58 protein-coding genes, 1 rRNA gene and 1 riboswitch (1 of these 60 running past the window's edge) are annotated in these 56,693 nt (G+C 71.0%); of the genes, 9 read left to right on the forward strand and 50 right to left on the reverse strand.

Annotation, left to right across the window (positions count from 1 at the left end):
• Positions 1-82 (reverse strand): 16S ribosomal RNA (locus B118_RS0107590); the annotation flags it as partial.
• 627 nt (positions 83-709) lie between these two features.
• Entirely contained in the window at positions 710-1,996 is a 1,287-nt protein-coding gene (gene tyrS / locus B118_RS0107595; protein ID WP_018220124.1) for a tyrosine--tRNA ligase, read from the reverse strand.
• 75 nt (positions 1,997-2,071) lie between these two features.
• Here tyrS and B118_RS0107600 point away from each other — a divergent pair, with 75 nt between their 5' ends.
• Positions 2,072-2,482, forward strand: a complete 411-nt coding sequence (locus B118_RS0107600) for a PaaI family thioesterase (protein ID WP_026185235.1) — start codon at positions 2,072-2,074, stop codon at positions 2,480-2,482.
• A 20-nt stretch (positions 2,483-2,502) separates the two neighbouring features.
• On the opposite strand, the gene B118_RS0107605 is transcribed toward B118_RS0107600, so the two are convergent.
• Complete coding sequence (locus B118_RS0107605; RefSeq protein ID WP_018220126.1) at positions 2,503-3,126, reverse strand: hypothetical protein; 624 nt, start codon at positions 3,124-3,126, stop codon at positions 2,503-2,505.
• 18 nt (positions 3,127-3,144) lie between these two features.
• Positions 3,145-3,648: a GNAT family N-acetyltransferase gene (locus B118_RS0107610; RefSeq protein WP_018810432.1), complete on the reverse strand. Its 504-nt coding sequence runs from the start codon at positions 3,646-3,648 to the stop codon at positions 3,145-3,147.
• A 135-nt stretch (positions 3,649-3,783) separates the two neighbouring features.
• On the opposite strand from B118_RS0107610, the gene B118_RS0107615 reads away from it, so the two are divergent.
• A complete protein-coding gene (locus B118_RS0107615; protein ID WP_018220128.1) occupies positions 3,784-4,668 on the forward strand; it encodes a universal stress protein in 885 nt (294 codons plus the stop codon).
• Positions 4,669-4,808: 140 nt separating this feature from the next.
• Entirely contained in the window at positions 4,809-5,648 is an 840-nt protein-coding gene (locus tag B118_RS0107620) for a universal stress protein (protein WP_018810431.1), read from the forward strand.
• Between the two features lie 11 nt (positions 5,649-5,659).
• On the opposite strand, the gene B118_RS28075 is transcribed toward B118_RS0107620, so the two are convergent.
• From B118_RS28075 to B118_RS0107630, 3 genes are read right to left on the reverse strand one after another with little or no spacing between them, the layout of a single operon-like run.
• Positions 5,660-6,145, reverse strand: a complete 486-nt coding sequence (locus B118_RS28075) for an ABC transporter permease (protein WP_238323880.1) — start codon at positions 6,143-6,145, stop codon at positions 5,660-5,662.
• 20 nt (positions 6,146-6,165) lie between these two features.
• Positions 6,166-6,501: a hypothetical protein gene (locus B118_RS32715; protein WP_238323881.1), complete on the reverse strand. Its 336-nt coding sequence runs from the start codon at positions 6,499-6,501 to the stop codon at positions 6,166-6,168.
• Positions 6,498-7,421, reverse strand: a complete 924-nt coding sequence (locus B118_RS0107630; RefSeq protein WP_043541099.1) for an ABC transporter ATP-binding protein — start codon at positions 7,419-7,421, stop codon at positions 6,498-6,500. The genes B118_RS32715 and B118_RS0107630 overlap by 4 nt, the downstream gene beginning before the upstream one ends.
• Positions 7,422-7,543: 122 nt before the next feature.
• On the opposite strand from B118_RS0107630, the gene B118_RS0107635 reads away from it, so the two are divergent.
• Both B118_RS0107635 and B118_RS0107640 read left to right on the forward strand, forming a co-directional pair.
• A complete protein-coding gene (locus tag B118_RS0107635) occupies positions 7,544-8,740 on the forward strand; it encodes a histidine kinase (protein WP_028192604.1) in 1,197 nt (398 codons plus the stop codon).
• Positions 8,737-9,393, forward strand: a complete 657-nt coding sequence (locus B118_RS0107640; protein WP_028192605.1) for a response regulator transcription factor — start codon at positions 8,737-8,739, stop codon at positions 9,391-9,393. The genes B118_RS0107635 and B118_RS0107640 overlap by 4 nt, the downstream gene beginning before the upstream one ends.
• 35 nt (positions 9,394-9,428) lie before the next feature.
• Here B118_RS0107640 and B118_RS0107645 read toward each other — a convergent pair whose 3' ends face one another.
• The 3 genes from B118_RS0107645 to B118_RS32720 are packed head-to-tail and all read right to left on the reverse strand — an operon-like array spanning position 9,429 to position 10,116.
• The gene (locus B118_RS0107645; RefSeq protein ID WP_050592797.1) at positions 9,429-9,698 is read right to left on the reverse strand and encodes a hypothetical protein; all 270 of its coding nucleotides are present in this window, start codon (positions 9,696-9,698) and stop codon (positions 9,429-9,431) included.
• A complete protein-coding gene (locus tag B118_RS0107650; RefSeq protein ID WP_018220131.1) occupies positions 9,695-9,892 on the reverse strand; it encodes a hypothetical protein in 198 nt (65 codons plus the stop codon). The genes B118_RS0107645 and B118_RS0107650 overlap by 4 nt, the downstream gene beginning before the upstream one ends.
• Complete coding sequence (locus tag B118_RS32720) at positions 9,892-10,116, reverse strand: hypothetical protein (protein ID WP_080635120.1); 225 nt, start codon at positions 10,114-10,116, stop codon at positions 9,892-9,894. The genes B118_RS0107650 and B118_RS32720 overlap by 1 nt, the downstream gene beginning before the upstream one ends.
• A 206-nt stretch (positions 10,117-10,322) precedes the next feature.
• Between B118_RS32720 and B118_RS0107655 the strand changes: the two genes are divergently transcribed.
• Complete coding sequence (locus B118_RS0107655) at positions 10,323-11,069, forward strand: Scr1 family TA system antitoxin-like transcriptional regulator (protein WP_018220132.1); 747 nt, start codon at positions 10,323-10,325, stop codon at positions 11,067-11,069.
• On the forward strand, positions 11,057-11,251 hold the full coding sequence (locus B118_RS0107660; protein ID WP_018220133.1) for a DUF397 domain-containing protein: 195 nt from the start codon (positions 11,057-11,059) through the stop codon (positions 11,249-11,251). The genes B118_RS0107655 and B118_RS0107660 overlap by 13 nt, the downstream gene beginning before the upstream one ends.
• A gap of 49 nt (positions 11,252-11,300) precedes the next feature.
• Here the strand turns inward: B118_RS0107660 and B118_RS0107665 are convergent, their stop codons facing one another.
• The gene (locus B118_RS0107665) at positions 11,301-11,930 is read right to left on the reverse strand and encodes a DNA-3-methyladenine glycosylase (protein ID WP_027645243.1); all 630 of its coding nucleotides are present in this window, start codon (positions 11,928-11,930) and stop codon (positions 11,301-11,303) included.
• 77 nt (positions 11,931-12,007) lie between these two features.
• Here B118_RS0107665 and B118_RS0107670 point away from each other — a divergent pair, with 77 nt between their 5' ends.
• Positions 12,008-14,536 (forward strand): AMP-binding protein, encoded by a 2,529-nt coding sequence (locus tag B118_RS0107670; RefSeq protein WP_337588117.1) that lies wholly within the window; start codon positions 12,008-12,010, stop codon positions 14,534-14,536.
• A 71-nt stretch (positions 14,537-14,607) separates the two neighbouring features.
• On the opposite strand, the gene argH is transcribed toward B118_RS0107670, so the two are convergent.
• The 24 genes from argH to rpe form a co-directional block, all read right to left on the reverse strand.
• A complete protein-coding gene (gene argH, locus B118_RS0107675) occupies positions 14,608-16,071 on the reverse strand; it encodes an argininosuccinate lyase (protein WP_027645245.1) in 1,464 nt (487 codons plus the stop codon).
• 11 nt (positions 16,072-16,082) lie between these two features.
• Positions 16,083-17,291, reverse strand: a complete 1,209-nt coding sequence (locus B118_RS0107680) for an argininosuccinate synthase (protein WP_018220137.1) — start codon at positions 17,289-17,291, stop codon at positions 16,083-16,085.
• Positions 17,288-17,803, reverse strand: coding sequence for an arginine repressor (locus B118_RS0107685; RefSeq protein ID WP_018215018.1), 516 nt, complete (start codon positions 17,801-17,803; stop codon positions 17,288-17,290). The genes B118_RS0107680 and B118_RS0107685 overlap by 4 nt, the downstream gene beginning before the upstream one ends.
• The gene (gene argF / locus B118_RS0107690) at positions 17,800-18,765 is read right to left on the reverse strand and encodes an ornithine carbamoyltransferase (protein WP_018220138.1); all 966 of its coding nucleotides are present in this window, start codon (positions 18,763-18,765) and stop codon (positions 17,800-17,802) included. The genes B118_RS0107685 and argF overlap by 4 nt, the downstream gene beginning before the upstream one ends.
• Positions 18,762-20,081: an acetylornithine transaminase gene (locus tag B118_RS0107695; RefSeq protein WP_028192608.1), complete on the reverse strand. Its 1,320-nt coding sequence runs from the start codon at positions 20,079-20,081 to the stop codon at positions 18,762-18,764. The genes argF and B118_RS0107695 overlap by 4 nt, the downstream gene beginning before the upstream one ends.
• Positions 20,078-20,965: an acetylglutamate kinase gene (gene argB, locus B118_RS0107700; protein WP_018220140.1), complete on the reverse strand. Its 888-nt coding sequence runs from the start codon at positions 20,963-20,965 to the stop codon at positions 20,078-20,080. Before argB ends, B118_RS0107695 begins: the two co-directional genes overlap by 4 nt.
• A 58-nt stretch (positions 20,966-21,023) precedes the next feature.
• Positions 21,024-22,196: a bifunctional glutamate N-acetyltransferase/amino-acid acetyltransferase ArgJ gene (gene argJ, locus B118_RS0107705; RefSeq protein WP_018220141.1), complete on the reverse strand. Its 1,173-nt coding sequence runs from the start codon at positions 22,194-22,196 to the stop codon at positions 21,024-21,026.
• Positions 22,193-23,194: an N-acetyl-gamma-glutamyl-phosphate reductase gene (gene argC, locus B118_RS0107710; protein WP_018826667.1), complete on the reverse strand. Its 1,002-nt coding sequence runs from the start codon at positions 23,192-23,194 to the stop codon at positions 22,193-22,195. The genes argJ and argC overlap by 4 nt, the downstream gene beginning before the upstream one ends.
• Before the next feature lie 185 nt (positions 23,195-23,379).
• Positions 23,380-25,965 (reverse strand): phenylalanine--tRNA ligase subunit beta, encoded by a 2,586-nt coding sequence (gene pheT / locus B118_RS0107715; protein ID WP_027647540.1) that lies wholly within the window; start codon positions 25,963-25,965, stop codon positions 23,380-23,382.
• 36 nt (positions 25,966-26,001) lie between these two features.
• Complete coding sequence (pheS, locus tag B118_RS0107720) at positions 26,002-27,069, reverse strand: phenylalanine--tRNA ligase subunit alpha (protein ID WP_018220144.1); 1,068 nt, start codon at positions 27,067-27,069, stop codon at positions 26,002-26,004.
• 166 nt (positions 27,070-27,235) lie between these two features.
• Complete coding sequence (locus B118_RS0107725; protein ID WP_028192609.1) at positions 27,236-28,216, reverse strand: TrmH family RNA methyltransferase; 981 nt, start codon at positions 28,214-28,216, stop codon at positions 27,236-27,238.
• A gap of 29 nt (positions 28,217-28,245) precedes the next feature.
• Entirely contained in the window at positions 28,246-28,638 is a 393-nt protein-coding gene (rplT, locus tag B118_RS0107730) for a 50S ribosomal protein L20 (protein ID WP_018220146.1), read from the reverse strand.
• Between the two features lie 33 nt (positions 28,639-28,671).
• Positions 28,672-28,866 carry a 50S ribosomal protein L35 gene (gene rpmI, locus B118_RS0107735; RefSeq protein WP_011905775.1) on the reverse strand — a complete coding sequence of 65 codons (195 nt, stop codon included), beginning with the start codon at positions 28,864-28,866 and terminating at the stop codon, positions 28,672-28,674.
• 20 nt (positions 28,867-28,886) lie between these two features.
• Positions 28,887-29,501 carry a translation initiation factor IF-3 gene (gene infC / locus B118_RS0107740; RefSeq protein ID WP_018220147.1) on the reverse strand — a complete coding sequence of 205 codons (615 nt, stop codon included), beginning with the start codon at positions 29,499-29,501 and terminating at the stop codon, positions 28,887-28,889.
• 338 nt (positions 29,502-29,839) lie between these two features.
• On the reverse strand, positions 29,840-30,319 hold the full coding sequence (locus B118_RS0107745) for a PH domain-containing protein (protein ID WP_018220148.1): 480 nt from the start codon (positions 30,317-30,319) through the stop codon (positions 29,840-29,842).
• A gap of 144 nt (positions 30,320-30,463) precedes the next feature.
• A complete protein-coding gene (hisG, locus tag B118_RS0107750) occupies positions 30,464-31,309 on the reverse strand; it encodes an ATP phosphoribosyltransferase (RefSeq protein ID WP_026185239.1) in 846 nt (281 codons plus the stop codon).
• A 47-nt stretch (positions 31,310-31,356) separates the two neighbouring features.
• A complete protein-coding gene (locus B118_RS0107755) occupies positions 31,357-31,620 on the reverse strand; it encodes a phosphoribosyl-ATP diphosphatase (protein ID WP_018215006.1) in 264 nt (87 codons plus the stop codon).
• A gap of 71 nt (positions 31,621-31,691) precedes the next feature.
• Positions 31,692-32,189, reverse strand: a complete 498-nt coding sequence (gene ribH / locus B118_RS0107760; RefSeq protein ID WP_018220150.1) for a 6,7-dimethyl-8-ribityllumazine synthase — start codon at positions 32,187-32,189, stop codon at positions 31,692-31,694.
• Between the two features lie 2 nt (positions 32,190-32,191).
• A complete protein-coding gene (locus B118_RS0107765; protein WP_028192610.1) occupies positions 32,192-33,454 on the reverse strand; it encodes a bifunctional 3,4-dihydroxy-2-butanone-4-phosphate synthase/GTP cyclohydrolase II in 1,263 nt (420 codons plus the stop codon).
• Entirely contained in the window at positions 33,451-34,149 is a 699-nt protein-coding gene (pnuC, locus tag B118_RS0107770) for a nicotinamide riboside transporter PnuC (RefSeq protein ID WP_018810418.1), read from the reverse strand. The genes B118_RS0107765 and pnuC overlap by 4 nt, the downstream gene beginning before the upstream one ends.
• Positions 34,149-34,850, reverse strand: coding sequence for a riboflavin synthase (locus B118_RS0107775; protein WP_027645250.1), 702 nt, complete (start codon positions 34,848-34,850; stop codon positions 34,149-34,151). The genes pnuC and B118_RS0107775 overlap by 1 nt, the downstream gene beginning before the upstream one ends.
• A 1-nt stretch (position 34,851) precedes the next feature.
• Positions 34,852-35,913 (reverse strand): bifunctional diaminohydroxyphosphoribosylaminopyrimidine deaminase/5-amino-6-(5-phosphoribosylamino)uracil reductase RibD, encoded by a 1,062-nt coding sequence (ribD, locus tag B118_RS0107780; protein WP_018220154.1) that lies wholly within the window; start codon positions 35,911-35,913, stop codon positions 34,852-34,854.
• A 159-nt stretch (positions 35,914-36,072) separates the two neighbouring features.
• Positions 36,073-36,246, reverse strand: a riboswitch (FMN riboswitch).
• 58 nt (positions 36,247-36,304) lie between these two features.
• Positions 36,305-37,351: a GGDEF domain-containing response regulator gene (locus tag B118_RS0107785; RefSeq protein ID WP_018810416.1), complete on the reverse strand. Its 1,047-nt coding sequence runs from the start codon at positions 37,349-37,351 to the stop codon at positions 36,305-36,307.
• The gene (gene rpe, locus B118_RS0107790; protein ID WP_018220156.1) at positions 37,287-37,967 is read right to left on the reverse strand and encodes a ribulose-phosphate 3-epimerase; all 681 of its coding nucleotides are present in this window, start codon (positions 37,965-37,967) and stop codon (positions 37,287-37,289) included. Before rpe ends, B118_RS0107785 begins: the two co-directional genes overlap by 65 nt.
• Positions 37,968-38,241: 274 nt before the next feature.
• On the opposite strand from rpe, the gene B118_RS0107795 reads away from it, so the two are divergent.
• Positions 38,242-39,120 (forward strand): septum formation family protein, encoded by an 879-nt coding sequence (locus tag B118_RS0107795; RefSeq protein ID WP_028192611.1) that lies wholly within the window; start codon positions 38,242-38,244, stop codon positions 39,118-39,120.
• A 156-nt stretch (positions 39,121-39,276) separates the two neighbouring features.
• On the opposite strand, the gene B118_RS0107800 is transcribed toward B118_RS0107795, so the two are convergent.
• The 15 genes from B118_RS0107800 to carB form a co-directional block, all read right to left on the reverse strand.
• Complete coding sequence (locus tag B118_RS0107800) at positions 39,277-40,806, reverse strand: RsmB/NOP family class I SAM-dependent RNA methyltransferase (protein ID WP_027645252.1); 1,530 nt, start codon at positions 40,804-40,806, stop codon at positions 39,277-39,279.
• Positions 40,803-41,729 (reverse strand): methionyl-tRNA formyltransferase, encoded by a 927-nt coding sequence (gene fmt, locus B118_RS0107805; RefSeq protein ID WP_027645253.1) that lies wholly within the window; start codon positions 41,727-41,729, stop codon positions 40,803-40,805. Before fmt ends, B118_RS0107800 begins: the two co-directional genes overlap by 4 nt.
• 7 nt (positions 41,730-41,736) lie before the next feature.
• Positions 41,737-42,294 (reverse strand): peptide deformylase, encoded by a 558-nt coding sequence (gene def, locus B118_RS0107810; protein ID WP_018815993.1) that lies wholly within the window; start codon positions 42,292-42,294, stop codon positions 41,737-41,739.
• A 47-nt stretch (positions 42,295-42,341) separates the two neighbouring features.
• Complete coding sequence (locus B118_RS0107815) at positions 42,342-43,607, reverse strand: cytochrome P450 (RefSeq protein ID WP_018220161.1); 1,266 nt, start codon at positions 43,605-43,607, stop codon at positions 42,342-42,344.
• Between the two features lie 157 nt (positions 43,608-43,764).
• On the reverse strand, positions 43,765-44,748 hold the full coding sequence (locus B118_RS0107820) for an AAA family ATPase (protein WP_018220162.1): 984 nt from the start codon (positions 44,746-44,748) through the stop codon (positions 43,765-43,767).
• Positions 44,749-45,004: 256 nt separating this feature from the next.
• Entirely contained in the window at positions 45,005-46,927 is a 1,923-nt protein-coding gene (locus B118_RS0107825) for a primosomal protein N' (protein ID WP_050590602.1), read from the reverse strand.
• A gap of 59 nt (positions 46,928-46,986) precedes the next feature.
• Positions 46,987-48,186, reverse strand: coding sequence for a methionine adenosyltransferase (metK, locus tag B118_RS0107830; RefSeq protein ID WP_018220164.1), 1,200 nt, complete (start codon positions 48,184-48,186; stop codon positions 46,987-46,989).
• An 86-nt stretch (positions 48,187-48,272) separates the two neighbouring features.
• Complete coding sequence (gene coaBC, locus B118_RS0107835; protein ID WP_028192612.1) at positions 48,273-49,484, reverse strand: bifunctional phosphopantothenoylcysteine decarboxylase/phosphopantothenate--cysteine ligase CoaBC; 1,212 nt, start codon at positions 49,482-49,484, stop codon at positions 48,273-48,275.
• Between the two features lie 13 nt (positions 49,485-49,497).
• Positions 49,498-49,764: a DNA-directed RNA polymerase subunit omega gene (gene rpoZ / locus B118_RS0107840; protein WP_013285517.1), complete on the reverse strand. Its 267-nt coding sequence runs from the start codon at positions 49,762-49,764 to the stop codon at positions 49,498-49,500.
• A 43-nt stretch (positions 49,765-49,807) separates the two neighbouring features.
• Positions 49,808-50,341 carry a nucleoside/nucleotide kinase family protein gene (locus B118_RS0107845; protein WP_027645255.1) on the reverse strand — a complete coding sequence of 178 codons (534 nt, stop codon included), beginning with the start codon at positions 50,339-50,341 and terminating at the stop codon, positions 49,808-49,810.
• Between the two features lie 26 nt (positions 50,342-50,367).
• Positions 50,368-50,685, reverse strand: a complete 318-nt coding sequence (mihF, locus tag B118_RS0107850; RefSeq protein WP_007458370.1) for an integration host factor, actinobacterial type — start codon at positions 50,683-50,685, stop codon at positions 50,368-50,370.
• A gap of 177 nt (positions 50,686-50,862) precedes the next feature.
• Positions 50,863-51,699: an orotidine-5'-phosphate decarboxylase gene (pyrF, locus tag B118_RS0107855; RefSeq protein WP_018821390.1), complete on the reverse strand. Its 837-nt coding sequence runs from the start codon at positions 51,697-51,699 to the stop codon at positions 50,863-50,865.
• Between the two features lie 187 nt (positions 51,700-51,886).
• A complete protein-coding gene (locus B118_RS0107860) occupies positions 51,887-53,161 on the reverse strand; it encodes an adenosylmethionine--8-amino-7-oxononanoate transaminase (protein WP_027647534.1) in 1,275 nt (424 codons plus the stop codon).
• A 115-nt stretch (positions 53,162-53,276) separates the two neighbouring features.
• Entirely contained in the window at positions 53,277-54,293 is a 1,017-nt protein-coding gene (locus B118_RS0107865; RefSeq protein WP_018810409.1) for a quinone-dependent dihydroorotate dehydrogenase, read from the reverse strand.
• 43 nt (positions 54,294-54,336) lie between these two features.
• Positions 54,337-56,693: the 3' portion of a carbamoyl-phosphate synthase large subunit gene (gene carB / locus B118_RS0107870; protein WP_028192613.1), read on the reverse strand. It continues 991 nt past the right edge of the window; the window shows 2,357 of its 3,348 coding nt (coding positions 992-3,348); its start codon lies off the right edge, out of view; the stop codon is at positions 54,337-54,339.

The following is a 56,693-nucleotide window of genomic DNA, read 5'->3' on the forward strand; positions in this document are numbered from 1 at the left end:
CCGAAGGGCCTTTCCGCTCGACTTGCATGTGTTAAGCACGCCGCCAGCGTTCGTCCTGAGCCAGGATCAAACTCTCCAACAAAAACTTGAAGAAAACCCCAGCAACAAAAACAATCTGCTGCCAAATTCAAGCCCAAGCCAACCCACCAAACAGCAGGCCAACCCAGACCAAAACGGCACTGGCTTTCCAAACACCCTGTTGAGTTCTCAAAGAACAACCACACACCATCAGAACCCCAAACCAGGGCCCCTCAAGAGGCAACCGCTCCAGCCCGCCACTCTCGCGCCAGGCACTTTTACTACTTTACCCGGTGGTTTCTGCCGTGTCAAACCGCTTTGCTGCGATCTGTCGACTTCATCCACTTTTGGGCACCACAACGTCACCGACTGTCCGTCGCCTTCGTCGTGATTTCGGCAGACCGGCCGCTTGCAGTTTCCCGCTAGCGCGCCCGGCTCCTGCCGGCGGCCAACCTTACCCGGTCGGTTTCGCCTCACCAAATCCGCCTTTCGGCGAGTCTGGGGCACCGCCCAAGCGAACAATCCGGGCCGTGAGGCTCGGTCAGTCCGAGAGGTCGCTTCCTGCGCTCCGGCCGCTCGGGGCGACCGCCCCGTTTCGTCCGTTCCGCGCTGGCAGAGAGAAAGTTACGCGTCCGAGGGAGTTGCCGTCAAATCCGCCGGACGCGTCCCCGGTCACATCATCAGGATCCAGCTATTTTCGCAGCTCAACACCGGCAAAGGAACGCTTCCCCCGACGCAGGACCAGGTAGCGGCCGTGCAACAGGTCCGCCGGGGTGACGACCGCGTCCGTCGAGGACACCCGGTTGTTGTTCAGGTAGGCACCCCCCTCAGCGATCACGCGACGGGCCTCCTTGTTGCTCGGCACCAGACCAGACTCCCTGAGTAGCCCGACCACGTCGGGTAGCTCGTCGAGGTGGACCAGGCCCGCCTCGGTCAGGGCAGCACGCAGCGTCGCGGGTGCGAGTTCCGCCAGCGACCCCCGCCCAAACAACGCCTGACTCGCGGCGACCACCTGGGCCATCTCCCGCTCGCCGTGTACCAGGGTGGTCAGCTCCTCGGCGAGCGCCCGCTGGGCGACGCGTGCGGCAGGTCGCTCCGCTGCCTCCTTCTCCAGGGCCTCCAGCTCGGCCCGGGAACGGAAGCTGAAGTAGCGCAGGTAGTGGGCGACGTCGCGATCATCAGCATTGACCCAGAACTGGTAGAACGCGTACGGACTGGTCAGCTCCGAGTCGAGCCAGATCGCCTCACCCTCGGTCTTGCCGAACTTCGTACCGTCTGACTTGGTGACCAACGGCGTGGTGAACGCCTCCACCGGACCCGCGCCCCGGCGACGGATGAAGTCGACGCCGGCGGTGATGTTGCCCCACTGGTCGGAGCCGCCGAACTGCAGCTGACACCCGTGGCGTCGGTGCAGTTCGAAGAAGTCGTTGGCCTGGAGCAGCTGGTAGCTGAACTCGGTGAAGCTGACCCCGCTCTCCAGCCGGGCCCGCACCACCTCGCGCGCCAGCATCCGGTTCACCGGGAAGTGTTTGCCGACATCCCGCAGGAACTCCACCACCGACATCTCGCCGGTCCAGTCCAGGTTGTTGACCAGCTGCGCCGCGTTCACACCCTGGTACGACACGAAGGGGGCCAGCTGGTCCCGAATCCGGGCCACCCATCCGGCCACCACCTCGGGCGGGTTGAGAACCCGCTCGGCGCTCTCCTTCGGGTCACCGATCTGCCCGGTCGCCCCACCTACCAGCAGCAGCGGCCGGTGGCCGGCGAGTTGGAGCCGCCGGGCGGTGATGACCTGCATGAGGTGACCGACGTGCAGGCTCGACGCGGTCGGGTCAAAGCCCACGTAGAAGGCCGAGCCCGGGCCGTCGAGCAGCGCGCGCAGCTCGTCGAGGCCGGTGGAGTCCTGGATCAGGCCACGCCACCGCAGGTCGTCGAAGAGTGTGTCCCGCTCTGCCGGCGGGGGGCTGGTGTCGGTCACAGTCTCCGATTCTCCCCCATGGCCAGCCGGCCCGGCGATCGGGATTACTGGCCCGCTATGCTGGCCGCCCCCGCAATGACGAAGGGCTATGCCGTGGACGAGCCAGATCTGACCGGCGGCTTCGTGGGCCTGCTGGGGCTGCGCTACGCGGAGGTCAGCGCCGACCGGGTGGTCCTCCGCTGGCAGGTCCGCCCCGAGCTACACCAGCCGTACGGCATCCAGCACGGCGGCGTCTACTGCTCGGTGGTCGAGACGGCGGCGAGTGTCGGCGGGGCCACCTGGCTGGGCGACCGGGGGCAGGTCGTCGGCGTGTCGAACCAGACCGATTTTCTGCGCGCGGTCCGGTCGGGTGAGTTGACCGCCGTGGGTACCCCGGTCCACCGCGGCCGCAGTCAGCAGCTGTGGCAGGTGGAGATCACCGACAGCGATGACCGGCTGGTGGCACGCGGCCAGGTCCGACTCCAGAACCTGTCCACGACCGGATAACCGCAGCCGGTGGCCGCGCGCTAGGCGGCGGCGGGGAGGTCCAGCACGTACGCGTCGCCCTGCCGGTGGAAGCCGAGCCGGTGATAGTAGGGGGCGACCATGCCGGGCGGGGTGACGACCTGCCGGAACCCCTTGTCGGTGAAGAGGCGGCTACGCCGGTACACGAACTCGCCTGGGGTGAAGTCCCGGAAGCGCTGGGTGACATAGTCGAGGTCGACCTGGGCCACCCCGCCCGGCTCCGCGTGCGCCAGCACCACCCCGACCACCTCATCGGCCCTGACGACCAGGAACGCAAACCGCTCCCCGCCTCGGTGCCAGGTGAAACCGGGGTTGAACCGGGCGATGTCGGCGGCGTGTACCCGCAGCGTGTGGGCTAGGAACTGGTCGTCAACGCCCACCTCGACCACCTGGTAGGTCGCGGCGTCGTGGCGGGTCGTCAGCATGCCGCGCAGGTACCACACATTGATGACGGCCAGCACGACGTTCAGGCCAACCATCGGCCATACCGGGATCGCCGCGTTGTAGCCGATCAACACGACGCACCCGACCAGGTTCAGGGCACGCAGCCGGAGAATAGCGGTCTGCAGTAGCGACCAGACCAGCACCGCGGAGCCGGCCCAGCCGATCAGTTCCAGCCAGTTCACCTCGGCGAGGGTAGTACCTCAGCTCCGCGCGGGTGCGGGGGCGGGGTCGGCGAGCTCCAGGATCCACTCCTGGACCTCGACGCCCCGCCCTGGGGCATACCCCTGGTCCTCGCCGGTGACGACGAAGCCGCACTTGCGTAGCACGGCGAGGGAGGCGCGGTTGTCCTTGGCCACCCGGGCGTGCACGGGCCGGCGGGGCAGCTCAGCCAGGAGGACGACGAGCGCACCGGTCGCGTACCCCCGGCCCCAGCGACCCGGGTCGATCCAGTAGCTGACCTCGGTGCGTCCGTCGGCGGGGAAGGCGACCACGTGGCCTACCACCTCATCACCGACAACCACCGTCCGCGGCACCACCGTCGGGTCGGCGCGGATCCGCGCCCAGTGCGCGTCGAACGCGGTGCGGTCGGCGGGGTCGGCCGGGCCGAACGCCGCCATCCAGTTGGCCTCGGCATCCTGCTGGTGGGTGAAGAAAAACGGAAGATCACTATCGAGTACGGGGCGCAGGCGCAGATCGGTGGGCATCGCGCGATGGTAGCTCCGTTCGAGGCTGCCGGGGCGAGGGGACCAATGGCCCCGGGCTTGGGCCGACCGCCCCTGATTGGGCGGTTGCCGGACCGGCAGGCTGAAGGTGAAGCGAGCCGAAGGAGGGCAGACATCATGACGAGAAGCGCCGGAGCCCCGGTCGTGGTGGGTGTGGACGGTTCCGCCGCCGCGTTGGACGCCGTCCGGGTAGCGGTACGCGAGGCGGAGTACCGGCAGCGCCCGCTCCGGGTGGTGCACGCCTTCATCTGGCCGTTGACCGGGGCCCCGTTGACCCCGGTTCCCGGCGCCCCGGTCACCGCCGGGCTGCGCAACCAGGCCGAAGAGTACGTGCGGGAAGCGGTGGAACAGGCCCGCAAGATCTCCCCCGACCTGCGAATCACCGGTGTCGTGGTGGACGGCGCGCCGACCCCGGTGCTGGTCGAGGAGGCGCAGGAAGCGGTGCTGACGGTGCTCGGCCACCGGGGTCTGGGCGGCTTCGCCGGGCTGCTACTCGGCTCGGTCACCGTGCAGGTCTCCGCCCGCGCGAAGAGCCCGGTGCTGGTCGTCCGGGGTGAACCGCGCGCGGACGGTCCGGTCGTGGTGGGTGTGGACGGTTCGCCGCTGTCCACCGCGGCGGTCGCCTTCGCCTTCGAGGAAGCGGCCCGCCGGGACGCACCGCTGCTCGCCCTGCACGCCTGGCTCTTCCCCACCCCGGTCGGACCGGGGGACATCCTGCCCCTGGTCTACGACCTGGACGCCGTCGAGGGCGAGGAGGAGCGGACCCTCGCCGAGTCGCTCGCCGGCTTCGCCGAACGGTATCCGCAGGTGCAGGTGCGGCACCGGGTCGTCCGTGGCTCGCCGGCCCGGGTGCTGGTGGAGGCGTCGAAGAGCGCCCAGCTGGTGGTCGTCGGCGCACACGGGCGCGGCGCCCTCGGCGGGCTGCTGCTCGGCTCGGTCAGCCACGCCGTCCTGCACCACGGGCACAGCCCACTGGCCATCGTCCGGCACCCCGCCGGATAGCCGCACCGGCGCGGTGAGCGGCTCCGCACGGGTGTGGACTGCGCCCTGGTCGCCGCCGTGGTTCCCGCTGACGTCGTTGCCGGTAACCGGGTCAGCCACGCCGGCCCGGGGGACAATTGTGCCGATCGACTCTGAAAGGGGTGCTGATGAACCGAGCCGTGGTGGTAGGGGTGGATGGCTCACCGTCGAGCCTGGTGGCGGCGGAGCACGCCGCCCGCGCCGCGGTGCGGCGGTCGCGACCGCTGCACCTGGTGCACGGCTACCTGCACCCGTCCGGGTACGGGGTTCCCATCAACCCGTACGAGTTCGGAGTTCCGGCCCCGAACGACGAAGCGCAGTCGATGCTGGACCGGGCCGCGACCGAACTGGCCGACCGCTGGCCCGGGCTGACCATCCACGCGCGGCAGGTCGCCGGCGGGCCGGGAGCCACGCTGATTGAGGAGTCCCGCCGGGCGGAGCTGGTCGTGGTGGGTAGCCGGGGGCACGGCGGCTTCGCCGGGCTGCTACTCGGCGCGGTGGGTTCGCAGGTCGCGGCGCACGCGCACAGCCCGGTACTGGTGGTCCGGCCCACCGATAGGCCAATTGAGGCGGGCGGACCGGTGCTGGTCGCGGTGGACGGGTCGGAGTCGGCGGAGGTGGCGGTCGGGCAGTCCGCCGACGAGGCCACCCGGCAGCAGACCGAGCTGGTGCTGGTGCACGTCCACACCCCGGGTGCGACCGACGCCACGGAGGTGCTGGACACTGCCGTGGCGTCGGTGCGCGGCAGCCATCCGGGGCTGACCGTGACCGCCCGCCAGCTACGGGCGGAGAAGCCGGACCAAGCACTGATCGACGCCAGCCGGGACGCTGCCCTGATCGTCGTGGGGACCCGCGGGCGGGGCGGATTCACCGGGATGGTGCTCGGCTCGGTCAGCCAGTCCCTGGTGCAGCACGCCCACTGCCCGGTGCTCGTGGCCCATGCGTACGGTCGAGGGCGCTGACCGGTCCGGGCTCAGTGGTCCCGACGCTGCGCGACAACCACCGTGAGGATGGCGGCGAGAACCGCCCAGACCGCATAGACGGTCCATGCGCCGGATGCCGTCCACGGATACGGCTGGCTTCCGAACTCGATATCGGCGATGCGCATCCACGCGCGGTAGGGCGTCAGGTGACCGAGTACGGCCGTGGCGTACAGCCGTTCGCTGAGGGCGAGCGGCAGGAGCATGAAGGCAAGTACGAAGGTGCTCAGCGTGCCGAAACTGTGCCGCACAAGAACACCAATGGCCATGGCGACCAACGCCGTCAGCGGCGCCATCAGCACCGAGGCGAGTAGCCGTTCCAGCACACCCGGGTCGGTGATGGAAAGACCCACGTCCTTGCCGTCAAGGATCGCCTGGGTGACAAAGAAGGAGCCACCGACGACCACGAGGCCGTAGCCCAACGACACCGCTGTGACGACCGCCAGTTTCGCCGCCATCACCCCGTGCCGTGCCGGCACCGCTACGAAGGTAGCGCGGATCAACCGGTGCCGTACTCGCTGACCACGACGTTCGCACCGATGGCGCCGATGGACAGCATCAAAGCAATACAGGAGGCGGCGGTGAAGGCATCGAACATCGCGTGCCTGCTGAAGTCCGCGCGAGCGGCGGCTGAGAAGTTTTCCAGATTCACATAGTCGCCATAGGCTGAATAGCAGTTGAAACCCAAAATCCCGAAGGCGCTCAACAGCAGCGTCGAAGCAGTCGAACGCAAAGACCAGAGCTTGATCCATTCAGCGGCAAGAAGATCACGGAAGCCTGCCTGAGCCTCCGTTCGTACAGTTTCGGGAGCTGACTCTTCCACCGTCAACTTCACTGCGTCGCCCCCGCCCGATATTCGATACTGTCACTCGTCATCCTCATAAACGCCTCCTCCAGGGAGGTCAACCGAGGACTTAGCTCGTGCACTCGTATGGACTTTGCGAAGGCCAGGTCTCCGATGTCACTGGCGCTCATTCCTTCCACTGACAACAACCCGTCGGCGTGTTGGGCCACACTCGCGCCGGCCTCGGTCAACGCCCCGGTCAGCGCACCGAGGTCAGGTGTCCGTACGGACACTGACGACAACGTGCCGCCACGGGCTGCGAACTGGGCCAGCGTCTCGGCCGCGATCAGCCGGCCACGTCCCACGACGATCAGGTCGGTCGCGATGTGTTCCATCTCCGACATGAGGTGGCTGGAGACGAACACGGTGCGTCCCTCGGCCGCCAAACCCTGGAAGAGCCCGCGCACCCACTTCACGCCTTCCGGGTCGAGACCGTTTAGCGGCTCGTCAAACAGCAGCACGGGCGGGTCGCCGAGCAGAGCCGCAGCGATGCCCAGTCGCTGCTTCATACCCAGTGAATAGGTCTGCACGCGCCGTTGCGCCACTTCCGCCAGGCCTACCTCCGCCAGCACCTGACGCACCCTGGCCTTGCCGATGCGATTACTCCGGGCCAACGCGGCGAGGTGGTCGTACGCGGTGCGTCCGCCATGAACAGCATGGGCATCCAGCAGGGTGCCGACGTACCGCAGGCCGCGGGGATGCGCGGCGAAGGGAAGTCCGCCGATGATGGCAGTGCCGCGCGTAGGTGTGCTCAGTCCTACGAGCATGTTCAGGGTGGTGGTCTTACCCGCGCCGTTGGGTCCGAGGAAGCCGGTCACCCGTCCGGGCAGCACGGTGAAGGTCAGCTCATCTACGGCTACGGTGCCGCCGTAACGCTTCGTCAACTGTCTCACTTCGATCACGAGGATCATCGTCCTGATCAGAGTGTCTCGGCGCGTCCCACCAACGCTGACACTTTGCGATCCGCAAACATCCTCGGTCGTACAACCGTAGTCGGATGCGTCCGGTCGGTCCCCCGACTAGATTCGAGCCCGTGCACGTGGCGCGGAGTCTCCTCCCCACCAGGTTCCGTTCCGACGAGCTCGGATCGTTTTGGCTCATCAGCCTCCTGATCTTTACCAGCTGGCTGGTAACGGTCTACCCATGGATCTGGTTCCTGACCGAATCGCCCGATCAGCGCTGGTCGTTGCTCTTCCCACCGGACGTTCTCTCCCCCACCACAAGCCAGGGGATCCTGCTGATAGCCGCAGCGGCCGCGCTGGCCGGAAGCATCCGGTTACGACAGACGCCCCGGCTCGCCTTCACGCTCCTGCTCGCGAGCATTGCGATACCCACCCTGGTGTGGCGGCAGCCAGAGATCTGGTCGCCGCAGTTCCTTCCGATCGATATCGCCCTGGTGGTCCTCACGCTCTACTACCCACGCCGGTTGGCACTGGCCGCGGCCGGCCTGGCCCTACTCGTCCTCACCACCTATCTGACGGCTCGATTGACGCTCGGCGGCGAGGGCGGCATTCCATCGGAGCCCGGCGCGGCGCTCTCCGTCTGCACGGCCGTACTTCTCGGCACAGTGATCCGCCAGCGACGAACGCAGGTCGCAGCCGCACGCGAACGGGCGACCGCCGAGGCGATCAGCGCCGAACGGCTTCGCATCGCCCGCGACCTGCACGACATGGTGGCGCACAGCCTGGGGGTCATCACCCTGCAGGCAGGCGCGGCGGGCCGGGTCATGCGGACGCAACCGGAAGCGGCCCGAGAAGCAATCGGCAGCATCGAAACGGTCGGCCAAGAGACTCTTGCGGGTCTGCGGCGGGTCCTCTCCTCCCTGCGTGAGATCGACCCGGAAGGGGTCCCCTCGCTCTCCGCCCTCGACGAGCTCATCTCCACCACTCGGGCAGCGGGCATAGACATCGAGCTGCGGCAACAGGGCGAGCCACAGGCCCTGCCGATGGAGGTCGACGCCGCCGCCTACCGGATCGTCCAGGAGGCCATCGCCAACGTGATTCGCCATGCCGGCACCGATGTCTGCCGAATCCTGATCAGCTTCCGGGAGGCGGAGTTGTTCGTCGAGGTGGTCGACGACGGATCCGGTCGCGGCCAGCGGCCCGGGAGCGGATTAGGGTTGGTCGGCATGCGGGAGCGAGTCGAGATGCTGCACGGCACGATCACCACTGGTCCACGCCCAGAAGGCGGCTTCCGGGTGGCAGCCCACCTCCCTCTCCCGGTGGCATGACGATCGAGGTTCTGGTCGTTGACGACCAGCCGCTCGTCCGGTCGGCGTTGCGCATGTTCATCGCGGAAGCTGACGACATCGCGCTCGCCGGCGAGGCCGGTACCGGGGAGGAAGCGGTCCGGCTCACCCGCGAACTGAGACCCGACGTCGTCCTGATGGATCTACGGATGCCCGGGATGGGAGGCGTCGAAGCCACGGTTCAGATCGCCCTGGTGGCTCCCGAGACGCACATACTCGTGCTGACCACCTTCGACGAGGACGATCATGTGTTCGGGGCGTTGCGGGCCGGTGCCGCCGGATTCCTGGTCAAGGACATGCCGCTGGAGGACATCCTCGACGCCGTCCGCGCCGTCGCACGCGGCGACGGCCAACTTGCTCCCAGTGTCACCCGCCGCCTGATCAAGCACTTCGTCGACACCCGCGCCGCACCCGCTGCCGCACGCCGGCCACTCCCTCGGCTCACCGACCGGGAACGGGAGGTACTCACGCTGGTGGGACGAGGGCGGTCCAACTCCGAAATCGCGGACGAACTTGTGCTGAGCCAGGCCACCGTCAAGACCTACATCACCCGCCTGCTCAGCAAGTTGGCCGCCAGAGATCGGGTCCAACTGGTCATTGCCGCTTACGAAGCCGGCCTGGTCACCGTGACTTGACCAGGGTCTTCACCAATGCCGTCGGGTGGCTCTCATCAGACCCACGCGAGGAAGCGATGATAGAGGTCGGATGCTCTGTTGACCTGCGAAAGTTGTGCATCCGCCTCGGCCATCAGTGCGCTCAGGTACACGCGCAGCGCGACCGTGTTGTCGCGGTATTCGATCAGGAGGGCGGCCCGGGCCGACGGGCACGGCCACTCGGCCCGGCAGGTGTCGCAACCCCACAGGGGACGCATGGGTAGGTGCGGCCGGTCGGCAGCCGGGTCGCCCGGATTCGGGTGTGGGAGTCTCGGCCTGGTCGTCATCGCAGCACCCGGAGCACGATGGCCGCCACGATGATCAGCAGGATGAGCGCCGCGACCAGTTGGTGCCGGGTGGTGGCGGGTGGCGGGGGCGGGCTCGGCCTGCACGGCCGCACCCGGTCGCCGTCGGGCAACGGCGGCGTGCCGTACGGGTCGGGGTGGGCGCGCCGGTCGACGGGCGGGTTGTCGTCGGCCATCACAGCCTCCTCAGCCCGGTGAGCACCGCCGCAAGAACATCGACGCCCGGGTACGACGTGTAGTACACCCGCGCACGACCAATGGCACGACCGCCAGTTCCCACTCTCAGCAGGCGCTCTTGATCCCTTCCTGGCACCGCGGCTCGATGCCCATCGTGGTTGATCGAGTAGGTGTGCGCGATTCCGGTCTTCCCGAGTGGTAGCCGTTCGGCGTTGGCGGGCATTGCGGACTCCTGGACGTGAGCGGATGTTGATGGACCGTCCCCCACATCCCTGGCACGGGGGACGGTCCGACAGCGCCTCCGGCGGGCTCAAACACCTCCACCGGCCTACGCCATCTACAAAGCACCATGCCGGAGGGTTGTGGCGCAGCAACACCGCGTAGCAGTATGTGCTCAGAACATCTGGGACGAACACAATGGGGTCTGGAATGAACCGTGTCGTACAGATTGCAATGGCCGAGGCGGGCGAAACCGCCGACAGCATCGCTGCTCAGGTTGGCGTTGACCCGAAGACCGTTGCCCGGTGGGTGACCCAGGGACGGATACCACAGACGCGACACCGTGCCCAGGTAGCCGAGATCCTCAAGCGGGACGTATTCGATCTCTGGCCGGACGCCCAGAGACGCAAGGAGCCCGCCTGGTTCCGCCCGTGGACCGAAGTCGAACGAGACGCCGTAGGACTACGGTGGTTTGAGTCGGCGGTACTGCCTGGGCTGCTACAAACCGAGGAGTACGGCCGCGCTGTCCTCAGCAGCGGCCCCCTGGTCAACGATGTGGAGAATCACATCGGCACCCGACTACAGCGGCAGGCAGCCGTGTTCGATCGTCCCCGACGGCCGCTGTCCGTCTTCGTGATCGACGAGGCCGCACTCCGCCGTGGCACACGAGACATCATGGAGCCTCAGCTTGATCACCTCATCATGATGGCTCAACAACCCAACGTCATGGTGCACGTACTACCGCTTGACGCCGGCCTACACCCAGGGCAAGCCGGACCGTTTGTCATCGCCACCTCACCGGACGGTGATGATGTCGGCTACGTGGACGACCAGGCCGCGGGCCGCATCACCAAAGACGTTGCGATGCTGTGGGCGGTCTGGGATACCCTGAGGTCGGTTGCGCTTCCGCGTAGCCAAACCATCGACTTCCTGAAAGCGCGATCATGGCTGACCTGAGCAGCGCCCAGTGGCGCAAGAGCACCCGTAGCAGCTCCAATGGCGGGGCCTGTGTCGAGGTCGCCGACAACCTTTCCGGCATCGTCGGCGTCCGGGACAGCAAGGACCCGACCGGACCGGCGTTGGTGTTCGGGCCGGCAGCGTGGCGGGCGTTCGTCGCGCAGCTCCCCGAGCAGCACTGACCCACCTTCAGCGCGAAGGCCCGACTCCCCCGCGAGGCGGGCCTTCGCGCTATCGGGCGCCGGGGCGAGCGGGCCGGCGTCGGGGTACGTGGCGGCGGTAGGTGCTGACGGTCGGGTTGTCGGCGATCCAGAACCGCCACGGCACGTCGTGCGCCCCGGTGACGCCGACCCTCGGTCCGGCCGCTACCGCCGCTTCCGGCACTGGTTCGCGGGGTGGACGCAGCCGGATCGGGCCGTCGCCGAGCAGGTACTGCCCGTACGCCGACCGGTCGACGTCCAGTGCGACGCAGAGCCGGGCCGGCCCCCGGGCAAGATCGCGGTCGGATCGCGCCGTCTGACGGCGGGACCGGGCCGGGGCATGGCCGGCGACCACTTCCCCCGCCCGCACCAGCACCGCCGCGGCCTCCCCCTCCGACCCGGTCACCACGTTCAAGGCCCAGTGCATCCCATACGTGAAGTAGACGTAGACGTGCCCGGATGGGCCGAACATCGCCGCGTTGCGCGGAGTACGCCCCCGGTGGGCGTGCGAGGCCGGGTCCTGGGCGGTGCCCGCGTACGCCTCGACCTCGGTGATCCGCACGGTGACCCCGCCCGCGGAAAGACGGGCGCCGAGCAGGCCGCGCGCCGCCGGTACGACCGGTCCGCCGAGCAGGACGGCTAGTCGCGCGAGATCATCCACGGCTGCGACCCTATCCCGGGGTGATGCGGGTCGCCAGAGCTATGGATTAGGTCAGCCTTACCTTAGAGTCGTTGCTCGTGACTTCCGCATCCGCCCTGTTCCCGGCCGTGCAGGTGCCGTTCGTCCGCGACCTGGCAACGCATGGCGAGCGCACCGCGATCGTTACCCGGGACGGGGAGATCTCGTACACCGACCTCGCCGCCCGGGTCGCGCGAACCGCCGAGCAACTCGGCGTGGGGCGACGGCTCGTGCTGGTCGTCGGCGCGAACACGGTCGACTCGCTGGTGGCCTACCTGGCCGCGATGCACGCCGGGCACCCCGTCCTGTTGGTGCCCGAGGACCGGGCCTCGGCACTCGCCGGCCTGATCGAGGCGTACGACCCAGACGTGCTGGTCGGCGGCGCCGAAGAGGGCTGGCGGATCGAGCACCGCCGCGCCACCTCCCGGCACGATCTGCACCCCGACCTGGCCCTGCTGCTCTCCACCTCCGGGTCGACCGGCTCCCCGAAGCTGGTCCGGCTCTCCCACACCAACCTGCAGGCCAATGCGGAGGCGATCGGCGAGTACCTGGGTATCCGCGACACCGACCGGGCGGCCACCAGCCTGCCACTGCACTACTGCTACGGCCTGTCGGTGGTCAACAGCCACCTGGCCCGAGGCGCCGCGCTGGTGTTGACCGACCTGTCGGTCGCCGACACCTGCTTCTGGGAGCTGTTCCGGGATGCCCGGGCCACCACCCTCGCCGGAGTGCCGTACACCTTCGACCTGTTGGACCGGGTCGGCTTCGCCGCCATGGACCTGCCGCACCTGCGTTACGTCACCCAGGCCGGTGGTCGACTCGCACCGGAGCGGGTACGTCACTACGCCGAGCTGGGTCGGGGTGCGGGCTGGGACTTCTTCGTCATGTACGGGCAGACCGAGGCGACCGCGCGGATGGCATACCTCCCGCCGGACCTCGCCTTGGACCACCCGTCGGCGATCGGGGTGCCGGTGCCCGGCGGCGACTTCCGGCTCGCCCCGGTCGCCGACCATCCGGACCCGGAGGTCGGCGAGCTGGTCTACGCCGGCCCGAACGTCATGCTCGGCTACGCCCACTCTCCCGCCGATCTGGCGCTGGGTCGCACCGTCGACGAGTTGTACACCGGGGACCTGGCTCGGCGTACCGCAGCCGGAGTGTGGGAGATCGTCGGCCGCCGCAGCCAGTTCGCCAAGATTCTCGGGCTACGGGTTGACCCGCAGCAGATCGAGGCGCTGCTGTCCGCGCACGATGTCACCGCCAGCTGCGTCGGCGGTGACGACGAACTGATCGTGGCGACCGTCGGCGCCGAAGACCCACGCCGGGTGCGCCGCCTGGTCGCCGGGGAGGTGGGGCTGCCGCCTCGGGCCGTGCGGGTGCTCCCCCTGGCCGAGTTGCCCCGGCTCGCCTCCGGCAAACCCGACCTGGCGACGCTGCGTGGGCTCGCCGCCGAGAGCTCGCCACCACTGGCGGCGCCGGCCGGCGACCTCTGCACGCTGTATGCGGAGGTGCTCGACCGCACCGACGTCACGCCGGATCGCAGCTTCGTCGACCTCGGCGGGGACTCCCTGTCATACGTCGAGATGTCGGTGCGGTTGGAGCGGGAGCTGGGTGACCTGCCGGCGAACTGGCACACCCTGCCGATCGCGGACCTGCGCCGATCCACCGCAGCTCCCGGACACGCTCCCCGGCCACGCCGGCGGCGTTCGCTGGAGACCAGTGTGGCGCTGCGGGCGGCGGCGATCGTGCTGATCGTCGGCTCCCACATCCCGATGTTCACCATCACCGGTGGGGCACACCTCCTGCTCGCGGTGGCCGGCTTCAACTTCGCCCGGTTCCAGCTCACCACCGCCGGGCGGGGAGAGCGACTGCGGCAGATCGGCGTCAGCCTGCTGCGCATCGTGCTGCCCACGATGGCGTGGATCGGTGCGGTGATGCTGGTCGACGACCAGTACCGACTGAGCACCCTACTGCTGGTCAACAGCATTCTGCGGCCCGATGACGCCACACACGGCTGGCACTTCTGGTTTATCGAGGCGGTGGTCTACCTCCTGGTGGCGCTGGCCACGCTCCTCGGCCTGCGCCGGGTCGACCGCTGGGAGCGGCGGTACCCGTTCGCGCTTCCGCTGGGGCTGACCGCGGTCGCGCTGCTCGGCCGGTACGACGTCTTCGGCCTCGACGCGGCCCACGACCTGCCGGCGGCGCTCGTGGCCGGCTGGCTGTTCACGCTCGGCTGGGCGACGGCCCGAGCCGACGGGGTACGGCAGCGGCTGTTGGTCACGCTCGTCGCGGTGGCCACCGTGCCGGGCTTCTTCGGGGAGCCGGCCCGCGAGGCCCTGATCGTAGCCGGCTTCGCGTTACTGACCTGGCTGCCGACCGTGCCCAGCCTGGGCGTGCTGAACAAGGTGGCCGGGGTGCTCGCCGGTAGCTCGCTCTACATCTACGTGACCCACTGGCAGGTCTACCCGCACCTGCGGGAGCTGCCGTTGGTCGCCCTCACCGCGTCGCTCGCGCTCGGCATCGCGTACGCCGCGCTGGTCGGCCGCGTCTGGCGTTGGGCTACCGCCCGCCGTCCGGCCCGGCTGCGCTGACGCTGCTCGACGGGCGGGGCGGTCCGCTTCGCGGACGCCCCGCCCGTCGATGAACTGGTCAGGTGAACCGGTCAGCGGGGAACGACCTGCTCGGCGGCCCACTCCCGCCAGCCGGCGAGCTGGTCGGCGGCGGCGGCGAGCTGCTCGGCGACCGGACCCGGGCCGGTGGAGCCCGGGGTGGTGCGGGCGGCGAGCGCGCTCCGGACCGACAGCACGTCCCGCACCGACGGGTCAAGGTGCTCGCTGACCGCGGCGAGGTCGTCGTCGGAGACCTCGTCGAGCGCGCAGTCCCGGGCCACGCAGAGCGCCACCAGCCGGCCGGTGATCTCGTGCGCCTCGCGGAACGGTACCCCGCGGCGGACCAGCCAGTCGGCCACCTCGGTGGCGAGCGAGAAGCCCTCCGGCGCGGCGGCGACCAGCCGGTCGGCCCGTACCGTCATCGTGGAGACCATCCCCGCGAGGGCCGGCAGGAGCAGCTCCAGCGTGTCCACCGCGTCGAAGGCGGGCTCCTTGTCCTCCTGCATGTCCCGGTCGTAGGTCATCGGCAGGCCCTTGAGCATGGTGAGCACACCCACCAGGCCCCCGACGAGCCGGCCGGACTTGCCTCGGGCCAACTCGGCAATGTCCGCGTTCTTCTTCTGCGGCATGATCGACGATCCGGTGGCGAAGGCGTCATCCAGCTCCACCCAACCGAACTCCGGCGACGTCCACAGCACCACCTCCTCCCCGAGGCGGGACAGGTGCACGCCGATCAGCGCGGTGGTGAAGAGGAACTCGGCGACGAAGTCCCGGTCGGCGACGGCGTCCATCGAGTTGGCGAAGGACGTGCGGAAGCCCAGCTCCCGGGCGACCGCCACCGGGTCCAGCGGCAGGCCGGAGCCGGCGAGCGCACCGGCGCCGAGCGGACTGATCGCGGTGCGGTGGTCCCAGTCGCGCAGCCGCTGTAGGTCGCGCAGCAGCGGCTGCACATGGGCGAGTAGCCAGTGCCCGAAGGTGACCGGCTGGGCGGGCTGCAGGTGGGTCATGCCCGGCGTCGCGGTGTCCACGTGCCGCCCGGCCTGCTCGACCAACGCCTCAGCCAGCTCGACCAAGCGAGCGGCCACGCCCCGGGCGTGGTCACGCAGGTAGAGCCGCAGGTCCGTGGCGACCTGGTCGTTGCGGGAACGGCCGGCGCGCAGCTTGCCGCCGAGCCGGCCGAGCCGCTCCAGCAGCCCCCGCTCCAGGGCCGTGTGCACGTCCTCGTCTTCCACGGTGGGCCGGAACGTGCCGGCGGCGCAGGCGGCCTCCAGGTCGTCCAGGGCCGCCAGGATCTGCCCCAGCTCCTCGGCGTCCAGCAGACCGGCGCCGGCCAGGACCCGGGCGTGTGCCCGGGACCCCGCGAGGTCGTAGGGGGCGAGCCGCCAGTCGAACTGCACGCTCACCGACAGCCGGGCGAGTGCCTCGGCCGGGCCGCCGGCGAAGCGGGCTCCCCACAGACTGGTCCGGTTGGTGGCTGCGCTGTTCTCGGTCAGGCTCTCGTCGTCCACCCCGCCCATTGTGGCAGCGCTCACCGCGCCCCACCCAGCCGGGCGTCCCGCTCCGCCGACATCTTGCTGGGCAGGCCCCACAGCTGCACAAACCCCTTGGCCAGGGACTGGTCGAAGGTGTCACCGGTGTCGTAGGTGGCCATGCCGAAGTCGTACAGGCTGGCCTCGGACCGCCGACCGGTGGCGGTCACCCGGCCACCGTGCAGGGTGAGCCGTACCTCGCCGGTGACGTGCTGCTGCGAGTCGTCGACGAAGGCGTCCAGCGCGTCCTTCAGCGGGGAGAACCACAGGCCGTCGTAGACCAGCTCGCCCCAGCGCTGGTCCACGCTCCGCTTGAACCGGGCCAGGTCGCGCTCGACGGTGACCGCCTCCAACTCCTGGTGTGCGGTGATCAGCGCGATCGCGCCCGGCGCCTCGTACACCTCGCGGCTCTTGATCCCGACGAGCCGGTCCTCGACCATGTCCAGCCGGCCGATGCCCTGCGCGCCGGCACGCCGGTTCAGCTCCACGATCGCCTGGTACGGGGTGACCGTCTCCCCGTCGATCGCGACCGGGTTGCCGGCGTCGAAGGTGATGACGACCTCGTCCGCGTCCCGCGGCTGGGTCGGGTCGGCGGTGTAGGAGTACAGGTCCTCGATCGGCGGGTTCCAGATGTCCTCCAGGAAGCCGGTCTCGACGGCCCGGCCCCACAGGTTCTGGTCGATCGAGTAGGGCGACTTCGCCGTCACGTCGATCGGCAGCCCCTTCTCCTCGGCGAACGCGATCGCCTTGTCCCGGGTCCAGGCGTAGTCCCGAGCCGGCGCGACGATCCGCAGATCCGGGGCGAGCGCCCCCAGGCCGACCTCGAAGCGAACCTGGTCGTTGCCCTTGCCGGTGCAGCCGTGCGACACGATGGTGCCGCCGTGCTTGCGGGCGGCGGCCACCAGGTGCTTGACGATCAGCGGCCGGGACAGGGCGGAGACCAGCGGGTACCGGTCCATGTAGAGGGCGTTGGCCCGGACGGCGGGCAGGCAGTACTCGGCAGCGAACTCGTCGCGCGCGTCGACCAGCTCGGATTCCACGGCCCCGCAGTCGAGCGCCCGCTGCCGGATCGCCTCCAGGTCCTCACCGCCCTGCCCGACGTCGACCGCCACGGCGATCACTTCGGCGCCGGTCTGCTCGGCCAGGTACGGGATCGCGACGGAGGTGTCCAACCCTCCGGAGTACGCCAGAACGACCCGCTCAGTCATGATGTGATGCTCCTTTCAACGTTGTCTTCGCGGCGGGCCCAGCCGGCGAGTTGGTCGCCGAGCGCGGCTCCGCCGTCGGCCGCGCGGGCCACGACGAGGATGGTGTCGTCGCCGGCGATCGTGCCGACGACCTCGGGCAGGCCGGCGCGGTCCAACGCGCTGGCCAGGTACTGGGCCGCACCCGGTGGGGTACGGAGCACGGCGATGTTGCCGCTGGCGTCCACCCCGTTGAGCAGCTCGCGCAGCAGGCGCACCAGACGCGCCGGCGCGGTCTCGGCCTCCCGCAACGGACGCTGACCGTCCTCCGGGATCAGGTAGACCCCGCGGCCGTCGCCACCGCGCACGGTGACCGCGCCGAGTTCCTTGAGGTCCCGGGAGAGGGTCGCCTGGGTGGCCTGGATACCCTCCCCCGCCAGCAGGTCGCCCAGCTCGGTCTGCGAGTGGATCGCCTTGTCCCGGATCAGTTCGACGATGCGGGCGTGCCGGGCGGCGCGGGTCAGCGGGGCGCTCATGCGCGCTGCCCGGTGGTGCCGCCCGACACCGGCGCGTCCGGGGTGGTCCCGAGGAGGAACGTCAGCAGCGCCTTCTGGGCGTGCAGCCGGTTCTCCGCCTGGTCGAAGACGGCGCTCTGCGGACCGTCGAGCACCTCGTCGGTGATCTCCTCGCCGCGGTGCGCGGGCAGGCAGTGCAGCACGATCGCGTGCGGCGCGGCGTGTGCGAGCAGCGCCGTGTTGATCTGGTACGGGCGGAACGGGGTGACCCGGTCCAGCCCGTCGGACTCCTGCCCCATCGAGGTCCAGGCGTCGGTGGCGACGGCGTCGGCGTCGCGGACCGCCGCCACCGGGTCGGTGCCGGTACGCACCGACCCGCCGGTGCCGGCGGCGATCTTCTCCGCCCGGGCCAGCACGGCCGGGTCCGGACTGAACCCGGCGGGCCCGGCGATCCGGACGTGCATGCCGGCGGCGGCGCCGGACAGCAGGTACGAGTGGCACATGTTGTTCGCCGTGTCGCCCAGGTACGTCAGCGTCCGCCCGGCGGTGCCGCCGAGGTGCTCGCGGATGGTGAGCAGGTCGGCCAGGAGCTGGCACGGGTGGTACGTGTCGGTGAGGGCGTTGACCACCGGCACGGTCGCGTGCGCGGCGATCTCGGCGATCCGCTCGTCCCCGTGGGTCCGCAGCACGATCGCCGCCACGTAGCGGGAGAGCACCCGTCCGGCGTCGGCGAGGGTCTCGCCCCGGCCGAGGTGGGTCACCTGGCTGTCCACCACCAGCGGATGTCCGCCCAGCTCGGCGATGCCGACGTCGAAGGACATCCGGGTCCGCAGGCTCGGCTTGTCGAAGAGCACCGCCACCGCTCGCGGGCCGGCCAGGGGGCGATACCCGAAGCGGTCCGCCTTCATGCCGGCGGCCAGGTCGAGCACCGTCGCCTGTTCGGCGGGAGTGAGGTCGTCGTCCCGCAGGAAGTGCCGGATCATGTCCTGGCCTCCGTCGTGCTTGGGGTGGTCGGGGTCGGAATTCTGGCCGGTTGGGCCGGCGGGCTGGGGTTGCCCGGTCCCGCTGACCGACCCCCGGCGCCTAGGGTCGAGTCGGCGGCGGCGCGGGTCGCGTCGAGGCCGGCCGGGGTCGAGCTGGCAGCGTCGAGGGCCGCCGGCAGGGCGGCCAGGAAGGCATCGGCCTGGTCGGCGGTGAGAATCAGCGGTGGGGCGAGCCGGATGACACCCGGCTGCACCGCGTTGGCCAGGAAGCCCGCCTCCCGCAGCGCCTCGACGGCGACCGCCGCGACCGGCGCGGTCAGCACGATCCCGAGCAGCAGGCCGGCGCCCCGTACCTCGGCGACCAGGGGATGGTTGAGCGCCTGGACGCCCCGGCGGAGCTGATCCCCGACCCGCTCGACGTGGTCGAGTAGCCCGGTGCCGGCGATCGTGGACAGCACCGCCAACCCGGCGGCGCAGCTGATCGGGTTCCCCCCGAAGGTGGTGCCGTGGGAGCCGGGGCGCAGCAGGTCGGCCGTGGGGCCGAAGGCGATGCACGCGCCGAGCGGCAGGCCGCCGCCGAGCCCCTTGGCGAGCGTCACCACGTCCGGTTCGATGCCCTCGGCCTGGTGGGCGAACCAGTGCCCGGTGCGGCCGATCCCGGTCTGCACCTCGTCGAGCACCAGCAGGGCGCCGTGCTCGGCGGTGATCCGGCGGGCCTCGGCGAGGTAGCCGGCCGGCGGTACGACGATGCCGTTCTCCCCCTGGATCGGCTCCAGGATCACCATCGCGGTCGCATCCGTGACGGCCGCCGCCAGCGCGGCGCTGTCGCCGTAATCGACGTGGGTGACGGTGGTGGGCAGCGGACGGAACGGGTCGGCCTTGGCCGGCTGGCCGGTGAGCGCCAGCGCCCCCATCGTGCGGCCGTGGAAGCCGCCCCGGGTCGCGACGACCTCGGTCCGCCCGGTGAGCCGGGAGATCTTGAACGCCGCCTCGTTCGCCTCGGCGCCCGAGTTGGCGAAGAAGACCCGTCCCGGTCGGCCGGCGAGGGCGAGCAGCAGCTCGGCCAGGGCCACCGGCGGCTCGGCGGCGTACAGGTTCGACACGTGCCCCAGCGTGGCGACCTGCTTGGAGACGGCGGAGACCACCGCCGGGTGGGCGTGGCCGAGGGTGTTGACGGCGATGCCGCCGAGCAGGTCCACGTACTCCCGGCCGGTGTCGTCGACCACCACGGCGCCTGCGCCGCCGACCAGCGCGAGCGGCGGCGTACCGTAGCTGTCCATCATGGAATCTTGCCAGCGGTCACGAAGCGGGCTCATCCGGGAATCACCATGGTTCCGAAGCCTTCCGAGGTAAAGATCTCCAGCAGGGTCGAGTGCGCGACCCGCCCGTCCACCACGTGCGCGGCGGGCACGCCCCCGCGCACCGCCCGCAGGCACGCCTCCATCTTGGGAACCATCCCCGACTCCAGGGACGGCAGCAGCTTCGCCAGCTCGTTCGCGGTGACCTCACCGACCAGGCTGGACCGGTCCGGCCAGTTGGCGTACAGGCCCGGCACATCGGTCAGGACGACCAGCTTGCGCGCCCGCAGCGCGATCGCCAACGCCGCCGCGGCGGTGTCCGCGTTGAGGTTGTGCGGCACGCCGTCCGCATCCGGGGCCACCGTCGAGAGCACCGGGATCCGACCGGCCTCGAGCAGGTCGGTCACCGCCGAGATGTCCGCCGACTCCACATCGCCGACCTGGCCGACGTCGACCGGCAGCCCATTGACGTACGCCGGGCGTCGGACCGCGGTGAACAGACCCGCGTCCTCGCCGGAGAGCCCCACCGCGAACGGACCGTGCGCGTTGATCAGCCCGACCAGTTCCCGGCCGACCTGACCCAGGAGCACCATCCGGACCACGTCCATCACCTCTGGCGTGGTGACCCGCAGCCCGCCCCGGAACTCACTCTCGATGCCGAGGCGGTCCAGCATCGCCGAGATCTGCGGCCCGCCGCCGTGCACCACGACCGGCTTCAGGCCGGCGTGGCGGAGAAAGACCATGTCCGCGGCGAACGCCCGCCGCAGCTCCGGATCGGCCATGGCGTTGCCGCCGTACTTGACCACGACGGTCGAGCCCGCGAAGCGGGCCAGCCACGGCAACGCCTCGATCAGGGTGGCGGCCTTGGCCTGGGCGCCGGTGAGATCCGCGGTGACGCTCATGCCCGAACCTGCCTTCCGTCTCCGGTCGCGGTGCCGCGCCGCGCGGCGATCCTCGTGCTCACGACGAGTACGCCGAGTTCTCGTGGACGTACCCGTGGGACAGGTCGTTGGTCCAGATCGTCGCCGCGGCGGCGCCCGCCCCCAGGTCGATGCAGATCGTCACGTCCATACCCCCGAGGTCGACCTTGGACCGGTCCTCGGCGGCGGCGCCGCCCCGGCACACCCACACCCCGTTCACGGCCACATCGACCCGCTCCGGCTCGAACGCCGCCGCGGTGGTGCCGACGGCGGCGAGGATGCGCCCCCAGTTCGGGTCGTTGCCGAACAGCGCGGTTTTGACCAGGTTGTTCCGGGCCACGCTCCGGCCCACCTCGACCGCGTCATCCTCGCTCGCCGCGCCGACCACATCGATCGTGATCTGCTTGGTGGCGCCCTCGGCGTCGGCGACGAGTTGCTGCGCGAGGTCGTGGGCGACGGCGGTGACCACGGCGGTCAGCTCGGCCTCGGTGGGCGCGACGCCGCTCGCACCGCTGGCCAGCAGCAGCACCGTGTCGTTGGTGGACATGCACCCGTCCGAGTCGACCCGGTCGAAGGTGAGCCGGCAGGCGGCCCGCAACGCCGCGTCCAGGGTCTCCGGGTCGGCGACCGCGTCGGTGGTGAGCACGCTGAGCATCGTGGCCATCGCCGGTGCGAGCATGCCCGCGCCCTTGGCCATCCCACCGACGGTGAAGCCCGCGCCGTGCCCGACCGCGTTCTTCGGCCGGGAGTCGGTGGTCATGATGGCCTCGGCGGCGGCCGGTCCGCCGTCCTGACTCAACGCCTCGACCGCCGTACCCACCCCGGGCAGGAGCCGGTCCATGGGCAGCCGCTCGCCGATCAGGCCGGTGGAGCAGACGGCCACCTCGCCCGCGCCGAGGTCCAACCCGGGGGCGACGGCGGTCAGTACCGCCGCGGTGTGCTCCGCGGTGGCGTGGGTGTCCTGGAAGCCACCGGGGCCGGTGCAGGCGTTGGCGCCGCCCGAGTTGAGGATCGCGGCGCGCACCAGACCGCCCTGGACGACCTGCTGGGTCCAGAGCACCGGCGCGGCCTTCACCCGGTTGGCGGTGAAGACACCGGCTGCCCCGGCGTGCGGGCCGTCGTTGACGACCAGGGCGACATCGGCCGTCCCGCCCTCCTTGAGCCCGGCGGGCACCCCGGCCGCCCGGAATCCACGGGGAGTGGTGACGCTCACGGGGTAACCCCCCAGACGGACAGGCCGGTGGCCTCCGGCAGGCCGAGCATGATGTTGGCGTTCTGCACCGCCTGGCCGGCCGCGCCCCGACCGAGGTTGTCCAGGCCGCTGACCACGATCATCCGTCCGGCGTCGACGTCGACGGTCGCCTGCAGGTGGCAGGAGTTGGAGCCGAGGGTCGCGGCGGTGTGTGGCCACCGCCCCTCGGGCAGCACGTGCACGAAGGGCGCACCCGCGTACGCCTCGGCGAGCACCGCCTGCGGGTCGACCTCGCGTACGGGCACGGCGGTGACGGTCGCGAGGATCCCCCGTGGCATCGGTGCCAACACCGGGGTGAACGACAGGCTGGTCGCCCCGGTCGCCTGCTTGATCTCCGGAACGTGCTGGTGCGCACCGACCCGGTACGGCGACAGATCCCCCATGACCTCGCTGGCCAGCAGGTGCGCCTTGGTGGCGCGGCCGGCGCCCGCGGTCCCGGAGGCGGCCACCACCACCACGTCGGCGGGCTGGGCCGCGCCGGCGGCGATCAGCGGGGCGAGCGCCAGGATGATGGCGTTGGCGTAACAGCCGGGGTTGGCCACCCGGGTCGCGGCGGCGATCCGCTCGCGCTGACCCGGTAGCTCGGGCAGACCGTAGGTCCACTGCCCGGCGTGGGTGCCGCCGTAGTAGTTGGCCCAGGCGTACGGGTCGGCCAGCCGGTGATCGGCACCGAGGTCAACCACGCGCACCTCCGGCGGCAGCTGCGCGGCCAGCGCTGCCGACTCGCCGTGCGGCAGCGCCAGGAAGACCAGGTCGGCATCGGCCAGGGCCGCCGGGTCGGTCTTGGCCAGCACCAGATCCAGCCCGGTCAGCTGCGGGTGCACGGTGTCCAGCCGGTGTCCGGCCTGGCTGTGCGCGGTGGCGGCGACCAGGTCGAACTCCGGGTGCCCGGCGATCAGGCGCAGCAGTTCACCCCCGGCGTAGCCGCTCGCCCCAGCGACCGCAACTCGGATCCCCATACCTACCTCCGTATGACAATGCAGGAAAGGTTAGCAGTGACCGCATGATCATACAAAGCAATGCATGGTGATGAGACCGTGTTCTGGATCACCAGCCGCCACCCACGGAAGGGCCCGCGTCGCGTGTCGCGACGCGGGCCCTTCGACGGAAAACCCCAAACGGCGGGAAGAGGCGAGGTCTGCCCTCACACGCCGCGGAGAGTAGCGCCGAAGCGCTCCGCGACACAGGCAACCGCCGCGTCCCGCGCCGCGACCGCCTCCTCCACCGTCAGCGTCCGGTCCGGCGCCCGGAAGGTCAGCTTGTACGCCAACGACCGACGACCCGCGCCGAGCTGCTCACCGACGTACACGTCGAAGAGCCGAACCGACTCCAACAGCGCACCGGCCCCCGCCACCAGCGCCCCCTGCACCTCGGCCACCGGCACGTCGACATCGACCACCAGCGCCACGTCGATCAGGGCGGGCGGGAAAGACGAGAGCACCGGGGCCTGCCGCACCGGGGCCGCCGGAACCGCGTCCAGGTCCAACTCCATCGCGGCGGTACGGCGCGGCAACTCCAGCCCGGCGATCACCGCCGGATGCAGCTCTCCCGCGTACCCGACAGCCACGCCATCCACCACCAGCTGCGCACAGCGCCCCGGGTGCCAGGGGGCATGCTCCACCGCCCGTACGGCCACCCGGTCGGCGGGAATGCCGGCGGCGGCGAGCACCGACCGAGCCGCCTCGACCGCGTCCGCCCAGCCAGCCGGGCGCCCCTCGCCCCACCAGCCACCCGGCTCGACCTCGCCGGCGAGCACCACGGCGACGTGCCGAGGCTGCTCCGGCAACACCGCGTCGGCGGCGGCGAACTCCGCGTCCGACGGCCGGTGCTCCACTCCCATCGCCGGCGGAGAGCCGGCCTCCGCCCGCGGGTGGAAGACCGTGCCGATCTCGTACAGCGCGAGGTCCCGCTGGCCTCGGCCCAGGTTCCGTCGGAGCACCCCGAGCAGCGGGCCGAGCAGCGTCGTCCGCAGTGCCGGCTCCTCCTCCGACAGCGGGTTGGCCAGCCGCACTGCCCGCCGCCGGGCATCATCGGCCGGCAGGCCCAGCTGGTCAGCCAGCTCGACTGCCACAAACGGCGCGGAGAGCACCTCCACGTACCCCTGGTCGGCGAGCATCCTGGCCACCGCCCGCCGACGCCGCTGCTGCCAGGTCAGGCCCCGACCGACGGGGGCCGCCGGCAGCACCGCCGGCACCCGGTCGTAGCCGTCGAGGCGAACCACCTCCTCGACCAGGTCGGCCGGGTCGGTCAGGTCGGGTCGCCAGGTCGGCGGGGTAACCAGGAACGACACCGCGCCACCAGCGGCGACGCCCACCGCACCCGGATCCGCGGCGAGCCGATCCGGGCCGCCAACGACCGTGCAGCCAACCTCGGTGAGCAGGGCAGCCACCCGCTCCGGCGAATAAGTCACCCCGACCCGTCGAGATGGCAGATCCGCCGGCAGGACCACCGGGGTCGGCGCCGACACCTGATCGATATCGAGGATCTCCGCACCGGCCGCGCCGCCGCCGTGCTCCACCAGCAGCCGCACCGCCCGGTCGACGGCGACCAACGGCAGGGCCGGGTCAACGCCCCGCTCCCACCGCTTGGCCGCCGCGCTGAACAGCCGGTGCCGGCGGGCCGTGCGCCCCACCATCACCGGATCCCAGTGGGCGGCCTCGAACAACACGTTGCCGGTCTCCGCGACCACCTCGCTGCTCTCCCCACCCATCACGGCGGCGAGCGAGATCGGGACACCGGCGTCGGCGCCAGCAGCCGAGATCGGATTCGGCAACCCGGCATCAGAGATCACCATGTCCTCGGCGACCAGTGTGCGCGCCACCCCGTCCAGGGTGGTCAACCGCTCCCCCGCCACCGCCCGGCGGACCACCAGCGGGCCGGTGATCCGGTCGGCGTCGAAGGCGTGCATCGGCTGGCCCAGCTCGAGCATCACGTAGTTGGTGATGTCGACCGGCAGCGAGAGGCTGCGGATACCGGCGGTGGTGAGCCGCTGGACCATCCAGGCCGGCGACGGCGCGGCCGGGTTGACACCGCGGACCATCCGCGCCGCGAACCGGTCACAGCCGACCGGATCCCGCACCTCCACCGGGTACGCGGGGGCTTCGGTGCCGGCCGGGGCGGACGCGATACCCGGGTCCCGAAACGGCACCCCGAAGGCGTGCGACAACTCCCGGGCGATCCCCCGCACCGACATCTGGTAACCCCGGTCCGGGGTCAGCTCCACCTCGACCACCACATCGTCGAGGCCCACCACGGGGCGGGCGTCGTCACCCGGCTTGGCGGGGCTGGAGTCGGGCAGCACGATGATGCCGGCGTGGTCGTCGCCCAGGCCCAGCTCCTTCACCGAGCAGATCATGCCCTTGGAGTTGCGCCCATACGTCCGGCGCGCCCCGATGGCGAAGTCACCGGGCAGCACCCCACCGGGGAGGATCACCACCACCCGGTCGCCGACCGCGAAGTTACGCGCCCCGCAGACGATCTCCTGCAACTCGCCGGTGCCGTTGGCGTCCCCCACGTCCACCCGACAGAAGCGAATCGGCTTCTTGAAACCGGTCAGCTCCTCAATCTCCCGCACCTCGCCGACGACCAGCGGCCCGGTGACCGTACCGGCCAGGTCCACGACGGACTCCACCTCGATACCGAGGCCGACCAGGGACTGCTCAAGGTCGGCCGGGGTCAGGTGCGCCGGCAGGTCAACGTACTCACGCAGCCAACTGACAGAAACTCGCATGACTCAGATCACCGTCTCCGTAACTCGTGCCCGCGCCTACGCGCCGTACCCGAACGCCCGGGCGAACCGGACGTCCCCCTCCACCAGGTCCCGCATGTCGCTGACGCCGTGCCGGAACATGACCGTACGGTCGATGCCCATGCCGAAGGCGAATCCGGAGTAGACCTCCGGGTCGATGCCGCAGGCCCGCAACACCCGCGGATTCACCATGCCGCAGCCACCCCACTCAACCCACTGCGCACCCCTGCGGTGCTCCGGGAACCACACGTCGAACTCCGCCGACGGCTCGGTGAACGGGAAATAGTGCGGCCGGAAGCGGGTTCGCGCCTGGGGCCCGAACATCGCTCGGGCGAAGTGGTCCAGCGTGCCGCGCAGGTGCGCCATCGTGATGCCACGGTCCACCACCAGGCCCTCGACCTGGTGGAAGACCGGCGCGTGGGTGGCGTCCAACTCGTCGGTCCGGTAGACCCGGCCCGGGCAGATCACGTAGATCGGCGGCGTGCGGGTCAGCATCGTCCGCGCCTGCACCGGCGAGGTGTGGGTCCGCAGCACCATGCCGGAGTGCTCCGGCGCGACGTGGAAGGTGTCCATCAACCCCCGCGCCGGGTGGTCCGGCAGGATGTTGAGCGCGTCGAAGTTGGTCCACTCCAACTCGACCTCGGGGCCCTCGGCCACCTCATAGCCCATTCCGACAAAGAAGTCGGTGATCTGCTCCATCAACGTACTGACCGGGTGGCGGGCCCCGGCCGGACGCCGGTCGGACGGCAGGGTGACATCCACCCGCTCCTCGACCAGCATCCGCTCGGCCTGCTCCCGCTCCAGTACCTGCGCGCGCGCGGCGTAGGCGCTCTCGATCGACCGGCGGGCCTCGTTGACCCGCTTGCCGGCGTCGGCCTTGGCGGCCGGCGGCAACGCGCCGATCTCACGTCGGGCCAGCGACGCCGGGGCCCGGTCCCCGAGGTGGGCCGGGCGCAGCGCGGTCAGCTCATCCGGATTGGCGGCGGCGGCGAAGGCCACCTCGGCGGTGGCGACGGCCTCGGCCAGTGCGGCCGGGTCGAGCAGGGCGACCTGCTTCGGGTCGTACGGGTCGTTGCGATAGGACATGGCGTACAGGCACTCCCTCACGGCGGCGCCAGCCTTGTCAGGCGGCGAAGCGAGTCTACGGACGCGCGGCTGTGCCGCAGCCCGCCGGTGGGAGTCGCGCGGAGAGCGGGTCAGGCCCGCCGCCCGCCGGCACCGGCGGGCTGGCTAAACGAACGCCGTTGCGCGTTCACGGGCGGCCGCTCTCCTTCGCTGCCTCGATCGTGGTGCCGGCCTCAACAGCGGCTACTTCCTCGACCGCTGCTACCTCCTCGACCGCGGGTCTGGCCGCAACCGCGGTTGTGGCCTCGACCGGGCGCGGGGACGACGGCCGGCGCTGCGCTCTCGCTGAAGCGTACAGGCACACCGCCGCCGCGGCAGCCAGGTTAAGGCTCTCCGCCCGCCCATGCAGTGGTACCCGGACCCGGGCCGCGGCGGCCGCGGTCAACCCGGCGGGCAAGCCGTGCGCCTCGGAGCCGAAGACCCAGGCGGTGGGGGCGGCCAACCGGCCGGCATCAACCAGGTCGTCCAGGTCGTCCGCGCCGTACCCGGTGGTGGCCAACACGGCGAGCCCGGCGGCCCGCAGGTCGGCGATCACCTGCAGCGGATCGGGCGCCCGCACCACGTCCACGTGGAACAGGCTGCCCGCCGACGCTCGCACCACCTTGCCGTTGTAGGGGTCGACAGCCGTACCGGCGAAGACCACCGTCTGGGCTCCGGCCGCATCGGCGGTACGCAGGACCGTGCCGGCGTTGCCCGGATCGCGGATGTCGGCGAGGACGGTGACCAGCCGCGGCGCACGCGCGAGAGCGGTGGCCAGCGGTAGGTCGAGATGTTGACAGACGGCGATCAGGCCCTGGGGAGCGACCGTCTCGGCGAGCCCGGCGAGTGCCGCGTCGGTCACCTCGGAGACGGGTAGGTCAGCAGCGGCGGCCTGCGCGGCCAGGTCCCGGTACCGGTCCAGGGCGGCCGGCGTACCGAAGAGTTCCAGGACCGTGCCCGACCGAGCCAGGGCCTCGCGGACCGCCTGTGGCCCCTCGGCCAGGAACCGACCGGTGGCCTCGCGGTCCCGGCGGCGGTGCAGCCGACGGGCCGCCACGATCCGTGGGGTGCGGGGGGTGAGTGGTCCGGAGACGGCGTCGAGGCGCCTCCCGTGCGATGGTGACTGCATGGGAGACGCCTCGCGCTGCCGTGGGTGGATCAGGCGGCCTGGGCGCCGGCCCCGCCGGTGCCCTGCTCCGCGACGGCCGCACGGGCCTTCTCGACGATCGCCGCGAAGGCGGCGGCGTCGTTGACGGCCAGGTCGGCCAGGATCTTCCGGTCGACCTCGATGCCGGCCAGCCTGAGGCCCTGGATCAGTCGGTTGTAGGTGAGCCCGTTGGCGCGGGCACCCGCGTTGATCCGCTGGATCCACAGCTGCCGGAAGTCGCCCTTGCGGTCACGACGGTCCCGGTAGGAGTACTGCATCGAGTGCAGCATCTGCTCCTTGGCCTTGCGGTACAGCCGGGAGCGCTGACCGCGGTAGCCACTCGCGGTCGCCAGCAGGGTACGGCGCTTCTTCTGGGCGTTCACAGCCCGCTTGACGCGTGCCATCTCAGCTCCTTCGTTGGTTCAGGGTGGCGCGCGTCAGCGGCCGAGCAGCTTCTTGATGCGCTTGACATCCGGCTTGGCCACCTCGACCAGCCCGGTCAGCCGGCGGGTACGGGTGGAGGACTTCTTCTCCAGGTTGTGGCGCAGGCCGGCCTGCTGCTTCACGATCTTGCCTTTGCCGGTCACCCGGACGCGCTTGCCCATCCCGGTGTGGCTTTTCATCTTCGGCATGTGGAACGTCTTCTCCCCTGCTACTCGCCGGCGGTTCCGGCGGGTCCGGCCGCCTCGGCCGGCGGTGCTGCCGCGGCGGCACCGGACTCCCGCTCGCCCCGCGGCAGCGTGCCACCGCGGGCCGCGGTGGCGGCAGCCTTGGTGGCGCGGTGCGGTGCGAGCACCATGATCATGTTTCGGCCGTCCTGCTTCGGCGCGGCCTCGACGTACCCCAGCTCCGAGATCTCGGACTCGAGCCGACGCAGGAGCCGGTAGCCCAGCTCCGGGCGGCTCTGCTCGCGACCCCGGAACATGATCGTCACCTTGACCTTGTCGCCGGCCTTGAGGAACCGCACCACGTGACCCTTCTTGGTCTCGTAGTCATGCGGATCGATCTTCGGCCGAAGCTTCATTTCCTTGATGACGGTCTGCTGCTGATTACGCCGCGCTTCGCGCGCCTTCAGTGCGCTCTCATACTTGAACTTGCCGAAGTCCATGAGCTTGCACACCGGCGGGCGCGCCATTGGCGCAACCTCGACCAGGTCCAGGTCGACGTCCGCGGCCAGCTGAAGGGCGCGCTCCAGCGGGACGATGCCCACCTGCTCACCCTCGGGACCGACCAGTCGGACCTCACGTGCCCGGATCTGCTCGTTCACGCGTGGTTCGACGCTGATGGGGCCTCCTCGAGTCGAGTCTTCTGCATTGCCGACCCGACGGCTCCCGGGTGGGAACCGACACGGAAAGCAGAAGGCCCCGACAGCTGCCGGGGCCCGCTCGACCGGTCGGCACGACCATATAGTCGCGCATCCGACACCGAGGCGTGCTCAGAATCGGAGACCGGACCCGGCCGCCGCGCGGCGACTCAGGTGGGAGCAGGCGCTCCGCTTTCGAAGCCAGCCGCGAAGGCAGCTGGCCTGGTCGTTTCCCATAGCCTACACCCCGCGCCTGGTCCACCCCAAACCGGGCATCAACCCCGCGCCACGGTCCGGCGGGGTCAGTGGCCGGCGGGGTCAGTGGCGGCTGCGCCCCCAGCCAGCCGGGCCTGATGCAGCCGGCGCAGCCGGCGGACCGCGTCCACGGCCAACTCCTTGTCGGCAGCCTGAAGAGCAAGCATCGGCACCAGGTCGTCATCGTGCAGCTCAAGGCTGGCCCAGGGCGCCCCGCGGTCGAACCGGACACCACGAACAAGCTCCCAGGGCAGCTCGTACGAGCCGATCACGTTCTGCACCCGGACCCGCTGCGCGTCGGCCTCCACCCGCGGCCGGGTGAAGAGCAGGAAGGCAAGCGCGCCGAGCACGCCGAGGCCGACCATGCCGAGTTGGTCGCCTCGCTGAAACGAGCCATAGCCACTGCCGGTCGCCCCGTGCAGCGACGTCGCCAACACCGTGAACAGCAACACCAGGGCAATCGCCGAGGCCCAGCAGACCACCCGGATGCGCCGGGGCCGGATCCGGAACGCTTCGGTTTCGCTCACCGCGCCAGTCTGCCACCCCCGCCCGGGCGGCCCGCGCCCGGCACGCAGCCGGGCACGGCGAGGCGCGGGCCGAGGCGACGGCCCGGCCGGGGACGGAAGTCCCGGCTCCGTGCTCCCGGCCCGGCTCCGTATCCCCGGCCCGGCTCAGAGACGGCAGGCCTGGATGTTCGTGACCAGGATCGCGCGGGCACCGACCTGGTACAACTCGTCCATGACCCGGTGCACATCGTCACGGAGCACCATCGCCTGCACCGCCACCCAGCCCTCCCGGTGCAGCCGGGAGACGGTTGGCGACTCGATGCCCGGAGTCAACGAACTGGCCCGAGCCAACAGGTCGGCCGGAACGTCGTACGTCAGCATCACGTAACGCCGGGCGACGAGCACGCTCTGCAGACGGCGGAGCAGCAGCTCACACTGCGGGTGGGGCGGCGCGGCAGAGCGGCAGACCAGGACGGCGGACGAGCGCAGTAGCGGCTCACCGAAGACCACCAGGCCGGCCTGACGCAGCGTGGCACCGGTCTCCACCACATCGGCGACCACGTCGGCGAGGCCCAGCCGGATGGCGTTCTCCACCGCGCCGTCCAGGCGGATCACGTCGGCCTTGACGCCCAGCTCGGCGAGGTGCCGCTCCACCAGGCCGGGGTATGCGGTAGCGACCCGACGTCCGTCCAGGTCCTGCGCCGAGGCGATGTCCTCGGGCCGAGCGGCGAACCGGAAGGTGGCCTGGCCGAAGGCCAGGTCGACCACCTCGGTGGCGGGCGCGCCGGAGTCGACCAGGAGGTCCCGGCCGGTGATGCCGACATCCAGGTCCCCGGAGCCGACGTAGGTAGCGATGTCCTTCGGACGCAGATAGAAGAACTCAATGTCGTTCGAATCGTCCCGGCAGACCAGGTCCTTCGGGTCGGTTCGCTGGCGGTAGCCCGCCTCGCGCAGCATCTGAGCGGCCTTCTCGGCCAAGGTCCCCTTGTTGGGTACCGCGACTCGCAGCATGACGGAATGCTCCTTGTCGGAAAGCGGAAGGGTCGGCACGGGAGACATCACAGATGTCGGTAGACGTCCTCAAGATCGAGGCCAGTGGCGAGCATCAACACCTGCACCTGGTAGAGCAGCTGGGAGATCTCCTCGGCGGTCCGCTCGGGCCCCTCGTGCTCGGCTGCCATCCAGGACTCGGCCGCCTCCTCGACGACCTTCTTGCCGACGAAGTGCACCCCCTTGTCCAGGGCCGCGACGGTCCCCGATCCGGGGGTGCCGGCCGCGGCCTTGGCCTGCAGCTCGGCAAACAACTCCTCGAACGTCTTCACAGGCTCAATTCTTGCAACCCGCCGGCAACCGCGGCTCCACCGGGATCGGAGTGTCCCACGATGCCGAAACCTCAGGCGCCGAAGCCCACCCGCGGGGTGACGCCAGCCAGGCCCCGAACCGCGAGCGCCGCGTCGAGGACCGCGATGGTCGTCGCCCATCCCTTGTCCTCCGCCGAGCCGGGCAGGCCAGCCCGGTCCCGAGCCTGCTCGATCGTCTCCACGGTCAGCACACCGTGCCCCACCGGCTTCCCCTCATCCAGGGCGATCCGGGTAAGCCCATCGGTAACCGACCGACAGACGTAGTCGAAGTGAGCGGTGGCCCCCCGGACCACCACCCCGAGCGCCACCACCGCGTCGCAGCGCCGGGCGAGCGCCTGCGCCACCACGGGTAGCTCTACCGAGCCGGCCACCCGGGCCGCCGTGGCACCGGCGCCACACGCTTCGGCGGCGGCGACCGCCCGGTCGAGCATGTGATCGGTGAGCTCGCTGTGCCACCGGGCGGCGACCACCCCGACGGTCAAACCCGCGGCAGCAACAGCATCGATGCCCGGTTCCCCGAAGCCCGCCATCCCTATGCTCCAATCCCATCACCGACGATGGTACGACCCGTCGGCGCCTCAACAACCTCGTCGAACTCCAGCAGATGTCCCATCCGGTCCCGCTTGGTTCGCAGGTAGTCCACGTTCTCGGGGTGCGGACGGACCGGCAGGTCCAGGCGGCCGGTGACGGTCAGGCCGTACCCCTCCAGGCCGGCCCGCTTGGCCGGATTGTTGGTCAACAGCCGCATCGACCGCACCCCCAGGTCGTAGAGGATCTGCGCGCCGGTGCCGTAGTCCCGCGCGTCCGCCGGCAGGCCGAGCTCCAAATTCGCGTCAACGGTGTCCCGGCCCAGGTCCTGCAACTGGTACGCCTGGAGTTTGTGCAACAGCCCGATGCCGCGCCCCTCATGGCCGCGGAGGTAGAGCACGACTCCGCGGCCTTCCTGGGCGACCCGTTCCAGGGCAGCGTCCAGTTGCGGGCCACAGTCGCAGCGCAACGAGCCGAAGACGTCACCGGTGAGGCACTCGGAGTGCACCCGTACCAGCACGTCCCGACCGTCGCCGAGATCACCCAGCACCAGGGCGACGTGCTCGGCCGAGTCGTAGTCGCCGCAGTACCCCAGCGCCCGGAAGACCCCGTGCCGGGTGGGGAGCCGCGCCTCGGCGACCAGCTCGACCTGCTTCTCCGTCCGCCGGCGATACGCGATCAGGTCCGCGATGGTGACCAGGAGTAGCGAGTGCTCGGCGCAGAACCGCTCCAGGTCCGGGCCCCGCATCATGGTGCCGTCGTCGTTGACCAGCTCGCAGAGGACGCCCACGGGGCGTAGCCCGGCCAACCGGGTGAGGTCGGTCGCGGCCTCGGTGTGACCGGGCCGGCGCAGCACACCCCCCTCGCGGGCCCGCAGCGGAACCACGTGACCGGGCCGGGCCAGATCCTCCGGCCTGGTGCCGGGGTCGGCGAGCAGCCGGATCGTGTGCGCCCGGTCGGCGGCGGAGATGCCGGTACTCACGCCCTCCCGGGCATCCACGGTCACCGTGTAGGCGGTGCCGCGCCGGTCCTGATTGGTGTGGTGCATCGGCGGCAGGTCCAGCCGGTCACACTCACCCTCGGTCAATGCCACACAGATGTAGCCGGAGGTGTAGCGGACCATGAAGGCGACCAGCTCGGGCGTGGCCAGCTCGGCCGCGAAGATCAGATCGCCCTCGTTCTCCCGGTTGGCGTCGTCGACCACGACGACGGGCCGACCGGCGTTGATCTCCGCCATCGCTCGTTCGATCCTGGCAAAAGTGGTCACGCCGCAGCCTCCGCATAGCTCGATGGAATCGGCACGAGGTCGGTACGAGCAGCACGCGACGTCCGCCACCAGGCGGCGAGTCCCCAGACGCAGAACGCGCCGTAGACGAGGTACATGGCCGCCGAGGGATAGAACCCGCCGCGCAGCAACAGTGGCAGTCCGACCACGTCGACGGCGATCCAGATCAGCCAGAAGTCCACATATCCACGGGCCATGCCGTACGTGGCGAGCAGGCTGCCGGTCAGGATCCAGGCATCCGGCAGCGGCCCCCACGAGCCCAGGGCGGCGAGGACCGGGTAGCTGACGGCGGTCCCGACGACGGCAGCCACCAGCAGTCCGAGCCGCTCCCGTCCGGTGGCCCAGCGGGGCTCCACCGCGGCGGCGGAACCGGCACCGCCCCGGCGGCGATTCCGTGACCAGCGCCACCAGCCGTAGAGGCCGAGCCCGAAGAAGAAGACCTGCCGGCCGGCCTGGCCGTAGAGGTCGTGTGCCTGTGGGGTGGCGAACGCTCCGCCGAGGAAGACGGTGAACAGCAGCGCGTTACCGATCATGCCGACCGGCCAGGCCCACACCACCCGGCGCAGGCCGAACATCGCGGCGGCCAGGCCGAAGACGTTGCCGACGATCTCGCGGACCAGCACCGGCGAGCCGGCGAGACTCACCTGCGCTTCCAGCAGCCAGCCGAGCGGCCCCATCACGCCGCCCCGCCCACTGGCGCGGCACCGGGCCGGTCAACAGCGACGGGCCGGTCAACAGCGACGGATTGGTCGTCAGCGGCGGACTGGTCGGCCGGCCCGGCCAACTGGCCCCCGCCGAGCAACCGCTCGACATATTTGGCCAGGACGTCAACCTCGAGGTTGACCGCGTCGCCGACGCTCCGAGAGCCCAGCGTCGTCAGCCGCAGGGTGGTGGGGATCAGGCCCACCTCGAACCAGTCGGGTCCGACACCCGCCACGGTCAGGGACACCCCGTCAACGGTGATCGACCCCTTCGTCACCACATAGCGAGCCAGGTCAGTGGGGAGGCGGAAGCGGACCGTCTCCCACCGCGCGGCCGGTTCCCGGGCCAGCAGCTCGCCAACACCGTTGACATGCCCCTGAACCAGGTGGCCGCCGAGGCGGCTGCCGAGGACGGCGGCCCGCTCCAGGTTCACCCGGTCACCGACGCGCAGCATCCCGAGTGCGGAGCGCCGCAAGGTCTCGCCCATCACATCGGCGGTGAAGGTACCGCCGGCGAGTTCCACCACGGTCAGGCAGACTCCGTTGACCGCGATGGAGTCACCGGGCCGGGCGTCGGCGACGACCAACGGGCCGTTGATGGTGACCACCGCGGAATCCTCCGCGCTCTCCGCGATGCGGATGACCTCACCGAGTTCCTCGACGATGCCGGTGAACATGTCAGCCCTCCCTCTTCCGGGGCAGTGCGGTGATCCGCAGGTCGGGACCGACCTGGGTAACGTCCACGACCTCACAGTCGATGGCATCGGTGATCGTGGTCACCCCCGCGTCCGCCAACGCGGTAGGGCCGGCACCGAGCAACCGGGGCGCGACGTAGCCAACGATCTTGTCGACCAACCCGGCGGCGAGGAAGGCACCGGCCAGCCGCGGCCCTCCCTCCAGCAGCGCGGCGCGCACCCCGCGCTGGTGGAGCGCGGCGAGCAGCGCCGACAGATCGACTCGGCCCACCGAATCGGTACCAACCTCCTCGGCGGTGGCGATCCAGGTGGACGCGGCGTCGTCGCGGACCCGCGCTCCGGCCGGGGTCCGGCCCGCCGAGTCCACCACCACCCGCAGCGGCTGCCGGATGGCGAGGCTGCCGTCGCGCAGGTTCCGAACGGTCAGGCGCGGGTCGTCGGCGAGGACCGTGCCCACCCCGGCGAGAACGGCGTCCACCGTGCCGCGCAGCGCGTGCACATCCATCCGGGCCGCCTCGGAAGTGATCCACATGCTGGTGCCGTCGGCTGCGGCGGACCGCCCGTCCAGCGTCGCCGCGTACTTCCAGACGAGGTACGGCCAGCCCCGACGCGTTGAGGTCAGCCACGCGGTGTTGCCCGCCTCCGCCTCAACGGCGCGTACGCCCAGGTCGACCCGGACCCCGGCGGCCCGCAGCGTGGCGGCGCCACCGGAGGCAGCCTGGTTCGGGTCGGGTACGGCGATCACCACCCGGGCAACGCCCGCCTGCACCAGCGCGGTGCTGCACGGGCCCGTACGGCCGGTGTGATCGCAGGGTTCCAGCGTGACCACCGCGGTGCCGCCCCGCGCCCGCTCCCCCGCGTGGGCGAGCGCGACGATCTCGGCGTGCGGCCCACCGGCGTACGCGTGGAAGCCCTCACCGACGACCTGACCGCCCGGGTCGAGCAGCACGCAGCCGACGACCGGGTTGGGGCTGGTGGTGCCGAGGCCGCGTGCGGCAAGTTCAACTGCGCGACGCATCGCCTCGTCCACGGAGACGCCGGCCATGCCTTGCCCTCCCGCCCGCCGATCGGTGCGCGGGCGGCGATGGGAGCGGCGGCATCGGGCCGCGGGCGTGCGGTGGCGGAGATCCGGCAACGGCACAGCCGCCCCGGGAGGGCCGCACGGCACGCCGAGACCGGCGGCCGGGCAGGGCCCGTCCGTCCCGCGCGCTGTCTCCCATCCGGACTGTCTGGACGCGGGCAGGCCCGCACCCAACCGTCGGCCCCGGATTTTCACCAGGTCCACCGGGCGGACGAACCGCTCCCGGGTCGCGGGCTTACCACAGCCAGGCCGTGGATCACCGCCGGTTCGGAATTACACCGAGTCCCGCCAGCGCGTGGTGGGTACCACCCGAAGTCTTACACGCTCTGGGGGGTCAACGGCTACCCCCAGCGCGCTACTTCACAGAACGATGACTCGAATCCGACACTCCGCGACGCCGGTCCACCGCCACGTACGACCCCGGCTGGCTCTTGGCCACCGACTTCATCTCGGAGGCGATCGTCATCGCCGCCAGTGGATTCGTGAGCCGTTTGTCGGCATCCGAGACCGAGACGCCGATCGAGAGGGTGACCAGCGCGGCGCGGCGTAGGTTGCCCCGCCGATCCTTGAGCTCCACGTAGCCGCGAGCCGCGTCGGGCGGGTCGTACAGCGCGTCGGCCGCCTGCTCGAAGTCCGCGGAGACCTGCGAGGTCAGCTGCCGGACCTGGTCCGGGGTGCTGACAAAGATGAAGTCGTCACCGCCGACGTGGCCCAGGAAGGCCGGTGGGAGCCCCACCGAGACGACCGCCTGGTGCAGGCTGCGGGCCAACGCGGAGATGAAGTCGTCGCCACGGACGAACCCGTAGACGTCGTTGACACTCTTGAAACGGTCAATGTCGATGTAGCCGACCGCGTAGTCGGCCCCGACCCGGATCCGGTCGGCGATCTCCCGCCGGATCCGGCTGTTGCCGGGTAGCCCGGTCAGCGGCGAGACCTCGCGGAACTCCTTGTTCCGGCGCAGCGTGGAGCTGACCCGGGCCACCAACTCGGCAGTATCGAAGGGCTTGACCAGGTAGTCGTCGGCACCGGCGCTGAGGCCGTGCACCTTGTCCACGGTCATCCCCTTGGCGGTCAGCATGATCACCGGGAGGGCGGCGGTCATCGGGTTGGCCCGAAGCCGTCGGGTCAGCTCCATCCCGTCCATCCGGGGCATCATCAGATCGACCACGGCCAGGTCGGGGCGGTGCCGCGCGATCACCTCAAGCGCCGCCTGGCCGTCCCCGGCATGGATCACCTCATAGCCGTGCAACCGCAGGTTGAACTCGACGAACCGGGCGATGTCCTCGTCGTCGTCAACGACCAGAATGACGTCCTGGCGATCCCCTTCGGGCTCCACGTCAGGCCCGGGGCGCCGCGCACTGGGCCAGGGACCGCAGCCGGCGTACGGCCTCGGCCGGGTCATCGGCGCCGAAGACGGCGGTGCCGGCGACGAAGGCGTCCGCGCCCGCCTCGGCGGCCTCGGCGATGGTGTCCACGGCGATCCCACCGTCGACCTCGATGCGCAGCTCCAGGTGACCAGCGTTGACGTGTCGACGGGCGGTGCGCACCTTGTCCAACAGGTTCGGAATGAACCGCTGCCCACCGAACCCCGCCTTGATCGTCATGATCAACAAGGTGTCGAAGCTGGGCAGCAGGTCCAGGTACGGTTCGATCGGGGTGTCCCGGTCGATCGCCAACCCCGCCTTCGCACCGGCCGAACGGAGCTCCTTGGCCAGCGCGACCGGGTCGGCACAGGCCTCGGCGTGAAACGTCACGTTGTACGCCCCGGCGTCGGCGTAGCCGGGCGCCCACCGCCGCGGATCCTCGATCATGAGGTGCACGTCAAAGGGAAGCCGGGTGGCGGCCCGCAGGCTCTGCACGACCGGCAACCCGATCGTCAGATTCGGCACGAAGTGGTTGTCCATGACATCCACGTGCACCCAGTCGGCGGTGTCTTCGATGGCACGGACCTCGTCGGCGAGGCGGGCGAAGTCGGCGGCCAGAATGCTCGGCGCGACGATTGGCAGCGGTACGGTCACGAGGCCAGTGTACGAACGCAGCCTCCCATCGCCACCGGTGCGGCCCCGCCGAGCCGCTCGGGCGCATCCCGCGGCTACCCGACGGGAACTGACCATTGCGGACCGGGACGCCGGGCGGCGCCGTCGCTCCACAGCGGTCGTCGGCGGGCGAGCCGGCGGGCAGCCACGCCTACCGAGTCGCTGACGGCACACGGAACCGGTTTGCCACGTGCCGTAAGCTGCCGCACCGTGGCGTGTTCGGACGCCATACCTACCGCGCCCGGGAGGACGCCGGATGAAACGAGTCACGCTGTCCGCCACGGTGGTGGCCCTGACGCTCGTCGGATGTGCTGCCGCGCCGCCGGGAACCGACGGAGATCTGGTTGACGACTGGGCCCCCCTCGCCGCCGCGACGGGTTTCACGCCCGAGGCGGGCACCTGCCACCCCACCGTATCCGAGGTCGGCTACCGCAGCGCGTACGCGCCGACTCCCTGCGACCAGCCGCACACGTCGGAGACCCTGTACGTCGGCACGCTGACCGGGGCCGACGCGACGGGTTCCCGGCCACCGGAAACCGACTCGTCCGCGATGCGGACCGCCTACGCCACCTGTGAGCGGGAGGTAAACGAGGCACTGGGTGCCGACTGGCGCAGTGGACGGATCGGCCTCTCCGTCATCCGCCCGTCGCGAGCTGGATGGGAGGGGGGCTTCCGCTGGTTCCGCTGCGACGTGAGCGAGTACGAGGGCCTGAACGAACCGAGCGTGGTCTCCCGCACCGCCAGCCTGGTTGGAGCACTCAAGGGCGACTCCCCGCTTCGGCACACCTGCTTCAAGCCGACCCTGAGCGACGACCGGGTCGAGGCGATGACACCGGTGGCGTGCACCGAGAAACACCGCGCCGAGTTCGTCGGCGTCTGGACCGCACCGGAGACCGACTACGCCGAGTTCCAACGCAACGAGGACCGGACCGGCGAGAGCTGCTACAAGCTGATTGCCGAGTACGCCGAGGTGCCCCGCAGCGACGTGGAGTACCGCACCGGCTACATCCTCTACGCCCCGCTGGAGGAGGAGTGGCTCACCGGCAACCGGGGGGTGCAGTGTTTTCTCTACGTCAGCGGCCGGAGCCTGACCCGGTCGATGAAGGACGCGGGCAAGGCCGGCCTGCCGCGGTAGTGCGGGCCGCATCCGGGACGGTTGACCACCCGGGCTGCCTGAGCCGGGGGTGGTCACGCCGCGCATCACGCGGACTGACCACCCCCGGCGGGTCGGCGGAACGCGGCCGACCGAACGGCACGGGACCAGACCAACCCCGGCGCAGCACCGCAAGGGTCAACCCCGGCGCAGCACCGCAAGGAACATGGCGTCGGTGCCGTGCCGGTGCGGCCACAGCTGTACCGTCGGCCCGTCGCCGAGCCCCGGCATTCCCGTCGGCAACAGCGGACGGGCGTCAACGAAGTCGACCGGCACCCCCGCGCGGCGCGCCGCCTCGGTAACCGTCACGTGTGTCTCGACGACGTGCGGCGAACAGGTCACGTATGCCACCAGGCCACCCGGGCGGACCGCCCGCAGCCCCGCGCTGAGCAGTTCCCGCTGCAACCGGGTCAGCGCCGGCAGGTCCGACGGCTGCCGGCGCCAGCGTGACTCGGGTCGCCGACGCAGCGAGCCCAGACCGGTGCAGGGTGCGTCCACCAGCGCCCGGTCGAAGTGCCCCTCCGCGAGCTTCGGCGTCGCGCCGACGGTGCGACCATCCGTGTTGAGCACGGTCACCGGCAGGTCGCGGGTGGCCTGCTGGACAAGACGGGCCCGGTGCTCGGACACCTCCACCGCGGTCAGGCGCGCGCCACGCTGGGCGGCGATGGCGCCAAGCAGGCCGGACTTGCCCCCCGGCCCCGCGCACAGGTCGAGCCAGCGACCGTCCGGGCCGTCCAGCGGCGCCACCGTGAGAGCCTCGGCCACCAGTTGGGAGCCCTCGTCCTGGACATGGGCCCGCCCCTCGATGAGCGCCGGCAGGTCGCCGGGGGCGCCCCCACCGGAGTAGACCGCGGATGGGGAGAAGGCGCCCGGGGCACCGCCGACCTCGTCGGCCAGGGCCACCGGGTCGGCCAGCCCCGGGCGGGCACAGAGGTGCACCGGCGGGCGCTCGTTGTCCTCGATGAGCAACCGGGTGGTCTCACCAAGGTCGCCGCCGAGCGCCTCGGCGAACGCCCGCACAATCCACTGCGGATGGCTGTACGCGAGTGCCAGGTGCCCGATCGGGTCGGTCTCCAGCGGCGGGGCGAGCCGGGCCACCCAAGCGTCGACATCCCGGCTGGCGACCTCTCGGAGCACCGCGTTGGCGAACCCGGTCGCCCCCGGCCCAACCGAGCGGACCAGGTCAACCGTTGCCGAGACAGCGGCGTGGGCGGGTACCCGGGTATGGAGCAGTTGGTACGCGCCGAGCCGCAACGCGTCCCGAACCGGCGGATCGATGCGGGCCACATCCCGACCGGCGGCCTCGGTGAGGATCGCGTCGAGGGTGCCGAGCCGGCGCAGCGTCCCATACGTCAGCTCGGTGGCGAAGGCGGCGTCCCGGCCGACCAGATCCGCGTCGCGCAGAATCGCCGGGAGCACAAGGTTGGCGTACGCGTCATCCCGGTTGACCGCGGCGACCGCCTGATAGGCGGCGTGCCGGGGTAGGTCAGCGGCGCTCCGGCCGGTGGGGCGCCCGCGCCCGCCGGCCGTCGGCCGCTGGCCGCCACGGCCCCGCCGCTCCGGGCGGCGCTCGAATCCGACACCAGCACGACCACGGTCGGCGGCGGGACGACCGGCCCGGAAACCACCGGCCCGGTCCACGTCCTGGCCGTCTACCGGGCCCGTCATGCGAGGACCTCCCCAGCGCTCACCCGAACACCGCGCGCCCAGTCACTCGCCGGCATGGCCTTCTTGCCCGCCGCCCGGATCTCACTGAGCGCAACCGGGGTGGTGGCGGTGCCGGCAAGCACCCGGGACTTCTCCACCAACAGCTCACCCGGCTTCAGTTCGGGGCCATCCGCGACGAGGGTGACCGGGCCGAGCTTGACCCGCTCGCCGCGGAAAGTCGTCCACGGGCCGGGAGCCGGGGAGCAGGCGCGGACGCGCCGGTCCACGGCGAAGGCGGGGTCACCCCAGCGCACCCGGGCATCCGCCACGGTGAGCTTCGGCGCCAGGCTCACCCCGTCGTTCGGTTGCGGCTGCGCCCGTGCGCAGCCCTCCTCGATCGCGTCCAGCACCGCGATCAGCAGCTCCGCGCCGGAGTGCGCCAGCCGCTCCAGCAGGTCGCCCGAGGTGTCGGCCGGCCGAACCTCGTCGGTGACGGTGCCGTACACCGGGCCCGTGTCCAGGCCCTCCTCAAGCTGGAAGACGCTGGCACCGGTCACCTCGTCGCCGTGCAACAGGGCGTGCTGCACGGGAGCCGCGCCGCGCCAGGCGGGCAACAGGGAGAAGTGCAGGTTGACCCAGCCATGCCGCGGAATCTCCAGGGCAGCCGGCGGGACCAGCGCACCGTACGCGACGACGGGCACACAGTCCGGTGCCAGGGTACGCAGCCGGTCGAGGAACTCCGGCTCCCGCGGCCGGGCCGGGGTGAGGACCTCGATGCCGTGCTCGTCGGCCCAGGCGCCCACCGGGGAACGGGACAGGCCCCGGCCCCGGCCCGCCGGAGCATCCGGGCGAGTGAGCACCGCGACCAGTTCATGGCGGGAGGCGGCCACCGCGGCGAGGGTGGGGACGGCGACGGCCGGCGTACCGGCGAAGATCACGCGCATCGGCCGGTCACCGCCCGAGGCCGAACGGGTTGGCGGCGTGCGGGCTGAGCTTCACCGTCGGCGGGGCCGCCGGGTCGTACCACTCGGCCCGGCGGATCTCCTTCATCGCCGCCTTGCGACCGGCCGGGTCGAGCCGGTCGATGAACAACACCCCATCCAGGTGGTCGGTCTCGTGCTGCACGCAGCGCGACATCAGACCGGTACCGACGATCTGCACCGGATCGCCGTACCCGTTGAAGCCCTTGGCGACCACGTTCTGCCGGCGCTTCGTGTCGAAGTACAGACCCGGCAGCGACAGGCAGCCTTCCGGGCCGTCCTGCTCCTCGGCGTCGGGGAACTCCAACACCGGGTTGACCAGGTGACCGACCACGTCGTCCACGTCGAAGGCGAACACCCGCAGGCCCACGCCGAGCTGCGGCGCGGCCAGACCGGCGCCGTTCTGCTCACGCATCGTGTCGATCAGGTCAGCGACAAGCTTGCGCAGTTCGACATCGAAGTCGACCACCGGGTCAGCCGGCGTGCGCAGCACCGGGTCGCCGAAGAGGCGGATGGGCTGGACGGTCACGCGGATTGGCTCCTTCGTGGGCTTGGCAACGGGCGTGCCGTACCAGTCTACGGAGTGCCCAGAGCGACCCCGGCCGGCGTACCGGGATCAGCGGGTACGGCACCGACGGTCACCGGAAGCGTCTCGTAGCCACGCAGGGTCAGCCGGTGCCGCCGAGTGGGTTCGCCGGCCAGCGCGAGCTCGGGCAGCCGGCGCAGCAACAGTGGAAAGGCGACCTGGGCCTCCAGCCGGGCCAGCCCGGCGCCGAGGCAGTAGTGCGCGCCGGCGCCGAAGGACAGCGGGGGCGACTGGGCCCGCCGCGGGTCGAAGCGAGCCGGATCAGTAAAACGCGCCGGGTCGCGGTTGGCCGCGCCGAGCAGAACCAGCAGCCAACTCCCCGCGGGCAGCTCAACCCCGGCGAGGGATACCGACTCGCGGACCGTACGGCTGGTCAACTGCACGGGGGAGTCGTACCGCAGAAACTCCTCCACGTAGCCGGGTGCGAGCTCGGGCTGACCGCGCAGGGCAGTCGCCGAGTCGGGGTGGGTCAGGAGCACGACCAGCCCGTTGCCGAGCAGGTTCGTGGTGGTCTCGAAGCCCGCGACCAACAGCAACACGAGGTTGGCCAACAGCTCCTCGCCGGACAGCCGGTCACCGTCGGCGTCGTGCGCCTGCACCAGGGCGGTGGTCAGGTCGTCGGCCGGGGCTCGGCGGCGCTGGGCGATCAGCTCGGTGAAGTAGTCACGCAGCTCACTGGCGCCGGCGTCGGCGATGGCCAACTCCTGCGGGGTGATCTCCGGCTCCAGGACACCGGTCAGATCACTGGCCCAGTGCCGAAACCGAGCCCAGTCGGCCGCCGGCACCCCGAGCAGGGCGCAGATCACCGTGACCGGCAACGGGTAGGCAAAGCTACCCATGAAATCCACCGCAGCACCGCCCCGACCGGCCCGGATCATCTCGTCGACCAGGCCGTCGGCCTGGGCGGCCACCACCTCGCGGAGGGCGGCGACCCGGCGCGGAGTGAACACGCCCGCGGCCAGGCGGCGCATGCGGCTGTGGTCCGGTGGATTGGCCCGGATCATCGACCGGGAGATCGAGATCATCGCTGGGCTGTCCTGCCAATGCGGGAAGACACCGTCGCGTTCTTCGTCGTCCATCACCTCAAACCGAGGGTTCCGCAACACCGTGTCGGCCTCGGTGTACCCGGTGACCACGAAGAAACCGGCCGCCGTCGAAACCACCGGTCCGTGCGCGCGCAGCCGCTCGTACGTGGGATAGGGGTCGAGTCGGCCCGGCGGAGATGTCAGCAGTGCGACCGCCTCAGATGCATCCATTCGCCACCTCCGATATTAGGGGTCAGGTGGCCCATCATGCACGCTCAGTCGGCAGACCGTAACCCCCTGCGCCGGGAGGATGACGGGGAGGGCGGCGTGGCGGCCAGGCGTCGACGGCCAGATGCGGCCCTGCGGCGCCGACGGACGAGCGTGGTGCTCAGGCGCCGACGCCGGGTTCCCCCGCCAAGACCGTACCGCCGCCCAACAGAGCCGGTTCGGGCAGCGGCAGATCGATGCCATGCGCGGCCGACCAGTCGTGGATCATGCTGGGCCGGACCTGGGCGGCGAAGTAGTCGATCGCGCTCATCCCACCGACGACGGGCTCGTCAACCTCGGCGGCGAGCCGGGCGGGCACCAGCTGGCACCCGTCCCGCAACGCGGCACTGAGTCGACGGTGCCCGTCCACAACGAAGAAGTGCTCCCCCGTGTAACCAATCCGCAGCGGCTCCAGCGGCTCGTCGCCAGCTGCGGCGACATCGTCGGCGGGTGCGGCGTCCCACCGGCCGCGGAGGGTGACGATGTCCTCGGTCGGGTACACCCGGGCCGGGTCGAGCAGCAGCAACGGCGGAGCCTCCCGCAGCACCTCGGGGCAGAGCCGCCCTTCGTACGCGGCGACGATGTGCTCGATCACCTCCGCGGCGCCGGCCCGGGTGGTGTCACAGATCAGGTCGTAGTTGCGCAGCTGGGCCTTGTCCACGCCATAGCGGATGATGAACCGGTTCCGCTCACTCTCGCTGCGCTCCAGGAGCCGGGCCTTCGCCTCCTCCAGGGAGGTGTACTGCTCAGCCGGGCCGGATGGACGCAGCAGCACTCGCCGGGCAGCCTCCCCGGGCTCGGTGATCATGTGCACCTTGAGCGCGTCGGTGAAGAAGTGCCAGGCGAGCCGCGAGTCCATCACCAGGCACTCACCGGAGGCCGCGATATCCCGTTGAAGTTGGTCGACATAGCCGTCCACGGCCTGATCCAGCTCGGCATGCAGGTTGAGCTGGAGGGCGGTCATCTGCCGCTCCTGGGCCATCTGCCGGTAGAGATCACCCACGCTGACCCGACGCATGCCGAGGCGCTCGGCGATCTCCACGGAGACGGTGCTCTTGCCACTGCCGAGGTCGCCGTTGAAGACAATCGATTGAGGAACGATCACGACTGGTCCACCTATGATTGCGGGCTGTTAACACTCGCCGGCACCGCGCCACCCGACGCGCTCCGTCGCCATCGCCGCCGAACCGGCCCCAGCTCCGGCCGGGCGCATCGGACGACACACCATGACCTGAGCCTTCATCCGGCCCGACATGAGGGGCGATGCTATCACCCGGATCCGCCCCCATCCCCACACAGCGTGTCCGTCGCGACAACTTCAGTAACTCTTGGTAGCTGCCAGCCTCCGTTGAGTCGCTAGGTCAGAAGAGGGTCAGCGGATCGATCTGGAGCCGGAGTGGATCAGCAGCCTTACGGGCGGTGCGCACCCCGGCCGCCGAGTGCAGGGCGGCGGCCAGGGCCGCGGCCCGGGCACGGGGAACCCGGACCAGCATCCGTTCCCGGTCGCCGTCGGCGGGCACCGGCCCCAACAACTCCGCCTCCACCGGTAGCCGGGACTCGTCGAGCAGCTCGGCGACGGCGGCCGGCGGCCCGGTGACGCTCGCCATCCGCACCGCCGGTGGAAAGCCGAGCTCCCGGCGTTCGGCGAGTTCGCGGGCCGCGAACCAGCCAGCGTCCCAGCGGAGCAGTGCCTGCACCGGGACGAGCGCACCGTCGGCGACCACCACCACCCGACCGCCGTCCGACCCGGGGCGGGCCAGGGCGGCGGCGGCGAGCCAACGCCGCAGCGCCTCCTCCCCCGCCCGCAGATCGGCCCGGGTCAGCAGAGCCCACGAGTCCAGCAGCAGCACCGCCCCGTAACCACCATCGGCTACCGGCTCGGCACCCGGGGTGGTGATGACCAGCCCGGCGCCACCGGGGACGGTCGCGAGGACCTCCTCCCGCCCGGAGGTGCGCACCGGCACACCGGGGAAGGCCCGGCCCAGCTCCTCGGCCGTCCGTCGGGCGCCGGTGACCGAGGCGCGTAGCCGCCGTCCCTGGCACTCCGGGCAGGCGTACGCGGCGGCGACGCGGGCACACCAGCGGCAGACCGGCGCGCCCCGCGCCGAGGGAAGCGCGAGCGGCCCGGCGCAGTGCGGGCAGCGCGCCGGAGCCCGGCAGGTGGCGCACGCCACCGCCGGCAGGTAGCCGCGACGGGGCACCTGGACGAGGACCGGCGCGTCGGCGGAGAGGGCAGCGCGCGCCACGGTCCAGGCCAGGCTGGGCAGCCGGGCGGTAGCCGCACCCGGGTCCCGGGCCAGCTGGGGGTCGTCGCCGGTGGGGGCGATCGCCGGCATCCGCGCCCGGACGGCGGCGCGGGCAGCCGTGACCTCGCGGGCCCACCCGGTCTCCACGAGCAGCTGCGCCTCGGCGGTTCGGGCATAACCGCCGATCAGGGCAGCGGTGCCAGCCAGCTGGGCGCGGGTCAGCAACACCTCGCGGGCGTGCGGGTAGGGGGCACGGGGCTCGGCGTGCAGGTCGTCACCGTCATCCCAGATGGCGACGAGGCCGAGTCGGGGCACCGGCGCGAACATGGCGGCCCGGGTGCCGATCACCACCGGCACCTGGCCCCGCCGGGCGGCGAGGAAGGCCCGATACCGGCGGGCCGGACCGAGCGCGGCGGTCAGTTGGACGTGCCGGCCGGGGCCGAGCACGGCGGTCAGCGCCGAGTCGAGCCGGTCAAGGTCCCGGGCGTCGGCGACGACCACGACCGCGCTCCGACCACCGGCGACGGTCGCCGCGACCGCCTCGGCGTAACGGGTGGGCCACTCCTCCCCCGGCAGCGCAGACCAGACCGCGCGGGGGGCACGGCCGTCGACGAGGGCTCGCAGGAGGGCGGGGCCAGCCGGGTAGCCCGACCAACCAATCGGATCAACCGGCCCGGTTCCCGCATCCGGCACGGGCGGACCGGCCGCGGGAGGCGGTTGCGGCTCCTTCTCGACCCGGGCGTGCCGGGGCGGAACAGCGAGGCGAAGCACGTCGGCGAGGCTGCCGGCGTACCGGTCGGCGACGGCGCGGGCCAGGCGGGCGATCTCCGGAGCGAGGGCCGGCTCCGGGGAGACGACCTTCTCCAGGTACGCGAGCCGGGGGTGGGCGGATTCGCTCACCCGCTCCAACAGCCAGCCGTTGACGAGCTGACCGGCGAAGCGGACCTTCACCCGGGTGCCGGGAGCAGCGTCGCCATCGAGAGCCTCGGGCACCAGGTAGTCGAAGGGCCGATCGAGGTGGGCCAGGGGAAGGTCCACGCAGACACGAGCGACCGGCGACCCGTTGGCAGGCCGCCGGTCGCTACGCGGGGTACTACTCAGCCGCCCGCCACCGACTTGAGATCAGTGGCGCGATCGGTGCTCTCCCAGGTGAAGTCGGGAAGCTCTCGACCGAAGTGTCCGTACGCCGCGGTCTGCGAGTAGATCGGCCGCATCAACTTCAGGTCCCGGATGATCGCCGCCGGCCGAAGGTCGAACACCTCCGTCACCGCCTTCTCGATCCGCTCCACCGGCACCGTCTCCGTGCCGAACGTCTCCAGGAACAGGCTCACCGGCTGCGCCTTGCCGATGGCGTACGCCACCTGCGCCTCGCACCGCTCCGCCAGCCCGGCCGCCACCACGTTCTTGGCCACCCACCGCATCGCGTACGCCGCCGAGCGGTCCACCTTGGACGGGTCCTTGCCGGAGAACGCTCCGCCGCCGTGCCGCGCGTACCCGCCGTAGGTGTCCACGATGATCTTCCGACCGGTCAGACCCGCGTCTCCCATCGGGCCACCAACCTCGAACCGGCCCGTCGGATTCACCAGCAGCCGGTAGTCTTCGATGTCCAGCCCCAGCCCGAGACTCTCCACCTCCGGCGCGATCACGTGCTCCCGGATGTCCGGCGTCAGCAGCGACTCCAGCGACACATCGGCCGCGTGCTGCGACGACACCAGCACGGTGTTCAGCCGCACCGGCCGCATTCCCTCGTACTCCACCGTCACCTGCGTCTTACCATCCGGACGCAGGTACGGCACCACACCTTCGCGCCGCACCTGTGCCAGGCGGCGGGACAGCCGATGCGCCAACGCGATCGGAAGCGGCATCAACTCTGGGGTCTCCGAGCAGGCGAACCCGAACATCATCCCCTGGTCGCCAGCGCCCTGCGCGTCCAACACGTGCTCGGATGCGCCGGTACGCAGCTCAATCGCGTTGTCGACCCCCTGGGCGATATCTGCCGACTGCGACCCGATCGACACACTTACTCCGCAGGACGCCCCGTCGAAACCCTTTCGCGACGAGTCGTAACCAATGTTCAAAATCGTCCGACGCACGATCGACGGGATGTCGGCGTAGGCCTTCGTGGTTACCTCGCCCGCAACATGCACCTGACCGGTTGTGATCAGCGTCTCCACTGCAACCCGGCTACGCGGGTCCTCTGCCAGCAACGCATCGAGGATCCCGTCACTGATCTGGTCAGCAATCTTGTCAGGGTGACCTTCGGTTACCGATTCGGAAGTGAAGAGGCGGCGTGTCACGGCACTCCTAAGTCAGGGAAACTCGTTCCGCGGCAGTTTAGTCACTCGCGCCGGGTACCGGATCCCCCTATCGCGCACTGATCCAGCTATCCGGGACAGCCGGTCAGCCGGGAGACGATGAGGTCCCAGACACCGTCTGCGAGGTCTTCCTTGGACTGCTCGGGCATCCGGCTGACCGATCCGTCCGCGCCGATGACGGTCGCCGCGTTGGTGTCGGCGCCAAAAACCTGGTCCGGGCCGACCTCGTTGATGACGATGAGGTCCGCCCGCTTACGGGCGAGCTTGGCTCGACCGTTGGCCTCGGCGTCACTGGTCTCCGCGGCGAAGACCACCAGCACCTGCTCCGGGCGACGACGCTTCCCGAGCTCGGCGGCGATGTCCGGGTTCGCGACGAGCTCAATGGTGGGCGCGCTGCCGTCGTCCGACTTCTTGATTTTGCCAGTCGCGTACGTCGTCGGCCGGAAATCGGCGGGAGCCGCCGCCAGCACCACCGCGTCCGCGCGGTCGGCAGCCGTCAGCGTGGCTTCGCGCAGCTCGGCGGTCGTACTGACCCGCACCAGGTCCACGCCGGCCGGATCGGGCAGCGCGACGTTGGCGGAGACCAGGGTGACCCGGGCTCCTCGCGCCACCGCGGCGCGGGCGAACGCGTACCCCTGCTTGCCGGAGGAGCGATTACCGAGAAACCGGACCGGATCCAGCGGCTCCCGGGTGCCCCCGGCGGTGACCAGCACGTGCTTCCCGGTGAGGTCCGCCGTCGCGGCGGCGCCGCGAGCGAGAACGCGTCGAGCCACGGCGAAGAGCTCCGCCGGGTCCGGTAGCCGCCCTTTGCCGGTGTCCGCTCCGGTGAGCCGGCCGACCGCCGGCTCCACGACCCGCACCCCGCGGGAGCGCAGCGTCGCCACGTTGGCCACCGTCGCCGGATGTTCCCACATCTCGGTATGCATCGCCGGCGCCAGGACCACCGGGCAGCGAGCCGTCAGCAGAGTGTTGGTGAGCAGGTCATCCGCGAGCCCATGCGCGGCCCGGGCAAGCAGGTCGGTGGTGGCCGGAGCCACCACGACCAGGTCCGCCTGCTGACCCAACCGCACGTGCGGCACCTCGTGCACGTCGGACCAGACGTCGTCGGCGACTGGTTGACCGGAGAGCGCCGACCAGGTCGCGGCCCCGACGAAATGGAGCGCCGACGCGGTCGGCACGACCCGGACCTGGTGGCCGGACTCGGTGAAGAGCCGCAGCAACTCGCAGGCCTTGTAGGCGGCGATCCCGCCACCGACCCCGAGGATAATCCGGGGGGACATCGCTGGGTACGCGTTACGGCTGGTCGGTGGGCTCAGCGGTGAGCAGACCCGCGTTGATCTCCCGCATGGCGATCGAGAGCGGCTTCTCCTGCGGGGTCGTCTCGACCAGCGGGCCGACGTACTCCAGCAGGCCCTCGCCGAGCTGGCTGTAGTAGGCGTTGACCTGACGGGCCCGCTTGGCGGCGAAGATGACCAGCGCGTACTTCGAGGTGGTCTTCTCAAGGAGCTCGTCGATCGGCGGGTTGGTGATGCCTTCGGGGTTGGTGGCGATGGATCCCACGTGTTGACCTCTGCGTCTGTGACACCGCTCGCGGTGCTGGCGGTCAACCGCGCACGCGCGGTCGCGCCGGAGCTTTGAATGACGAACCGAACAATCCTACCAGCTCGTCCACGACCTGCACGGTCCGGCCATGCACGATCGTATGCGCGAAATGCGGCTCGGTGACCGGATCGGCCACGTAGCCGGGTGGGTGCAGCAGAACGAGCTGGGCCGTCGGCAACACGGCCCGCAGCCGCAGCGCCCCGGCCAGGTCCATCGGGAGCAGAGCCGGCGCCCCAGCGGCCAGTCGGGACCGCAGGGGTTGCCCCGCCGTACCGCGCCGGTATCGGCCGATCTGGCTCCATTCCAGCAGATCGCCGGCGGCCAGCAGCCGGTCGAACTCGGCCGGGTCGAGGAAGACGCGATCGACCCCGGCCACCTCGCCATCCCGCCGGGGGCGGGTGGTCACCGGCACCGGCGTCCACACAGTAGGCAGACGCGCCCGGACCAACCCAGCGACACCATCCCGACCGGAACCCGACGGTCCGGTCAGGATGGTGAGCCGGGCCGCCGGGCGCGCCTCACCATCCGTGCTCACTGCTCGTTTCTACACGGCCGCCGACCTCAGTTGGCAGCGAACTCCCCAAGCAGGGCCTTGCGCTGCTGCTCGCCGAGGCCACGCAGGCGCCGGCTATCGGCGATCTTGAGCTTCTCCATGATCTGGGTCGCCCGGATCTTGCCGATTCCCGGCATCGCCTGCAGGACAGCGGATACCTTCAGCTTGCCGACGACATCGTCGGACTCGGCCCGCTCGAGAACGGCTCCGAGCGTTGTCTTGCCCTGCTTGAGCTGCTCCTTCAGCTCAGCACGGGCCTTGCGGATCTCCGCGGCCTTCTCCAGCGCTGCTGCGCGCTGCTCAGGGGTCAGTGACGGGAGCGGCACCAGTTCTCCTCAGGTCCCTATCGCGACGGGCGAACGCACCGCCGCACTGTGAAACGTGGTGTCGCTGCGAACCAGGGAGGCCCAAGGTTCCCAGCGCGGGGAAAACTAGCGGTCAACGGCGCATTCGGCAACGTGGGCACGCGAAGATCGGCGGAAAGTGACCGAGCCGTCAGTCAGCTACGAACCGGTCAAAGCCGCTCGACAGTCAGCCAGGACCCGGTCCGCGGCGTCCCGAAGAGCCGCCGGATCGGGCCCCGCGGCCAGCACCTCACGGGAGGATGTGGGCAGTACGGCGGACAGGCTGGAGCCGAAGACCACCCGGAGGTCAGCGGCGCTGGCGCCCTGCGCTCCCAGCCCCGGAGCGAGCAGCGGACCGTTGACCGCGGTGAGATCGTGACCCGTCTCACCGATGGTCGCCCCCACCACCAACCCCACGCTGCCCAGTGGTTGCGCACCCGCGTTGAGCTGGGAAATCTCGTCGATGACCAGCTGTGCGACGGTCCGCCCGTCGGCGGTGCGAGCCCGCTGCACCGCGGCGCCCTCGGGATTGGAGGTCAGCGCCAGCACGAAGACTCCGCCACCCTGCGCGGCGGCCAGCTCGAACATCGGGGCGAGCGCGCCAACCCCGAGATACGGGCTCACCGTCACCGCGTCGACATGCAGTGGGCTCGATGGATCAAGGTACGCGGAGGCGTACGCGGAGACCGTCGAGCCAATGTCGCCACGCTTGACGTCAAGGAGGACGAGCGAACCAGCCGCCCGCAACTGTCGGATAGTTGACTCTAGGACCGCCAGGCCCCGAGACCCGAACCGCTCGAAGAAGGCCGACTGCGGCTTGACCACCGCGACCCGGTCACCCAACGCCTCCACGACCGTGCCCGCGAACCGCTCCAGACCGCGAACATCGTCATCGAGGCCCCACCGTGCGAGCAGACCCGGGTGCGGGTCGATGCCCACGCAGAGCGGACCCCGCTCGCCAACCGCCCGGTGCAACCGGGCGCCGAAGCTCTCCATCGCAGACCTCCTCTCGCGTGCCACGCACGCGTCGTCTCAGCGGGCGGCTGATGCCGCCCGCACCCGGGCGGGCTCCGCACCGCCCACCCCACCCGGCGGGCTCCGCACGGCCCACCCACCCGGCGGGCTTCCGCCGCACGCCCACCCACCCGCCGCCCCGGCCCCACTCGCCGCCGCAGCCGGCGGATCAGCCCGCCCGAGCCGCGGCGGCGATCCCCGCGGTGATCCGGGCCAGATCGGCATCCGCGGTGACGTACGGGGGCATGGTGTAGATCAGATCCCGGAACGGTCGCAGCCAGACGCCGGCGGCCACCGCCGCCGTGGTCGCCGCCGGCAGGTCCACCTCATGGTCGAGCTGCACCACACCGATCGCGCCCAGCACCCGGACGTCGGCGACGCCCGGCTGCGCCCGTAGCGGCTCCAGGCCGGCCCGCAAACCACTCTCGATCCGCGCCACCTGCGCCGGCCAGTCCTCGGCCCGCAGCAGGCCGAGCGAGGCGTTCGCCACCGCGCAGGCGAGCGGATTACCCATGAAGGTCGGACCATGCGCGAGTACACCGGCGGCCGAGATCCCACGGGCGATCTCCGCGGTGCAGAGCGCGGCAGCCAGGGTGAGGTACCCCCCGGTGAGCGCCTTGCCCACACAGAGCACGTCCGGCGTCACGCCGGCGTGCTCTGCGGCGAACATCGCCCCGGTCCGACCAAAACCGGTAGCGATCTCGTCAAAGATGAGCAGAACCCCGTGGGCACGGGTGACCTCCCGCAGCACCTGTAGGTAGCGCGGGTGGTGGAACCGCATGCCACCGGTCCCCTGGACGACCGGCTCGACGATGACCGCGGCCAGTTCGTGGGCGTGCCGGGCGACCGCGTCCGCCAGGACCGCCTCGTACGCCGGATCCGGCGGTGCGGTGAACCCCGCTGGCGGCACCGGCGCGAAGACCTGCCGGGGCAGCACCTCCCCCCAGAGGTGGTGCATGCCCCCCTCCGGGTCACAGACACTCATCGGGTGGAACGTGTCGCCGTGGTAGCCGCCCCGCCAGGTACCCAGCCGACGGCGTTCCGGCCGGCCGGTGGCCCGCTGGAACTGCAGGCACATCTTGACGGCAACCTCGACACTCACCGAGCCGGAGTCGGCCAGGAAGACGTGCTCCAACCCCTCCGGCGCCAGCTCGACGAGGGTGCGGGCCAGGGTGACGGCCGGCTCGTGGGTGAGCCCGCCAAACATCACGTGGCTCATCCGGCCCAGCTGATCGGTCACCGCCGCGTCCAGCACCGGGTGCCGGTAGCCGTGGATCGCCGACCACCACGACGCCATCCCGTCAACCAGCTCCCGCCCATCAGCCAGCCGCAGCCGCACCCCGGCCGCGCTCTCCACGACGCGCGGCGGCATGGCCGGCGGCAGCGCCTCGTACGGATGCCACACGTGCGCCGCGTCTGCGGCACTGATCTCCTCCGGGGTCAACGACGTCGCCTCCTCACCAGCCGGTCACCGTGTCAACCGGCCCTCGGGTCCCAGTAGCCCGGCGCACCACCGGCGGGCGGTCCGCAGTCACCGGGCGCGTACCACCCGCACGGTGTCACGGCGTGCGGGCCGCCGCCGCGGCGGCCCGTACCAAGGCCGGCCCCCGGTAGATGAAGCCGGTGTAGAGCTGCACCAACGAGGCGCCCGCGTCGAACATGCGCTCGGCGTCGTCCGGAGTGAGAATGCCGCCGACGCCGACGATCGGCAGCCGGCCGCCGGTCTCGGCGTGCACGAAGGAGACCACCTCCCGGGCCCGCTGCGCCAACGGGCGGCCGGAGAGCCCACCCGCCTCGGCGCCGCCGGCCTGATCGGCGGGGGCGAGGCCGTCGCGGGAGAGCGTGGTGTTCGTGGCGATCACGCCCGCCGCGCCCCGCGCCAGGCAGACCTCCAGCAGCTCCGCGATTGCCGAATCCGGAAGGTCTGGGGCAATCTTCACCAGCACCGGCTTCTCGCCGACCAGAGCGGCCAACAGGGCATCCAGATGTGCCCGGTCCTGCAGCGCACGCAGCCCCGGCGTGTTCGGCGAGGAGACGTTGACCGCGAAGTAGTCGCCGTACCCGCGCAGGGCCTGGTACGACGCCTGGTAGTCCGCGACCGCCTCCTCGAGCGGGGTGACCTTGGACTTGCCGAGGGAGATGCCCAGCGGCACCCCGAGTGGGCGGGGCAGCGCCGCCAACCGCGCCGCGAGCGCGTCGGCGCCGGCGTTGTTGAAGCCCATCCGGTTCACCACCGCCCGGCTCTCGGGAAGCCGAAACAGCCGCGGCCGCGGGTTGCCCGGCTGCGGGTGCGCGGTGACCGTACCCACCTCGACGAAACCGAAGCCCAACGCCGGCCAGGCCGGCAGCGCCACCCCGTTCTTGTCCATCCCGGCGGCCAACCCGACCGGGTTCGGGAAGCGCAGCCCGAACACCGTTCGGGGAGCCGAGACGCCGTACCGGGCCCGGAGCACGGCCAGCGCCACGGGCACCCGAGCCAGGCCGGCCAGCCGCCGTACCGTGAACTCGTGCGCCGTCTCCGCGTCCCCGCCCCCCAGCCGGAACAGCCGTGGCCGCACCACCCGTTCGAAGATCACCCCATCCTCCCCGGCCGGGTGAGCGACCTCGGGCCGCTCGGGCTCACCGGGCGCTTCGCAGCGAGGCGTGCAGCGCCTGCAGCGGACGGACCACCATGTCACCACGGATCCGGGCCTCGACCGCCATCACCGCGGCGGCGGCGCCGGGGACGGTGGTGATGCAGGGGATGTCCGCCGTCACGGCGGCACTGCGGATCTCGTAGCCATCGGAGCGGGCGCTCGCTCCCGAACCCTGCGGGGTGTTCACCACGAGCACCACCTCGCCGGACCGGATGAGCGAGACCGCGTCCGCGCTCTCCCCCGACTCGTAGTGCTTGCGGATCTGCTCGCAGGCGACGCCGTGCCGGCGCAGCACCTCAGCGGTGCCGGTGGTGGCGATCAGCTGGAAGCCCAGGTCGGCCAGGCGCTTGATCGGGAAGATCATGCCCCGCTTGTCCCGGTTGGCGACCGACACGAAGATCTTCCCGCTGGTGGGCAACGAGCCGTAGGTTGCCGACTGCGACTTGGCGAAGGCGTACCCGAATGCGGTGTCGATGCCCATCACCTCACCGGTGGACTTCATCTCCGGTCCGAGTAGCGAATCGATCCCCTTCCCGGTCGGGGTGCGGAACCGCTTGAACGGGAGCACCGCCTCCTTGACCGCGATCGGCGCATTCGCGGGGAGGGTGCCGCCGTCGCCGTCGGCGGGGAGCAGGCCCTCGGCGCGCAGCTCGGCGATGGTGGCACCGAGCGCGATCCGAGCCGCCGCCTTGGCCAACGGCACCGCGGTGGCCTTGGACACGAACGGCACGGTCCGGGACGCACGCGGGTTGGCCTCAAGCACCCAGAGCTGGTCGTCCTTGAGGGCGTACTGCACGTTGAGCAGGCCCCGTACGCCGATGCCCCGGGCGATCTCCTCGGTGTACCGACGGACCTCGGCGACGTGGGAACCGGCCAGGGTGATCGGCGGCAACGCGCAGGAGGAGTCGCCGGAGTGGATCCCGGCCTCCTCGATGTGCTCCATCACCCCGCCGAGGTAGACCTCGCCGGCGGCGTCGCAGAGCGCGTCCACGTCGATCTCGATCGCGTCATCGAGGAACCGGTCCACCAGCACCGGATGATTCGGGGAGATGTCGGTGGCCCGGCCGATGTAGTCACGCAGCGTGGCGTCGTCGTAGACAATCTCCATGCCCCGACCACCGAGCACGTACGAGGGCCGGACCAGCACCGGATAGCCGATCTCGGCGGCGATCGTCTTCGCCTCGTCGTACGAGATGGCGGTGCCGTGTGCCGGCGCCCGCAACCCGGCACGGGCCAGCAGCGCGCCGAACGCCCCCCGCTCCTCGGCGAGGTGGATCGACTCCGGGGAGGTACCGACGACCGGCACCCCGGCGTCCTTGAGTCGCTGCGCCAGCCCCAACGGGGTCTGGCCACCAAGCTGTACGACCACCCCAACCACCCCGGGGCCTCCGGCCGCCCGGCCGGAGGAGTCCTCGGCGTGCCACACCTCGAGGACGTCCTCGAAGGTCAGCGGCTCGAAGTAGAGCCGGTTCGCGGTGTCGTAGTCGGTGGAGACGGTCTCCGGGTTGCAGTTGACCATAACCGTCTCGTATCCGACGTCCCGCAACGCCATGACGGCGTGCACGCAGGAGTAGTCGAACTCGATGCCCTGCCCGATCCGGTTCGGCCCCGAGCCGAGGATCAGCACCTTGGGCCGGTCCGACCCGACCACCTCGGTCTCCGCGTCGTAGGTGGAGTAGTGGTAGGGCGTCGTCGCTTCGAACTCCGCCGCGCAGGTGTCCACGGTCTTGTACACCGGCCGGACACCCAACCGGTGCCGCAGCGTCCGAACCCCGTCCTCGGCGGCCAGCTCCGGGCGCAACGCGGCGAGCTGGCGGTCGGAGAGCCCCGCCCGCTTGGCCCGGCGCAGCAGGTCGTCATCGAGCACCGGGGCGTTCACGATCTCGGCCCGCAACTCCACCAGGCCGGCGATCTGGTCCAGGAACCACGGGTCGATCCCACCGGATGCCGCCGACACCTCGGCGATCGAGGCGCCGAGCCGCAGCGCCCGTTCCACCGTGTAGAGCCGCCCGTCGTGCGGCACCCGCAGCGCCGCGAGGGTGTCCTCCCGGGTGGCACCCGCCGGGTCGGGCGCGGTCCAGAAGCCGGCCGCCTTCGTCTCCATCGAGCGCATCGCCTTGTTCAGCGCCTCGGTGAAGTTGCGGCCCAGGCTCATCGCCTCACCGACCGACTTCATGGTGGTGGTCAGCTCCGGGTCGGCGCCGGGGAACTTCTCGAACGCGAAGCGCGGAATCTTGACCACCACGTAGTCCAACGTCGGCTCGAAGGCGGCCGGCGTCTTCAGCGTGATGTCGTTCGGGATCTCGTCGAGGGTGTAGCCGATGGCCAGCCTCGCGGCGA

It is taken from the genome of Salinispora pacifica CNR114 (genome assembly GCF_000514775.1).
GTDB classification, from domain to species: domain Bacteria; phylum Actinomycetota; class Actinomycetes; order Mycobacteriales; family Micromonosporaceae; genus Micromonospora; species Micromonospora pacifica.

Coding starts and splice junctions, on each gene's coding strand:
- B118_RS0107600 (WP_026185235.1), top strand. CDS start 2,072: ATGACGAAGGGCTATGCCGTGGACGAGCCAGATCTGACCGGCGGCTTC.
- B118_RS0107610 (WP_018810432.1), bottom strand. CDS start 3,648: ATGCCCACCGATCTGCGCCTGCGCCCCGTACTCGATAGTGATCTTCCG.
- B118_RS0107615 (WP_018220128.1), top strand. CDS start 3,784: ATGACGAGAAGCGCCGGAGCCCCGGTCGTGGTGGGTGTGGACGGTTCC.
- B118_RS0107630 (WP_043541099.1), bottom strand. CDS start 7,421: ATGATCCTCGTGATCGAAGTGAGACAGTTGACGAAGCGTTACGGCGGC.
- B118_RS0107640 (WP_028192605.1), top strand. CDS start 8,737: ATGACGATCGAGGTTCTGGTCGTTGACGACCAGCCGCTCGTCCGGTCG.
- B118_RS0107645 (WP_050592797.1), bottom strand. CDS start 9,698: ATGACGACCAGGCCGAGACTCCCACACCCGAATCCGGGCGACCCGGCT.
- B118_RS0107650 (WP_018220131.1), bottom strand. CDS start 9,892: ATGGCCGACGACAACCCGCCCGTCGACCGGCGCGCCCACCCCGACCCG.
- B118_RS32720 (WP_080635120.1), bottom strand. CDS start 10,116: ATGCCCGCCAACGCCGAACGGCTACCACTCGGGAAGACCGGAATCGCG.
- B118_RS0107655 (WP_018220132.1), top strand. CDS start 10,323: ATGAACCGTGTCGTACAGATTGCAATGGCCGAGGCGGGCGAAACCGCC.
- B118_RS0107660 (WP_018220133.1), top strand. CDS start 11,057: ATGGCTGACCTGAGCAGCGCCCAGTGGCGCAAGAGCACCCGTAGCAGC.
- argH (WP_027645245.1), bottom strand. CDS start 16,071: ATGGGCGGGGTGGACGACGAGAGCCTGACCGAGAACAGCGCAGCCACC.
- B118_RS0107680 (WP_018220137.1), bottom strand. CDS start 17,291: ATGACTGAGCGGGTCGTTCTGGCGTACTCCGGAGGGTTGGACACCTCC.
- B118_RS0107685 (WP_018215018.1), bottom strand. CDS start 17,803: ATGAGCGCCCCGCTGACCCGCGCCGCCCGGCACGCCCGCATCGTCGAA.
- argF (WP_018220138.1), bottom strand. CDS start 18,765: ATGATCCGGCACTTCCTGCGGGACGACGACCTCACTCCCGCCGAACAG.
- B118_RS0107695 (WP_028192608.1), bottom strand. CDS start 20,081: ATGAGCCCGCTTCGTGACCGCTGGCAAGATTCCATGATGGACAGCTAC.
- argB (WP_018220140.1), bottom strand. CDS start 20,965: ATGAGCGTCACCGCGGATCTCACCGGCGCCCAGGCCAAGGCCGCCACC.
- argC (WP_018826667.1), bottom strand. CDS start 23,194: ATGGGGATCCGAGTTGCGGTCGCTGGGGCGAGCGGCTACGCCGGGGGT.
- pheT (WP_027647540.1), bottom strand. CDS start 25,965: ATGCGAGTTTCTGTCAGTTGGCTGCGTGAGTACGTTGACCTGCCGGCG.
- pheS (WP_018220144.1), bottom strand. CDS start 27,069: ATGTCCTATCGCAACGACCCGTACGACCCGAAGCAGGTCGCCCTGCTC.
- B118_RS0107725 (WP_028192609.1), bottom strand. CDS start 28,216: ATGCAGTCACCATCGCACGGGAGGCGCCTCGACGCCGTCTCCGGACCA.
- rplT (WP_018220146.1), bottom strand. CDS start 28,638: ATGGCACGCGTCAAGCGGGCTGTGAACGCCCAGAAGAAGCGCCGTACC.
- rpmI (WP_011905775.1), bottom strand. CDS start 28,866: ATGCCGAAGATGAAAAGCCACACCGGGATGGGCAAGCGCGTCCGGGTG.
- hisG (WP_026185239.1), bottom strand. CDS start 31,309: ATGCTGCGAGTCGCGGTACCCAACAAGGGGACCTTGGCCGAGAAGGCC.
- ribH (WP_018220150.1), bottom strand. CDS start 32,189: ATGGCGGGCTTCGGGGAACCGGGCATCGATGCTGTTGCTGCCGCGGGT.
- pnuC (WP_018810418.1), bottom strand. CDS start 34,149: ATGGGGCCGCTCGGCTGGCTGCTGGAAGCGCAGGTGAGTCTCGCCGGC.
- B118_RS0107775 (WP_027645250.1), bottom strand. CDS start 34,850: ATGTTCACCGGCATCGTCGAGGAACTCGGTGAGGTCATCCGCATCGCG.
- ribD (WP_018220154.1), bottom strand. CDS start 35,913: ATGGCCGGCGTCTCCGTGGACGAGGCGATGCGTCGCGCAGTTGAACTT.
- B118_RS0107785 (WP_018810416.1), bottom strand. CDS start 37,351: ATGACCCGGCCGAGGCCGTACGCCGGCTGCGGTCCCTGGCCCAGTGCG.
- B118_RS0107795 (WP_028192611.1), top strand. CDS start 38,242: ATGAAACGAGTCACGCTGTCCGCCACGGTGGTGGCCCTGACGCTCGTC.
- B118_RS0107800 (WP_027645252.1), bottom strand. CDS start 40,806: ATGACGGGCCCGGTAGACGGCCAGGACGTGGACCGGGCCGGTGGTTTC.
- fmt (WP_027645253.1), bottom strand. CDS start 41,729: ATGCGCGTGATCTTCGCCGGTACGCCGGCCGTCGCCGTCCCCACCCTC.
- B118_RS0107815 (WP_018220161.1), bottom strand. CDS start 43,607: ATGGATGCATCTGAGGCGGTCGCACTGCTGACATCTCCGCCGGGCCGA.
- coaBC (WP_028192612.1), bottom strand. CDS start 49,484: ATGTCCCCCCGGATTATCCTCGGGGTCGGTGGCGGGATCGCCGCCTAC.
- pyrF (WP_018821390.1), bottom strand. CDS start 51,699: ATGGAGAGCTTCGGCGCCCGGTTGCACCGGGCGGTTGGCGAGCGGGGT.